Source organism: Rubrimonas sp., assembly GCF_036788415.1.
In the GTDB taxonomy this organism is placed as follows: Bacteria; Pseudomonadota; Alphaproteobacteria; order Rhodobacterales; family Rhodobacteraceae; genus Rubrimonas.
The window spans coordinates 1-55,424 of record NZ_DAIQNN010000010.1; the positions used below are offsets into that span (position 1 = coordinate 1).

Annotated in this window: 54 protein-coding genes and 1 pseudogene (1 of these 55 running past the window's edge); 33 read left to right on the top strand and 22 right to left on the bottom strand. The window is 72.0% G+C overall.

The annotated features are described in order from the left end of the window. The first annotated feature begins 77 nt into the window (after positions 1-77). The 4 genes from V7Q31_RS04435 to V7Q31_RS04450 are packed head-to-tail and all read left to right on the top strand — an operon-like array spanning position 78 to position 4,185. Positions 78-908, top strand: coding sequence for a carbohydrate ABC transporter permease (locus V7Q31_RS04435; RefSeq protein WP_333832469.1), 831 nt, complete (start codon positions 78-80; stop codon positions 906-908). Between the two features lie 12 nt (positions 909-920). After that, positions 921-1,922, top strand: a complete 1,002-nt coding sequence (locus tag V7Q31_RS04440) for an ABC transporter ATP-binding protein (RefSeq protein ID WP_333832470.1) — start codon at positions 921-923, stop codon at positions 1,920-1,922. Continuing rightward, entirely contained in the window at positions 1,919-2,692 is a 774-nt protein-coding gene (locus tag V7Q31_RS04445) for an L-iditol 2-dehydrogenase (protein ID WP_333832471.1), read from the top strand. Before V7Q31_RS04440 ends, V7Q31_RS04445 begins: the two co-directional genes overlap by 4 nt. Then, the gene (locus V7Q31_RS04450) at positions 2,680-4,185 is read left to right on the top strand and encodes a mannitol dehydrogenase family protein (protein WP_333832472.1); all 1,506 of its coding nucleotides are present in this window, start codon (positions 2,680-2,682) and stop codon (positions 4,183-4,185) included. Before V7Q31_RS04445 ends, V7Q31_RS04450 begins: the two co-directional genes overlap by 13 nt. 69 nt (positions 4,186-4,254) lie before the next feature. On the opposite strand, the gene V7Q31_RS04455 is transcribed toward V7Q31_RS04450, so the two are convergent. Together V7Q31_RS04455 and V7Q31_RS04460 are read right to left on the bottom strand one after the other, a co-directional pair. Next, positions 4,255-5,160 carry a sugar kinase gene (locus tag V7Q31_RS04455; protein ID WP_333832473.1) on the bottom strand — a complete coding sequence of 302 codons (906 nt, stop codon included), beginning with the start codon at positions 5,158-5,160 and terminating at the stop codon, positions 4,255-4,257. Next, positions 5,153-5,860 (bottom strand): GntR family transcriptional regulator, encoded by a 708-nt coding sequence (locus tag V7Q31_RS04460; protein ID WP_333832474.1) that lies wholly within the window; start codon positions 5,858-5,860, stop codon positions 5,153-5,155. The genes V7Q31_RS04455 and V7Q31_RS04460 overlap by 8 nt, the downstream gene beginning before the upstream one ends. 123 nt (positions 5,861-5,983) lie before the next feature. Here V7Q31_RS04460 and uxaC point away from each other — a divergent pair, with 123 nt between their 5' ends. Genes uxaC through V7Q31_RS04510 form a run of 10 tightly spaced genes read left to right on the top strand, consistent with a single transcriptional unit; the run spans position 5,984 to position 16,263 of the window. Beyond that, on the top strand, positions 5,984-7,387 hold the full coding sequence (uxaC, locus tag V7Q31_RS04465; protein ID WP_333832475.1) for a glucuronate isomerase: 1,404 nt from the start codon (positions 5,984-5,986) through the stop codon (positions 7,385-7,387). 27 nt (positions 7,388-7,414) lie between these two features. Then, complete coding sequence (locus V7Q31_RS04470; protein WP_333832476.1) at positions 7,415-8,401, top strand: TRAP transporter substrate-binding protein; 987 nt, start codon at positions 7,415-7,417, stop codon at positions 8,399-8,401. Further along, a complete protein-coding gene (locus V7Q31_RS04475; RefSeq protein WP_333832477.1) occupies positions 8,401-8,994 on the top strand; it encodes a TRAP transporter small permease in 594 nt (197 codons plus the stop codon). The genes V7Q31_RS04470 and V7Q31_RS04475 overlap by 1 nt, the downstream gene beginning before the upstream one ends. A gap of 3 nt (positions 8,995-8,997) precedes the next feature. Then, on the top strand, positions 8,998-10,278 hold the full coding sequence (locus V7Q31_RS04480; RefSeq protein ID WP_333832478.1) for a TRAP transporter large permease: 1,281 nt from the start codon (positions 8,998-9,000) through the stop codon (positions 10,276-10,278). Next, entirely contained in the window at positions 10,275-10,598 is a 324-nt protein-coding gene (locus tag V7Q31_RS04485; protein WP_442976351.1) for a cupin domain-containing protein, read from the top strand. The genes V7Q31_RS04480 and V7Q31_RS04485 overlap by 4 nt, the downstream gene beginning before the upstream one ends. A gap of 28 nt (positions 10,599-10,626) precedes the next feature. Next, positions 10,627-11,451, top strand: a complete 825-nt coding sequence (gene kduI / locus V7Q31_RS04490) for a 5-dehydro-4-deoxy-D-glucuronate isomerase (protein ID WP_333832480.1) — start codon at positions 10,627-10,629, stop codon at positions 11,449-11,451. After that, positions 11,448-12,173, top strand: coding sequence for a 2-dehydro-3-deoxy-D-gluconate 5-dehydrogenase KduD (gene kduD / locus V7Q31_RS04495; protein WP_333832481.1), 726 nt, complete (start codon positions 11,448-11,450; stop codon positions 12,171-12,173). Before kduI ends, kduD begins: the two co-directional genes overlap by 4 nt. Next, positions 12,163-13,575, top strand: coding sequence for a mannitol dehydrogenase family protein (locus tag V7Q31_RS04500; RefSeq protein WP_333832482.1), 1,413 nt, complete (start codon positions 12,163-12,165; stop codon positions 13,573-13,575). The genes kduD and V7Q31_RS04500 overlap by 11 nt, the downstream gene beginning before the upstream one ends. After that, complete coding sequence (gene uxuA / locus V7Q31_RS04505) at positions 13,572-14,732, top strand: mannonate dehydratase (protein WP_333832483.1); 1,161 nt, start codon at positions 13,572-13,574, stop codon at positions 14,730-14,732. Before V7Q31_RS04500 ends, uxuA begins: the two co-directional genes overlap by 4 nt. Then, positions 14,725-16,263: a UxaA family hydrolase gene (locus V7Q31_RS04510; RefSeq protein WP_333832484.1), complete on the top strand. Its 1,539-nt coding sequence runs from the start codon at positions 14,725-14,727 to the stop codon at positions 16,261-16,263. Before uxuA ends, V7Q31_RS04510 begins: the two co-directional genes overlap by 8 nt. A 19-nt stretch (positions 16,264-16,282) precedes the next feature. On the opposite strand, the gene eda is transcribed toward V7Q31_RS04510, so the two are convergent. The 10 genes and pseudogenes from eda to rimP all read right to left on the bottom strand — a co-directional run bounded on the left by eda (position 16,283) and on the right by rimP (position 27,266). Then, positions 16,283-16,909 (bottom strand): bifunctional 4-hydroxy-2-oxoglutarate aldolase/2-dehydro-3-deoxy-phosphogluconate aldolase, encoded by a 627-nt coding sequence (gene eda, locus V7Q31_RS04515; RefSeq protein ID WP_333832485.1) that lies wholly within the window; start codon positions 16,907-16,909, stop codon positions 16,283-16,285. A 305-nt stretch (positions 16,910-17,214) separates the two neighbouring features. Then, the gene (gene pnp / locus V7Q31_RS04520) at positions 17,215-19,344 is read right to left on the bottom strand and encodes a polyribonucleotide nucleotidyltransferase (protein ID WP_333832486.1); all 2,130 of its coding nucleotides are present in this window, start codon (positions 19,342-19,344) and stop codon (positions 17,215-17,217) included. Positions 19,345-19,511: 167 nt separating this feature from the next. Continuing rightward, complete coding sequence (gene rpsO / locus V7Q31_RS04525) at positions 19,512-19,781, bottom strand: 30S ribosomal protein S15 (protein WP_333832487.1); 270 nt, start codon at positions 19,779-19,781, stop codon at positions 19,512-19,514. After that, positions 19,765-20,700: a tRNA pseudouridine(55) synthase TruB gene (gene truB / locus V7Q31_RS04530; RefSeq protein WP_333832488.1), complete on the bottom strand. Its 936-nt coding sequence runs from the start codon at positions 20,698-20,700 to the stop codon at positions 19,765-19,767. Before truB ends, rpsO begins: the two co-directional genes overlap by 17 nt. Further along, positions 20,697-21,116, bottom strand: coding sequence for a 30S ribosome-binding factor RbfA (gene rbfA / locus V7Q31_RS04535; RefSeq protein ID WP_333832489.1), 420 nt, complete (start codon positions 21,114-21,116; stop codon positions 20,697-20,699). Before rbfA ends, truB begins: the two co-directional genes overlap by 4 nt. 21 nt (positions 21,117-21,137) lie before the next feature. Then, the gene (gene infB / locus V7Q31_RS04540) at positions 21,138-23,693 is read right to left on the bottom strand and encodes a translation initiation factor IF-2 (RefSeq protein WP_442976354.1); all 2,556 of its coding nucleotides are present in this window, start codon (positions 23,691-23,693) and stop codon (positions 21,138-21,140) included. Between the two features lie 393 nt (positions 23,694-24,086). After that, positions 24,087-24,275: pseudogene (locus V7Q31_RS19180) on the bottom strand (translation initiation factor IF-2 associated domain-containing protein); the annotation flags it as partial. Further along, entirely contained in the window at positions 24,238-24,981 is a 744-nt protein-coding gene (locus V7Q31_RS04545) for an RNA-binding protein (RefSeq protein ID WP_442976352.1), read from the bottom strand. The pseudogene V7Q31_RS19180 and the gene V7Q31_RS04545, both read right to left, overlap by 38 nt. After that, positions 24,950-26,635, bottom strand: coding sequence for a transcription termination factor NusA (gene nusA, locus V7Q31_RS04550; RefSeq protein WP_333832491.1), 1,686 nt, complete (start codon positions 26,633-26,635; stop codon positions 24,950-24,952). The genes V7Q31_RS04545 and nusA overlap by 32 nt, the downstream gene beginning before the upstream one ends. Positions 26,636-26,639: 4 nt before the next feature. Beyond that, positions 26,640-27,266 carry a ribosome maturation factor RimP gene (rimP, locus tag V7Q31_RS04555; protein WP_333832492.1) on the bottom strand — a complete coding sequence of 209 codons (627 nt, stop codon included), beginning with the start codon at positions 27,264-27,266 and terminating at the stop codon, positions 26,640-26,642. A 251-nt stretch (positions 27,267-27,517) separates the two neighbouring features. On the opposite strand from rimP, the gene V7Q31_RS04560 reads away from it, so the two are divergent. The 8 genes from V7Q31_RS04560 (at position 27,518) to V7Q31_RS04595 (ending at position 33,432) form a co-directional block, all read left to right on the top strand. After that, positions 27,518-28,795 carry a lytic murein transglycosylase gene (locus tag V7Q31_RS04560; RefSeq protein ID WP_333832493.1) on the top strand — a complete coding sequence of 426 codons (1,278 nt, stop codon included), beginning with the start codon at positions 27,518-27,520 and terminating at the stop codon, positions 28,793-28,795. Next, positions 28,792-29,229, top strand: a complete 438-nt coding sequence (locus tag V7Q31_RS04565) for a hypothetical protein (RefSeq protein ID WP_333832494.1) — start codon at positions 28,792-28,794, stop codon at positions 29,227-29,229. Before V7Q31_RS04560 ends, V7Q31_RS04565 begins: the two co-directional genes overlap by 4 nt. Before the next feature lie 34 nt (positions 29,230-29,263). Beyond that, a complete protein-coding gene (locus V7Q31_RS04570; RefSeq protein WP_333832495.1) occupies positions 29,264-29,719 on the top strand; it encodes a c-type cytochrome in 456 nt (151 codons plus the stop codon). Positions 29,720-29,805: 86 nt separating this feature from the next. Next, positions 29,806-30,447, top strand: a complete 642-nt coding sequence (cbiM, locus tag V7Q31_RS04575; protein ID WP_333832496.1) for a cobalt transporter CbiM — start codon at positions 29,806-29,808, stop codon at positions 30,445-30,447. Beyond that, complete coding sequence (locus V7Q31_RS04580) at positions 30,444-31,025, top strand: cobalamin biosynthesis protein CbiL (protein WP_333832497.1); 582 nt, start codon at positions 30,444-30,446, stop codon at positions 31,023-31,025. Before cbiM ends, V7Q31_RS04580 begins: the two co-directional genes overlap by 4 nt. Further along, the gene (cbiQ, locus tag V7Q31_RS04585; protein ID WP_333832498.1) at positions 31,022-31,753 is read left to right on the top strand and encodes a cobalt ECF transporter T component CbiQ; all 732 of its coding nucleotides are present in this window, start codon (positions 31,022-31,024) and stop codon (positions 31,751-31,753) included. The genes V7Q31_RS04580 and cbiQ overlap by 4 nt, the downstream gene beginning before the upstream one ends. After that, positions 31,750-32,445: an energy-coupling factor ABC transporter ATP-binding protein gene (locus V7Q31_RS04590; RefSeq protein ID WP_333832499.1), complete on the top strand. Its 696-nt coding sequence runs from the start codon at positions 31,750-31,752 to the stop codon at positions 32,443-32,445. The genes cbiQ and V7Q31_RS04590 overlap by 4 nt, the downstream gene beginning before the upstream one ends. Before the next feature lie 57 nt (positions 32,446-32,502). Continuing rightward, positions 32,503-33,432, top strand: a complete 930-nt coding sequence (locus V7Q31_RS04595; protein WP_333832500.1) for a hypothetical protein — start codon at positions 32,503-32,505, stop codon at positions 33,430-33,432. On the opposite strand, the gene V7Q31_RS04600 is transcribed toward V7Q31_RS04595, so the two are convergent. Continuing rightward, positions 33,399-34,673 carry a multidrug effflux MFS transporter gene (locus V7Q31_RS04600; RefSeq protein ID WP_333832501.1) on the bottom strand — a complete coding sequence of 425 codons (1,275 nt, stop codon included), beginning with the start codon at positions 34,671-34,673 and terminating at the stop codon, positions 33,399-33,401. The genes V7Q31_RS04595 and V7Q31_RS04600 overlap by 34 nt on opposite strands. A 243-nt stretch (positions 34,674-34,916) precedes the next feature. Between V7Q31_RS04600 and V7Q31_RS04605 the strand changes: the two genes are divergently transcribed. Further along, on the top strand, positions 34,917-37,310 hold the full coding sequence (locus tag V7Q31_RS04605; RefSeq protein ID WP_333832502.1) for a heavy metal translocating P-type ATPase: 2,394 nt from the start codon (positions 34,917-34,919) through the stop codon (positions 37,308-37,310). After that, positions 37,307-37,705: a Cu(I)-responsive transcriptional regulator gene (cueR, locus tag V7Q31_RS04610; protein ID WP_333832503.1), complete on the top strand. Its 399-nt coding sequence runs from the start codon at positions 37,307-37,309 to the stop codon at positions 37,703-37,705. The genes V7Q31_RS04605 and cueR overlap by 4 nt, the downstream gene beginning before the upstream one ends. Here the strand turns inward: cueR and V7Q31_RS04615 are convergent. The 3 genes from V7Q31_RS04615 to V7Q31_RS04625 form a co-directional block, all read right to left on the bottom strand. Beyond that, positions 37,699-38,853: a primosomal protein N' (replication factor Y) - superfamily II helicase gene (locus V7Q31_RS04615; RefSeq protein WP_333832504.1), complete on the bottom strand. Its 1,155-nt coding sequence runs from the start codon at positions 38,851-38,853 to the stop codon at positions 37,699-37,701. The two genes, cueR and V7Q31_RS04615, sit on opposite strands and share 7 nt — an antisense overlap. A 7-nt stretch (positions 38,854-38,860) precedes the next feature. After that, positions 38,861-39,976: an SPFH domain-containing protein gene (locus V7Q31_RS04620; RefSeq protein ID WP_333832505.1), complete on the bottom strand. Its 1,116-nt coding sequence runs from the start codon at positions 39,974-39,976 to the stop codon at positions 38,861-38,863. 73 nt (positions 39,977-40,049) lie between these two features. After that, complete coding sequence (locus V7Q31_RS04625; RefSeq protein ID WP_333832506.1) at positions 40,050-40,727, bottom strand: TetR/AcrR family transcriptional regulator; 678 nt, start codon at positions 40,725-40,727, stop codon at positions 40,050-40,052. Positions 40,728-40,991: 264 nt separating this feature from the next. Here V7Q31_RS04625 and V7Q31_RS04630 point away from each other — a divergent pair, with 264 nt between their 5' ends. From V7Q31_RS04630 to V7Q31_RS04665, 8 genes are all read left to right on the top strand, one after another. After that, positions 40,992-41,828, top strand: coding sequence for an ABC transporter ATP-binding protein (locus V7Q31_RS04630; protein WP_333832507.1), 837 nt, complete (start codon positions 40,992-40,994; stop codon positions 41,826-41,828). A gap of 14 nt (positions 41,829-41,842) precedes the next feature. After that, positions 41,843-43,090 carry an ABC transporter substrate-binding protein gene (locus tag V7Q31_RS04635; protein WP_333832508.1) on the top strand — a complete coding sequence of 416 codons (1,248 nt, stop codon included), beginning with the start codon at positions 41,843-41,845 and terminating at the stop codon, positions 43,088-43,090. Next, the gene (locus V7Q31_RS04640; RefSeq protein WP_333832509.1) at positions 43,087-43,920 is read left to right on the top strand and encodes an ABC transporter permease; all 834 of its coding nucleotides are present in this window, start codon (positions 43,087-43,089) and stop codon (positions 43,918-43,920) included. The genes V7Q31_RS04635 and V7Q31_RS04640 overlap by 4 nt, the downstream gene beginning before the upstream one ends. 28 nt (positions 43,921-43,948) lie before the next feature. Next, positions 43,949-44,485 (top strand): OsmC family protein, encoded by a 537-nt coding sequence (locus tag V7Q31_RS04645; RefSeq protein ID WP_333832510.1) that lies wholly within the window; start codon positions 43,949-43,951, stop codon positions 44,483-44,485. Between the two features lie 68 nt (positions 44,486-44,553). Beyond that, entirely contained in the window at positions 44,554-45,681 is a 1,128-nt protein-coding gene (locus tag V7Q31_RS04650) for an acyl-CoA dehydrogenase family protein (RefSeq protein WP_333832511.1), read from the top strand. Positions 45,682-45,743: 62 nt separating this feature from the next. Further along, positions 45,744-46,592: a sulfurtransferase gene (locus V7Q31_RS04655; protein ID WP_333832512.1), complete on the top strand. Its 849-nt coding sequence runs from the start codon at positions 45,744-45,746 to the stop codon at positions 46,590-46,592. 18 nt (positions 46,593-46,610) lie between these two features. Continuing rightward, positions 46,611-47,210, top strand: a complete 600-nt coding sequence (locus tag V7Q31_RS04660; protein ID WP_333832513.1) for a 2-hydroxychromene-2-carboxylate isomerase — start codon at positions 46,611-46,613, stop codon at positions 47,208-47,210. Positions 47,211-47,228: 18 nt separating this feature from the next. Further along, positions 47,229-48,443, top strand: coding sequence for an NAD(P)/FAD-dependent oxidoreductase (locus tag V7Q31_RS04665; protein ID WP_333832514.1), 1,215 nt, complete (start codon positions 47,229-47,231; stop codon positions 48,441-48,443). A 16-nt stretch (positions 48,444-48,459) separates the two neighbouring features. On the opposite strand, the gene V7Q31_RS04670 is transcribed toward V7Q31_RS04665, so the two are convergent. Next, positions 48,460-50,139 (bottom strand): DEAD/DEAH box helicase, encoded by a 1,680-nt coding sequence (locus V7Q31_RS04670; protein ID WP_333832515.1) that lies wholly within the window; start codon positions 50,137-50,139, stop codon positions 48,460-48,462. 133 nt (positions 50,140-50,272) lie between these two features. On the opposite strand from V7Q31_RS04670, the gene V7Q31_RS04675 reads away from it, so the two are divergent. Continuing rightward, a complete protein-coding gene (locus tag V7Q31_RS04675; RefSeq protein ID WP_333832516.1) occupies positions 50,273-51,949 on the top strand; it encodes a hypothetical protein in 1,677 nt (558 codons plus the stop codon). Positions 51,950-51,960: 11 nt separating this feature from the next. Here the strand turns inward: V7Q31_RS04675 and lpxB are convergent, their stop codons facing one another. The 5 genes from lpxB to V7Q31_RS04700 all read right to left on the bottom strand — a co-directional run. Continuing rightward, complete coding sequence (gene lpxB, locus V7Q31_RS04680) at positions 51,961-53,130, bottom strand: lipid-A-disaccharide synthase (RefSeq protein ID WP_333832517.1); 1,170 nt, start codon at positions 53,128-53,130, stop codon at positions 51,961-51,963. Beyond that, a complete protein-coding gene (locus tag V7Q31_RS04685) occupies positions 53,127-53,990 on the bottom strand; it encodes an LpxI family protein (RefSeq protein ID WP_333832518.1) in 864 nt (287 codons plus the stop codon). The genes lpxB and V7Q31_RS04685 overlap by 4 nt, the downstream gene beginning before the upstream one ends. A 1-nt stretch (position 53,991) precedes the next feature. Next, positions 53,992-54,780, bottom strand: a complete 789-nt coding sequence (gene lpxA, locus V7Q31_RS04690) for an acyl-ACP--UDP-N-acetylglucosamine O-acyltransferase (RefSeq protein ID WP_333832519.1) — start codon at positions 54,778-54,780, stop codon at positions 53,992-53,994. After that, a complete protein-coding gene (gene fabZ / locus V7Q31_RS04695; RefSeq protein WP_333832520.1) occupies positions 54,777-55,268 on the bottom strand; it encodes a 3-hydroxyacyl-ACP dehydratase FabZ in 492 nt (163 codons plus the stop codon). Before fabZ ends, lpxA begins: the two co-directional genes overlap by 4 nt. A 100-nt stretch (positions 55,269-55,368) precedes the next feature. Beyond that, positions 55,369-55,424, bottom strand: the final stretch of a protein-coding gene (locus tag V7Q31_RS04700) for an OmpH family outer membrane protein (protein WP_333832521.1). 451 nt of this gene lie beyond the right edge of the window; the window shows 56 of its 507 coding nt (coding positions 452-507); the start codon falls outside the window, past its right edge — the gene reads right to left on this strand; it ends in the stop codon at positions 55,369-55,371.

The following is a 55,424-nucleotide window of genomic DNA, read 5'->3' on the forward strand; positions in this document are numbered from 1 at the left end:
TCATCCTCGCCAACATCGTCGCGCTGTTCCTGATGCGCATCGTCGGCAAGAACCTGGACCGCTGAGGAGAATCGACCATGGCGCGCGCCGTCACTCCCGGCCGCAAGGCCTTCAACACCGCAGTAGCATGGGGCGTCGGGCTGCTGATCTTCTTTCCGATCCTGTGGACGATCCTCACCAGCTTCAAGACCGAGGCCGAGGCGATCGCCGATCCGCCGCTGTTCCTGAACTTCGCCTGGACGCTCGAAAACTACGCGGTGGTGCAGGAGCGCTCCAACTACATGCGATTTCTGGTGAACTCGGTCATCATCGCCGGCGGCTCGACTCTGCTCGGCATCCTCGTCGGGGTGCCCGCGGCCTGGTCGATGGCCTTCGCGCCGTCCAAGCGCACAAAGGACATCCTGCTCTGGATGCTCTCGACCAAGATGCTGCCGGCGGTGGGCGTTCTCTATCCGATCTATCTGATCTGCATCGAGCTCGGCGTACTCGACAATCGCGGAGCCCTCGTCTTCATCCTGATGATGATCAACCTGCCGATCATCGTCTGGATGCTCTACACCTATTTCCGCGAAATCCCCGGCGAGATACTCGAGGCCGCGCGGATGGACGGCGCGGGGCTGAGGGCGGAGATCCTCTACGTCCTCACGCCCATGGCGATCCCCGGCATCGCCTCGACGATCCTGCTGAACTTCATCCTCGCCTGGAACGAGGCCTTCTGGACCCTGAACCTGACCGCGGCCAGCGCTGCGCCGCTCACGGCGTTCATCGCAAGCTACTCCAGCCCCGAGGGTCTGTTCTACGCGAAGCTGTCGGCGGCCTCGACGATGGCTATCGCCCCGATCCTGATCCTCGGCTGGTTCAGCCAGAAGCAACTGGTGCGCGGCCTGACCTTCGGCGCCGTGAAGTAAGGGATACCGACCATGGGACAGATCGCGCTCGAGCAAGTGGCCAAGAGCTTCGGCGACGTCAACGTCATCCAGCCGCTGGATCTGACCATCGAGGACGGCGAGTTCTGCGTCTTCGTCGGCCCATCAGGGTGCGGCAAGTCCACCCTGTTGCGGCTGATCGCGGGGCTCGAGGACATCACCTCGGGCGCGATCAGGATCGACGGCGTCGATGCGTCCGACACCCCCCCGGCGAAGCGCGGCCTCGCCATGGTGTTCCAGTCCTACGCGCTTTATCCGCACATGACGGTGCGCAAGAACATCGCCTTCCCGATGAAGATGTCGGGCGTGCCCGAGGCCGAGCAGAAGCGCCGGATCGAAGCCGCCGCCAAGGCGCTGAACCTCACCGACTATCTCGACCGGCGGCCCGGGCAGCTCTCGGGCGGCCAGCGTCAGCGCGTCGCCATCGGGCGCGCGATCGTGCGCGAGCCGGCGGCGTTCCTCTTCGACGAGCCGCTCTCGAACCTCGACGCCGCGCTGCGGGTGGGCATGCGGCTCGAGATCAGCGAACTCCACAAGCGGCTCAAGACCACGATGGTCTACGTCACGCATGACCAGGTCGAGGCGATGACCATGGCCGACAAGATCGTGGTTCTTCGCGCCGGAAATATCGAACAGATCGGAAGCCCGCTGGAGCTATACCGAAATCCCCGCAATCTGTTCGTGGCCGGCTTCATCGGCTCGCCGAGGATGAACCTGATCGAGGGGAACGCCGCGGCGCAACACGGGGCCGCGACCATCGGCATCCGCCCCGAGCACATCGAGGTGGCCGAAAACGGCCCATGGCGCGGCACGGTCGGCGTCGCCGAGCATCTGGGTTCGGACACCTTCCTTCATGTGCTCGGGACGGGGCTCGCCGAAAGCCTCACCGTGCGCGCGACCGGCGAGGTCGGGTTGAGATTCGGCGACGCCGTCGCGCTCGCGCCGCGCGAGGACCAGATCCATCGCTTCGACGCCTCCGGCATGAGGATCGCATGATGCGGCTTCAGGGAAAGAGCGCGCTCATCACCGGCGCGGCCCGCGGCATCGGGCTGGCCTTCGCGCGCGCCTACGTCGCCGAAGGCGCCCGGGTGGCGCTGGCCGACATCGACATCGCCCGCGCCCGGCGGGCCGCGCAGGACATCGGCGACGCGGCCATCGCGGTGGAAATGGACGTCACGCGGCAGCAGAGCATCGACGACGCCGTGGCCCGGACGGCCGCCGCGTTCGGACGGATCGACATCCTGATCAACAACGCCGCCGTCTTCACGGCCGCCCCCATCGTCGAGATCACCCGCGAGGACTTTGCGCGGACCTTCGACATCAACGTTGCGGGCGCCCTGTTCACCCTGCAGGCCGTGGCGCGCCACATGATCGCGGCCGGCGTGAAGGGCCGGATCATCAACATGGCGTCGCAGGCCGGCCGGCGCGGCGAGCCGCTGGTCGCCGTGTATTGCGCGACCAAGGCCGCCGTGATCAGCCTCACCCAGTCGGCGGGGCTCGACCTGATCCGGCACGGGATCAACGTCAACGCGATCTCGCCCGGCGTGGTGGATGGCGAACACTGGGACGGGGTCGACGCGTTCTTCGCGAAATACGAGGGCAAGGCCCCTGGCCAGAAGAAGGCCGAGGTCGGCGCGGCCGTCCCCTTCGGCCGCATGGGCGTGGCCGAGGATCTCACCGGCATGGCCGTGTTCCTCGCGAGCGACGAGGCTCGTTACGTCGTCGCGCAAACCTACAATGTGGATGGCGGACAATGGATGAGCTGACTGCCGGAGAACCCGTGCGCCTGAGCCGCGCTGCGTTGCGCGACATCCCGGAGACGGTCGGCCGCCCGAACTACGCCGCCGGCGATCTGAGCCCCGGCATCGTCCATATCGGCGTCGGCAATTTCCACCGCGCGCATCAGGCGTGGTATCTGCACCGCCTGATGCAGCAGGGACTCGCGCGCGACTGGGCGATCGTCGGGGCCGGCGTGCGCCCCGCCGACGCCGCCATGCGCGAGCGCCTGCTGGGGCAGGACTGTCTGACCACGCTGATCGAACTGCGCCCGGACGGCCGGAGCGCCGAGATCTGCGGATCGATGATCGATTTCCTGCCGGTCGAGGACGACAACGCCGCGCTCATCGCGCAGATGGCGGACCCGGCCATCCGCATCGTGTCGCTGACGGTGACCGAGGGCGGGTATTTCGTGAACTCCGCCACCGGGGCGTTCGATCCGGCGCATCCCGACATCGCCCGCGACGCCGCCGATCCGGCGCGTCCGCGCACCGCGTTCGGCGCCATCGTCGCCGCGCTGCGCCGGCGCCGGGAGGCGGGCCATGGGCCCTTCACCGTGCAGAGCTGCGACAACCTGCGCGGCAACGGCGCCGTCGCGCGCGACGCGGTCGTGGGCCTCGCGAGGCTGTCCGATCCCGCGCTGGCCGACTGGATCGCGGCCCGCGGGGCCTTTCCCAACTCGATGGTGGACTGCATCGTTCCGGCCACCGGTCCGGCCGAAATCGCCGCGGCCAGGGCGCTCGGCGTCGACGACGCGGCGCCGGTGACGCATGAGGCCTTCCGGCAATGGGTGATCGAGGACGCGTTCTGCGCCGGGCGCCCGGATTGGGACCGCGTCGGCGCGACCTTCACGGACGCCGTCCACGACTACGAGGCGATGAAGATCCGCATCCTGAACGCCGGCCATCAGGTGCTCGCCAACGCCGGCGAGCTGCTGGGCGTGGAAACCATCGCCGACTGCATGGCGCATCCTCTCATCGCCCCCTTCTGGCGGAAAGTCGAGCATGAGGAAATCGTCCCTCACGTCGTCGCCGTTCCCGGCATGACGCCGACCGACTACGTCAGGCTGATCGAGGGCCGCTTCGCCAATCCGGCGATCCGCGACACCACGCGCCGCGTCGCTTTCGACGGCTCGTCGCGCCATGCGGGCTTCGTCCTGCCCATCCTGCGCGACGCGCTGGCCGCAGGCGCGCCGATGGACGGTCTCGCGCTGGTGGAGGCCCTCTGGGCGCGCATGTGCGCCGGATCGCGCGAGGACGGGGCCGAGATCGCGCCCAACGATCCGAACTGGCCGTCCCTGCGCGCGACCGCGCTCGCCGCCCGCGCCCGGCCCGCCGCCTGGCTGGAACAGGCCGACACCTACGGGACATTGGCGCAGGAGCCTCGCTTCGCAGACGCTTTTGGCGAATGGCTTCGCATGGTCTGGAGCTCGGGAACGGCGACGGCGCTCCAAAGATTTGCCCGGACGCCCGGACAGGCGTGAGCTTCGACGCGCAGGTCGGCGAGCCCCCGGCGCGCGCCGCGCCAGATCGTCCGGACGCCGTCCGTCCGGTCAGCTTCTCTCGGGCTCGACCAGCGCGCCGGGCGCGCCGATGACCCGCCGCGCGAGCGCCGCCCCCTTCTCCATCGCGGCGCGCAGGTCGTAGCCCGTCGTCAGCGCAGCGAGAGCGCCCGCGTTGAAGCTGTCGCCGGCGGCGGTGGTGTCCACGACCCGCTTCGCCGGACGGGCCGGCAGGCGCGCCTCGCCGGTCTCGTCGCGACCGAGCGTCTCGCCCGCGCCGTTCTTCACGATCACGACCCGCGCGCCCGCCGCGGCGTAGCGGTCCGCCGTCGCCTCGGGCGAGGCGTCGGCGAAATGCGCGGCCTCGTCCTCGAAGGAGGGCAGGGCGATGTCGGCGACCGCGGCGCCCGCCATGATCGCGGCCCGCATCGTCGCGGCGTTCTCCCATAAGCGGGGTCGGATGTTGGGGTCGAAGGCGACGGCGGCGCCGCGCCCCCGTTCGGCCGAGACCGCCGCGAGCAGGCGCGCGCGCGCGTCGGGGTCGAGAATCGCCAGCGTGATTCCCGAAAAATAGATCAGCCGCGCGCCCGAGAGCGCCGCCTCGAGGGCCGCGGGGTCGTCGGCCAGCGTTCGCGCGGCGGATTGGCCGCGCCAGTAGACGAAGGAGCGCTCGCCCTCCCGAAGCTCGATCAGATAGGCGCCGACGGTGCGGTCTGCGCGCCGCGCGACATGCGTCGCGTCGAGCCCGGACTCGCGCAGAAACGCCTCCATCCGGTCGGAGAGCGCATCGGCGCCGATCGCGGTCAGGTAGCCGACCGACCAGTCCGGGGGCAGCAGCCGGCGCGCGTACCAGGCGGTGTTCAGCGTGTCGCCGGCGAAGCCGAGCGCGTAGAGCCCGCCTGGCCGCGGCGACATCTCCACCATGCATTCGCCGATGGCGAGGAACCGGTCAGCCATCGCCGGGCGGGCCTTCGAAGAACGCCTCCTGTTCGGCGCGGATGCGGCGGATCTGGAGCTTCAGGCGCGACAGATGCCGGCGCATCTCCTCGGCCGCACGGTCGGCGTCGCGCGCAGCGACGGCGTCCATGATGCGCTGATGGTCCTCGACCGCCTCGTGCGACGCGAAGGCGAGCGACAGCAGGCGCACGCGGTCCATGTGCGACTTGTTCTCGCGGATCACCTCCCAGGCGTGGGCCTGTCCCGCCGCGGCGCAGAGCTCGCGGTGAAAGGCGTCGTCGAGCGCGTGAAAGCCCTTTCGGTCGTCCGCGGCGACCGCAGCGCGCTGGCGCGCGATCAGCTCGGCCAGCGCCGCCATGCGCTCCGGCGTCATCTTCTCGCACGCGAGCCGAACCGTCTCGGCCTCGATGGCGAGGCGGATGAAGCGCGCTTGCTCGACCATCGTCTCGGAAATCGGCGCGACGATCGTCGCGCGCTGAGGCCGGATGGTCATGAAGCCGAGCTTTGACAGCCGGTAGAAGGCGTCGCGCACCGGCTGGCGCGAGACGCCGAGCGCGCGCGCGACCTCGACCTCCGAGAGCTTCGCGCCGGGAGGCAGGTCCAGAGCGACGATCTGCCGGTGCAGTTCCTCGAAGACCGTGTCGGCGACCGACGGACGGACGATCGGCTCAAGCGACCGCAGCGTGGCGAGTTCGGCCATTGCGCACCCCGATTGACAGCCCCCTGTAACTAGCATATTAGCCAACTAACCGTCTGGGAAGGGTCTGTCGATCCTCTCCGGCGAAAAGGCTCCGCAAAGGAGCGGTTTCAGGAGGAGCGCGGGGTGGCTCTGCTGTGTCCTGACCGGCTTTTCCCGCCGGACCCCGCCACTCGCGACCTGGCGCGGGCGATCTACGAGGAGGTCAAGGACCTTCCCATCGTCAGCCCGCATGGCCACACCGAGCCGCGCTGGTTCGCCGAGGACGACGCTTTCCCCGATCCCGCCCGCCTGTTCGTGACCCCCGACCACTATGTGTTCCGGATGCTCGTGTCGCAGGGCGTGGCGATGGCCGATCTCGGCGTGCCGCGCATCGATGACGGGCCGACCGAGACCGACAGCCGCGCGATCTGGCGACGTTTCGCCGAGCATTACCGCCTGTTCCGGGGCACGCCCTCGCGGCTCTGGCTCGACCACGCGCTCGAGACGGTCTTCGGGATCGAGGAGCGTCTGTCGGCCGAGACCGCCGACCGCCTCTACGACCGCATCGCCGACTGCCTGGCGCGGCCAGAGTTCCGGCCCCGCGCGCTCTACGACCGTTTCGGCGTCGAAGTCATCGCGACCACGGACAGCGCGCTGGACGATCTGCGCTGGCACGCGACGATCCGCGAATCGGGCTGGCATGGGCGGGTCGTTCCCACCTACCGGCCCGACGCCGTGATCGACCCCGACGCGCCGGACTTCGCCGCCAACGTCGCCCGCCTCGGCGAAATCACGGACTGCGACACGGGGAGCTGGGAGGGGTATCTGGAAGCGCACCGCGCGCGCCGGGCGTTCTTCAAGAGCTTCGGTTGCACCGCCACGGATCACGGCCATCCGTCCGCGGCGACGGCGAACCTCTCGCAGCGCGAGGCGGCGGACCTCTTCGCCCGCGTCCTCGCCGGGCCTACCCCGGCGGAGGCCGAGGCCTTCCGCGCCCAGATGCTCACGGAGATGGCGAAGATGAGCCTCGACGACGGGCTCGTCATGCAGATCCACCCCGGCGCGCGGCGCAACCATTCCCCGGAAGTCTTCGGGGCCTTCGGGCGCGACAAGGGTTTCGACATCCCAACCCGCACCGATTACGTCGCCGCTCTGAAGCCGCTGCTCGACGCGGTGGGGATGCGGGCGGAGCTGACCGTCATCGCCTTCACCCTCGACGAGAGCGCCTATGCGCGCGAACTCGCGCCGCTCGCCGGGGCCTATCCGGCGCTGCGGCTCGGCCCTGCCTGGTGGTTTCACGACAGCCCCGAGGGCATGCGGCGCTACCGCGAGATGACCACCGAGACCGCGGGCTTCGGCAACACCGTCGGCTTCAACGACGACACCCGCGCCTTCCTGTCGATCCCGGCGCGCCACGACATGGCGCGGCGCGTCGACGCCGCCTTCCTCGCCACGCTGGTCGCCACGGGGCGGCTCGACGCGGACGAGGCCCCAGAGGTCGCGCGCGACCTCGCATACGGGCTCGCGAAAGCGGCCTATCGGCTCTGAACGATCGAAAAAATGGGAGAAAACGCCATGAACGGACCGACCCGACTGACCGCCCTGCTGCTGGCCTCCGCCTCGTTCGCCGTCGCCGGCGTCGCCGGCGCCTGCGAGATCACCCTCAAGTCCTCGGACACCCATCCCGACGGCTATCCGACCGTCGAGGCGGTGAAATACATGGGCGAACTCGTCAAGGAGCGCACCGGCGGCCGCATCTGCGTCGAGGTGTTCCATTCCGCCCAGCTTGGCGAGGAGAAGGACACGATCGAGCAGACCAAGTTCGGCGTGATCGACCTCAACCGCGTGTCGATGGGCCCGTTCAACAATCTCGTCGAAGAGACCAAGGTCGTCTCGCTGCCCTTCATCTTCCGCTCGCCCGAGCACATGCATACGGTGATGGACGGCGAGATCGGCGCCGACATCGCCAAGGGCTTCGAGCAGCACGGCTTCGTGGCGCTGACCTTCTACGACGGCGGCGCGCGCAGCTTCTACAACCGCGAGAAGCCGATCGACTCGATCGACGATCTGTCGGGCATGAAGATCCGCGTCATGCAGTCCGACATCTTCGTCGACATGATGACCGCGCTCGGCGCCGCCGCGACGCCGATGCCCTATGGCGAAGTCTATTCCGCTATCCAGACCGGCGTCATCGACGGCGCCGAGAACAACTGGCCGTCCTACGAATCGTCGGGCCATTTCGAAGTCGCGGGCTATTACACGCTCAACGAGCACCTGATCGTGCCGGAAGTGCTGGTGATGTCGAAGCTCTCCTGGGACAAGCTCTCGCCCGAGGACCAGGCGGCGATCCGCCAGGCCGCCAAGGACTCCACGCCGAAGATGCGCGAGCTCTGGGCGGCGCGCGAGAAGGCGTCTGAGGAGAAGGTGCGCGCGGCCGGCGCTCAGGTCGTCACGGAGATCGACAAGGCGCCCTTCATCGCCGCGATGGCCCCAGTCTACGAAAAGCACGTCACCTCGCCCGCGCTCAAGGACCTCGTCGCCCGCATTCAGGCGACCGAGTGATGCGTCTCCCGGCCCGCGCGCCGCGCGGGCCGGGGCTTTCGGGGGAGGACGCCATGCTGTCGGGACTGGCCGCGCTCGCGCGCGCCTTCGGAGTCGTCGCCCGGATCGCGCTCTGGATCGCCGGAACGTGCCTCGTGCTGATGACGGCCTTCGTCGCCTGGCAAGTGTTCGCCCGCTATGTGCTCGGCCAGCCCCAGACCTGGACCGAGCCGCTCGCGGTGCTGCTGATGGGCTGGTTCATCTTCCTCGGCGCGGCGGTGGGCACGCGCGACGGCTATCATCTGAGCTTCGACGTGCTGCTCAGCGTGCTTCCGCTGCGCGTGGGCGCGGTGTTTCAGACGATCTCCGACGTCGTGGTGGGCTGCTTCGGCGCCGGCATGGTCTGGTTCGGGGGCGAGCTGATGGTCGGAACCTGGGGCGCGCCGATGCCGACGCTCGGTCTGCCGACGGGCTTCGCGCTGGTCCCCGTCGTGCTCGGCGGTGTGATGGTGACCCTGTTCTCCATAGAGCGCGTCCTGCGCCGGGCGGCCGGGCTGCATACGGCGCGCTTCGGCGACGAACATCCTTCCGACGAACAGCCGGCGGAGGGCTGAGCCATGGAACTCGCCGTTCTCTTCGGCACGTTCATCTTCCTGCTGCTGATCGGCACGCCGGTCGCCTTCTGCCTCGGCGTGTCGTCCTTCGCGACGGTGCTCTATCTCGGGCTGCCGCCGCTGGTGGTGTTCCAGCGGCTCAATTCGGGCGTGTCGGTCTTCGCGCTGATGGCGATCCCGTTCTTCATTTATGCGGGCGACCTGATGGTGCGCGGCGACATCGCCCGGCGGCTGGTGGGGCTCGCAGGCGCGATGGTGGGCCATCTGCGCGGTGGGCTGGGGCAGGTCAACATCCTCGCCTCGGTGATGTTCGGCGGCGTCTCCGGCTCGGCGGCGGCGGACGCCTCGGCGGTGGGCGGGCTGATGGTCCCGCAGATGAAGGCGCGCGGCTACGGGGCGGATTACGCGGTCAACATCACCGTCACCTCCTCGATCATCGCGCTTCTGCTGCCGCCCTCGCACAACATGATCATCTATTCGATCTCCGCCGGCGGGCGGCTGTCGATCGCCGATCTCTTCACCGCGGGCATCCTGCCGGGGCTGTTGCTCGCCCTGTCGCTCATGTTCACCGCCTTTTGGGTCGCGAAGAAGCGCGGCTACCCGACCGAGGCGTTCCCCGGCTGGCGCATGGTCGGCACGCTGTTCGTCAGCGCCGTCCCCGGCCTGATCCTGATCGCGATCATCTTCGGCGGCGTGCGGTCGGGCGTGTTCACCGCCTCCGAAAGCTCCAACATCGCCGTCGTCTACGCGCTGGCGGTGACCCTGCTCGTCTATCGCTCGCTGCCCTGGGACCAGTTCGTCGCCGCCACGCTCGGCGCGGTCCGCACCACGGCGATGGTGCTGCTGGTGATCGGCTGCGCCGCGGCCTTCGGCTGGCTGCTCGCCTATCTCAAGGTGCCGACGATGATCGTCGGCTTCATGAAGGACTTCTCCGACAATCCCCTCGTCATCATGCTGATGATCAACGTGTCGCTGCTGATCCTCGGCACCTTCATGGACATGTCGCCGCTGATCGTCATCACCACGCCGATCTTCCTGCCGGTGGCGATGGCTTACGGCGTCGATCCGATCCATTTCGGCGTGATCCTGATCCTCAATCTCGGCATCGGGTTGTGCACGCCGCCTGTCGGCGCAGTGCTCTTCGTCGGCTGCGCAGTGGGCAAGATCTCGATCTGGGAGTCGATGAAGACGATCTGGCCGTTCTACGGCGCCGCCGTCTTCACCTTGATGCTCGTCACCTACATCCCCGCAGTCTCGCTCTGGCTGCCGGCCCAGTTCCGATGAAGGAGGCGCCCTTGCCCTATGCAGTCGTCGAGACCGGCCCTGGGGTCGCGCGGCAGGTCCTCGCGGACGACCCCGCGCTGATGACCGTCGCCTTCCGCTTCGCGCATGCGGGCGCAGAGGGCGCGCCGCACAGCCATCCGCATGTGCAGACGACCTTCGTCCGTTCGGGGCGCTTCCGCTTCACCCTCGGCGACGAGGTCCGCGAAGTCGGTCCCGGCGACAGCTTCGCGATCCCGTCCGGGCTCGCCCATGGCTGCGTCTGCCTCGAACCCGGCGAGCTGATCGACAGCTTCGCGCCGCGCCGCGACGATTTCCTGTGACCGCGCCCCTGCACCCGAGGACCGCCCGATGCTGACCGTCGAAACCCGCCCCGCAATCTCCCCGCGGGAAGCCCGCGCGATGGACACCGCCGCGCTGCGCGCGAATTTCCTCGCCGAAGGGCTGTTCGCCGACGACGAGATCCGGCTGGTCTACACCCATTACGACCGGATGATCGTCGGCGGCGCCGTTCCCGCCGGGGGCGCGCTGACGCTCGACCATGTCCGGGAATGCGGCACGGCCTCGATCCTCGACCGTCGCGAGATGGGCGTCGTCAATGTCGGCGCGACCGGGGCGGTGCGCGCCTCGGGCGAAGTCTGGACGCTGGAGAAGGGCGACGTGCTCTATCTGCCGATGGGCGCGGGGCCGGTGGTCTTCTCGGGCGACGGGCGGTTCTACATCGCGTCCTGTCCCGCCCATGCGCCGCTTCCGCCGCGGCTGGTGCGGCTGGGCGAGGCGAAGAAGCTCACCCTCGGCGCGCCGGAAACCGCGAACCACCGCACCATCAACCAGTTCATCCATCCCGAAGTCATGCCGTCCTGCCAGCTCGTGCTGGGCTACACGCAGTTCCATGGCGGCTCGGTCTGGAACACCATGCCCGCGCATCTGCACGACCGGCGCATGGAGGCGTATCTCTATTTCGACTTGCCCGAGGGCCAGCGCGTCGTCCACCTGATGGGCGAGCCGGACGAGACGCGCCATCTGATCGTGGCCAACGAGCAGGCGGCTCTGTCGCCGCCCTGGTCGATCCATTGCGGCGCAGGCACCGCCAGCTATGCGTTCATCTGGGCGATGGCGGGCGACAATGTCGATTACCGCGACGTCGAACCCGTCGCGATGGACGCGCTGCGATGAACCCGTTCTCGCTGGAAGGCCGCACGGCGCTCGTCACCGGCGCCAATGCCGGCATCGGTCAGGCCGTCGCGGTGTCGCTGGCGCGGGCGGGCGCGCATGTCGTCGCCGCCGGCCGCACCCCTTGCGACGAGACGGCGGCCCTGACCGGCGGCGAGACGATGATCCTCGATTTCGCCGACCCGATGGCCGCGCGCGACGCGTTCTCGGCGCGCCCGGTGGACATCCTCGTCAACAACGCCGGAACCATTCGGCGCGCCGATGCGGAGGAGTTCTCCGAGGCGGACTGGGACGAGGTGATGGGCGTGAACCTCAAGGCCCTGTTCTTCACCTCGCAGGCGTTCGCGAAAGCCGCCTTCGCGCGCAAGGCGGGCGGGCGGATCGTCAACATCGCCTCGCTCCTGTCCTTCCAGGGCGGGGTCCGCGTCGTCTCCTACACGGCGTCAAAGCATGGCGTGGCGGGGGTGACGCGGCTGCTCGCCAACGAATGGGCGGCGCGCGGGATCAACGTCAACGCCGTGGCGCCCGGCTATGTCGAGACCGCCAACACCGCGCCCCTGCGCGCCGACCCCGAGCGGTCGAAGGCCATTCTCGACCGCATCCCCGCCGGTCGCTGGGGCGCGCCCTCGGACATCGCGGAGGCTGTCGTGTTCCTCGCCTCGCCCGCCGCGGCCTATGTCCACGGCGCGATCCTGAACGTCGACGGAGGCTGGCTTGCCCGCTGAGCGCCTCGCCCGCACCGCCCCGCCGACGCCGGTGGGGATCGTGCATCTCGGCCTCGGCGCCTTCTTCCGCGCCCATGGCGCGATCTATGTCGAGGAGGCGATGGCGGCCTCGGGAGGTGCCTGGGGAGTGCTCGGCGTCTCGCTCCAGTCGCCCGTGACGCGCGACCGGCTCGCGCCGCAGGGCGGGACCTACACCGCGCTCGAACTCGGACCGGAGGGCGACGCCGCGCGACATGTGCAGTCGGTGCAGGGCGCGCTCGTCGCGCGCGAGGACCCCGTCGCCGTGCTCGAAGCGATGGCGGCGCCCGGGGTGCGGATCGTCTCGCTGACCGTCACGGAGAAGGGCTACCGCCACGCGCCCTCGACGGGGCGGCTCAACGTCGACGACCCCGACATCGCGCGCGACATGGCGAACCCCGCGCCGGTCACCGCGCCCGGCTTCCTCGTCCGCGCGCTCGCGCTGCGGCGCGCGCGCAGCCTGCGCCCCTTCACCGTGCTGTGCTGCGACAATCTTCCAGGCAACGGGAGGGTGGTGCGCGAGGCGACGCTCGATCTCGCGCGCCGGATCGAGCCGGGGCTCGCCGACTGGATCTCCGCCGAGGGCCGCTTCCCCGCGACCATGGTGGACCGGATCGTCCCGGCGACCAAACCCGAGGACCTGCTGCGCGTCGCCGCTCTGACGGGCCGCGCCGACGCCGCCCCGGTGGTCCATGAGCCGTTCCGCCAATGGGTGGTCGAGGACGATTTCGTCGACGGCGCCCGCCCCGACTTCGCCGCCGCCGGCGTCGAGCTGGTCGCCGATGTCACGGCGCATGAGCACATGAAACTGCGGATGCTGAACGGCGCGCATTCCGCGCTGGCCTATCTCGGCTTTCTCGCCGGGCGCGAGACCGTCGCCGACGCTGTCGCCGACCCCGCGCTCGCCCGCTTCGCGCGCCGGCTTTGGGCCGAGGAGATCATCCCCTGCGTCGCTCCCCCGCCCGGCGTGCGGCTCGACGCCTACGCCGCCGCGCTGTTCGCGCGCTTCGCCAATCCCGCGATCCGCCACCTGACCTGGCAGATCGCCATGGATGGCAGCCAGAAGCTGCCGCAGCGCATCCTCGACACGGTCGCGGCGAACCTCGCCGCAGGTCGGCCCTTTCCCCGGCTGGCGCTCGCGCTCGCCGCGTGGTCGCTCTATGTCCGCGGCGTCGATCTCGCGGGCGCCCCGATCGACGTGCGCGACCCTATGGCCGACCGGCTGCGCGACGCGGCGACCGGTCCCCGCCCCGTGGAGGCGCTGCTGGGCGTGCGCGAGATCTTCCCCCCCGACCTCGCTTGCGCGCTCGCGCCGAAGCTTGAGGCCGCCCGCGCGGTGCTGCTCGCGCGCGGGGTCGCCGGCGCGCTGGAGACCCTGACATGATCGAAAGCTGGCGCTGGTACGGACCCTTCGACCGCATCGCCCTGTCCGAGATCGCCCAGACCGGCGCCGCCGGGATCGTGACTGCGCTGCACGAGATCCCCTATGGCGAGGTCTGGCCGCGCGAGGCGGTCGCCGCGCGCCGGGCCGAGATCGAGGCGGCGGGCTTTCGCTGGGTCGCGGTCGAGAGCCTGCCGGTCCATGAACGCATCAAGCGCGGCGAGGGCGATCTCTCCGGGCTCTTCGCCAATTACCGCCAGAGCCTCGCCAACCTCGCGGCGGAGGGCGTGACGACGGTCTGCTACAATTTCATGCCGCTGCTCGACTGGACGCGGACGGACCTCGCAGCCCCCGTGGCGCGCGGCGGAACCTGCCTGCGCTTCGACGCGGCGAAGATGGCGGCGTTCGAGATCCACATGCTGGGGCGGGCGGCGGCGGCGGACGACTATGCGCCCGAGGCGCTCCGCCGGGCCGAGGCGTGGAACGCCGGCGCTTCCGACGCCGATCGCGCGGAGTTGCTGCACGCGATCATGTCGGGCCTGCCCGGAGCCTATGACCGATACGACGTCGAGGGGCTGCGCGCGGCGCTGAACGGCTATCAGGGCCTCGACCGCGCGGCGCTGCGGGCGAATTTCCGCCGGTTCCTTCAGGAGGCGGTCCCCGCCGCCGAAGAACTCGGCCTGCGCCTCTGCGTCCACCCCGACGATCCGCCGCGCGACATTCTCGGCCTGCCGCGGATCGTCGCGACCGCCGATGATGTGCGCTTCGCGCTCGCGGCGGTCGACAGCCCCGCCAACGGGCTGACCTTCTGCACCGGCTCGCTCGGCGCCAACCCCGCCAACGACCTGCCCGCCATGGCCGCCGAGTTCGGCCCGCGCGTCCACTTCGTCCATCTGCGCAACGTGCGCAAGGAGCCCGACGGCAGCTTCGAGGAGGCCGCGCATCTCGACGGCGACACCGACATGGTGGCGGTCGTCGCGGCGCTGCTCCCCGCGACGGCGGGGCGCGACGTCGCGTTCCGGCCCGATCACGGCCACGCGCTGCTCGACGACGCCGCGCGCGGGACGCATCCGGGTTATCCGCTGATCGGGCGGCTGCGGGGCCTCGCCGAACTGCGCGGGGTCGTGCGCGCGCTGTCGCATGGCGCTCGCGATGGCTGACGCGGAGGGCGCCGGCCCCATCGTCCTCGATCCGTCCGACACGGTCGCGATCCTGCCGGCGCGCGCGCCTGCCGGGGCCGACCCGCTGGGGCTGGGGCGACCCCTCGCAGGGCCGGTCCCGGCCGGCCACAAGCTCGCGCGCGTCGCGCATCCGGCGGGGGCGCCGGTGGTCAAGTTCGGCCAGATCATCGGCCACGCCACCGCGCCGATCGCGCCGGGCGCGCATGTCCACAGCCACAACTGCGCGATCGCCGAGCACGACCGCGACTACCGGATCGGGGCCGATCTCGCGACGGCGCAGGCTGCGGCGCGCGCGGTCGCGCCGCGCAGCTTCCTGGGCCATCGGCGCGCCGACGGGCGGGTCGGAACGCGCAACGTGATCGCGCTGGTCGCTACGGTGAACTGCTCGGCGACGGTGATCCGCCGGGCCGCAGCCGAGATCGAGGCCTCGGGCCTGCTCGACGCCTATCCCGCGATCGACGGCGTCGCCGCCTTCGCCCACGGCTCGGGCTGCGGCATGAACGGCGCGGGCGAGGGCGCGGCGATGCTGGAGCGCACGCTGTGGGGCCATGCGACCCACCCCAATGTCGGCGCGGCGATCTTCGTGGGCCTCGGCTGCGAGGTGATGCAGATCGCGCGCATGCGCGCGCGCCACGGCGCGGCGGACCCGGACCGCTTCCATGGCCTGACCATTCAGGAGACCGGCGGCGCCCGCGCGACCATCGAGGCGATCAAGGCGCGCGTGGCCGACCTCGCGCCCGAGGTCGGCGCCTCCCGCCGCGTCCCTTGCCCCGCATCCGCGCTGAAGGTCGCGCTGCAATGCGGCGGCTCCGACGGCTTCTCCGGCATCACCGCCAACCCGGCGCTGGGCGCGGCGTCGGACCTGATCGTCGGGATGGGCGGGACGGTGATCCTGTCCGAGACGCCCGAGATCTACGGGGCGGAGCAGCTTCTGCTCCGCCGCGCCGCCTCGGCGGAGGTCGCCGAGCGCCTGCTGGAACGCATCCGCTGGTGGGAGCGCTACACGGCGACGCTCGGCGCGAGCCTCGACAACAACCCCTCGCCCGGCAACAAGGCCGGCGGGCTGACGACCATCCTCGAGAAATCCCTCGGCGCCGTCGCCAAGGCCGGCGCCACCCCGTTGACCGCCGTCTACGGCTACGCCGAGCGGGTGGACGCAGCCGGCCTCGTCTTCATGGACACGCCGGGCTACGACCCGGTGTCGGTGACGGGCCAGATCGCCGGCGGCGCGCAGGTGGTCGTATTCACGACCGGGCGCGGCTCGGCCTTCGGCTCGCGGCCCGCGCCGACGATCAAGCTCGCGACGCAGTCGAGCCTCGCGCGCGCGATGCCGGACGACATGGACGTCGATTGCGGCGACATCCTCGACGGCGCCTCCAGCATCGCCGCCAAGGGGATCCAGATCGTAGAGGCGATCCTCGCCGTCGCAAGCGGCGCGCGCACCGCCTCGGAGCGCGCGGGCTTCGGCGACGCGGAGTTCGCGCCCTGGCAGATCGGCGCGGTGCTCTGACGACCGCCGCTCCGGCGGCTCAGTCGCGCCGGAGCGCGGCGGCCTCGCGCGATAGCGCCTCGATGCGCGCCCAGTCTCCGGCGGCCACCGCGTCGGCGGGCGCCACCCAGGAGCCGCCCACGCACAGGACGTTCGGCAGCGCGAGGTAGTCGGGCGCGTTGCGCGGCGTCACCCCGCCGGTGGGACAGAAGCGCAGCCGCTGCAGCGGCGCGGCCCATGCCGACAGCGCCGCCGCCCCGCCATTCGCCTCGGCGGGAAAGAATTTCAGCGTCTCCAGCCCCCGCTCGGCGGCCTTCATCGCCTCGGTCGGCGTCGCGACGCCCGGCAGCATCGGCAGGCCCACATCCTCGGCGGCGTCGAGGATCGCATCGGTCGCGCCGGGCGAGACGCCGAACGTCGCGCCCGCCGCCTTGGCCGCGCGCACGTCCGCCGGCCCCAGCAGCGTCCCCGCGCCGACGACCGCGTCGGGCGCCGCGTCGATCATGGCGCGGATCGCGTCGAGCGCGTCCGGAGTGCGCAGCGTCACCTCCAGCGCCCGCAGCCCGCCCGCGACCAGCGCGCGCGCCAGCTGTCCGGCGCTGCGGACGTCGCGCACGACGAGCACCGGTAACACCGGGGCGATCCGGCAGATCTCTTGGATGGTCATGGATCGGTCCCTCGAAGCTGGGGAGGTGGGCGGCGCGCCCGACCATACCGCCTGCGCGGCGACGTCGAGAATACCCGCGATCGAAAAGTTCGACAGGGAGGCCGGGACGGCGGCTGTCCGGGTCGCGTCCCGCCGCGGTCTCCGACGGTCTCGTTCGCAACCGCCTCTCGCACCGCCTCGCCGCAGCGAGGCGCCGCCGGTGGGCGGACAGAGGGGCTGTGCGGCGAGGGCCCCCCGAAACAAGAGGGCCGCGCGAGGCTTCCCCCGCGCGGCCCAGGTCGCCGCGCCCGAAGGGCGCGGGCGCTTCACGCCTCGGCGTCGGCCTGTTCGCCCTGCTTTATCTCCTGACCGGTCGCCTGATCGACGACCTTCATCGACAGGCGCGTCTTGCCGCGCTCGTCGAAGCCCATCAGCTTGACCTTCACCTCCTGGCCCTCCTTCACGAGGTCCTTGGGGTTCACGCCGCGCTCGCTCGACATCTGGGAGACGTGCACCAGCCCGTCGCGCTTGCCGAAGAAGTTCACGAAGGCGCCGAACTCCATGATCTTCACCACCTTGCCGGTGTAGATCTTGCCGATCTCGGGCTCCGCCGCGATGGAGAGGATCAGATCCTTGGCCTTCTCGATGGCGGCCGGATCGCTTGAGGCGATCTTGATGAGGCCGTCGTCGTTGATGTCGACCTTCGCGCCCGACTCCTCGACGATCGAGCGGATCACCTTGCCGCCCGAGCCGATCACTTCGCGGATCTTGTCGGTCTTGATCTGGATCGTCTCGATGCGCGGGGCGTGGGCGCCGACGTCGCGGCGGCCCTCGGTCAGCGCCTGCGACATCTCGCCGAGGATGTGCATCCGCCCGTCCTTCGCCTGGGCGAGCGCCTGCTTCATGATCTCGGGCGTGATGCCCGCCACCTTGATGTCCATCTGCAGCGAGGTGACGCCGGACGCCGTGCCGGCCACCTTGAAGTCCATGTCGCCGAGATGGTCCTCGTCGCCGAGAATGTCGGTAAGCACGGCGAAGCGGCCGCCCTCCTCGAGGATCAGGCCCATCGCGACGCCCGCCACCGGCGCCTTGAGCGGCACGCCGGCGTCCATCATCGACAGCGACGCGCCGCAGACGGTCGCCATCGAGGAGGAGCCGTTCGACTCGGTGATCTCGGAGACGATGCGGATGGTGTAGGGGAAGTCGGTCGCCGCCGGCAGCACCGCCTGGAGCGCACGCCAGGCGAGCTTGCCATGGCCGATCTCGCGGCGGCCCGGTCCGGCCATGCGGCCCGCCTCGCCGACGGAGTAGGGCGGGAAGTTGTAGTGCAGCATGAAGCGCTCGCGGGTGGTCCCCTCCAGAGCGTCCACGAATTGCTCGTCGTCGCCGGTGCCGAGCGTGGTGACGACGAGCGCCTGCGTCTCGCCGCGGGTGAACAGCGCCGAGCCGTGGGTGCGGGGCAGGAGCCCGGCTTCGGCCACGATGGGCCGCACGGTGACGAGGTCGCGCCCGTCGATGCGGGGCTTGCCGTCGAGGATGGCGCCGCGGACGATCTCGGATTCGAGCTCCTTGAAGGCGCTCTTCACGGCGTTCGAATCGGCCTTCTCGTCGTCGGAGAGGCCCGCCTCCACCGCGTCGCGCGCCGCGCCGAGCAGGGCCACGCGCGCGACCTTGTCGGTGGTCGCATAGGCTTCGGCGAGCTTGTCGGCGGCCAATTCGCGCACCCGGGCGGCGACGGCCCCGCTTTCGGGGGGCGTGAAGTCGAAGGGCTCCTTCGCCGCTTCCTCGGCCAGCGCCACGATCAGGTCGATCACCGGCTGCATCTGCGCGTGGCCGAAGGTGACCGCGCCGAGCATGTCGTCCTCGGAGAGCTCGTAGGCCTCCGACTCGACCATCATCACCGCCTCGCGGGTGCCGGCCACCACTAGATTGAGCTTGCTCTCGGGCAGCTCGTCGATCTTGGGGTTGAGCACATAGGCGCCGGCGATCAGGCCGACGCGCGCGCCGCCGATCGGGCCCATGAAGGGCACGCCGGAGATGCACAGCGCGGCTGAGGTCGCCACCATCGCGACGATGTCGGGGTCGTTCTCGAGGTCGTGGCTCAGCACGGTGCAGATCACCTGCGTCTCATGCTTGAAGCCGGGCACGAAGAGCGGGCGGATCGGGCGGTCGATCAGCCGCGAGGTCAGCGTCTCCTTTTCGGTGGGACGGTTCTCGCGCTTGAAGAAGCCGCCGGGGATCTTGCCGGCCGCGTAATACTTTTCCTGATAGTGGACCCCGAGCGGGAAGAAATCGAGCCCCGGCTTGGGTTTCTTTTCGAAGACGACCGTGGCGAGCACGCTGGTCTCGCCGAGGGTGGCGACGACGGCGCCGTCGGCCTGGCGGGCGATCTTGCCCGTCTCGAGGGTCAGCGTTTCGCCGCCCCACTGCATTTCCTTGCGAACGATGTCGAACATTCCGTTTCCTTGCATATGCGGCCATCCCCCTGGACGGTCCGCGGCGTCGCCCCTTCACGGGCGGGCTCCCTCCGCGATGCGCGCAGCCCGGAGCCGGGAGCGGCGCGCCTCCTTGGAACGTCGAAGGCGCGCCGAGCGTCCGGCGCGCCTTCGGGTCGTCTCGCGCTTCAGCGGCGGATGCCGAGGCGCTCGATCAGCGCGCGATAGCGCGCCTCGTCCTTGCCGCGCACATAGTCGAGCAGCTTGCGCCGCTGGCTGACCATCTTCAGCAGGCCGCGCCGCGAGTGCACGTCCTTCTTGTGGGTCTTGAAGTGCTCGGTGAGATTCGAGATGCGGGTGGTCAGGATGGCGACCTGCACTTCGGGAGAGCCGGTGTCGCCCTCCTTGGTCGCATAGTCCTTCACCAGCGCGGTCTTCACGTCAGGCGTGATCGACATCGGGTCCTCCTTCGGTCAGGGTGAACACCCGGTCCGGATGCAGAAGCCCGCCCCGATAGACGCCGATGGCGACCGGCTGGCCCTTGCGGGCCGCCCATGCCGCGTCGCCCCAGGAGAGGTCTCCGCCCGCAACCGGCGCCGGCCGCCCCTGTCGGAGCATGGCCGCCGCCGCCGCCGAGACGGCCAGAGCCGGGATGTCGTCCAGCCCGGTCGCCACCGGCAGCAGATGCGCTTCAATCGCGTCGCTATGACGGATTTCGTCGAGTTTATCAAACGCAATCGCATCCTCGGCGCGGAACGGCCCGCTCCAGATGCGGCGCAGCGCCGAGACATGGCCGAAACAGCCCAAAGCCTCGCCCAGATCGCGGGCGATGGCGCGGACGTAGCCGCCCTTGCCGCAGACCATCTCGAATTCCGCATGGTCCGCATCGGGGCGGGCGACCAGCTCCAGCCTCGACACATGCAGCGGGCGCGGCGCCAGCGTCACCTCGCCGCCTGCGCGCGCGACGGCGTATGCGCGCTCGCCGTCCACTTTCACGGCGGAATAGCGCGGGGGCGTCTGGAGAATGTCGCCGGTGAAGGCCGGGAGCGCGGCGCGGATGTCCTCGTCGGAGGGCCGCAATTCGGAACCCGCGGTCGCGGCGCCTTCCGCGTCGTCGGTCTCGGTCGCCTCGCCCCAGCGCACCGTGAAGCGATAGGCCTTCAGCGCGTCGGCGATGTAGGGAACGGTCTTGGTCGCCTCGCCGAAGGCGATGGCGAGCACGCCGGTTGCGAGCGGGTCGAGCGTCCCGGCGTGGCCCGCCTTGTTCGCCCGCGCCGCCCAGCGCGCCTTGGCGACGGCCTGCGCCGAACTGACCCCCAGCGGTTTGTCGAGGATCAGCCAGCCATGCACGTCGCGCCCGCTCTTGCGGCGGCTCAAACGTCGTCCTCGTCGGTCTCGCGCTCGGGGGAGAGGTCGCGCTTCACCGCCGGCTGGCTCATCATCCGCCGCACTTCGTCCATCCGGTCGAAGCTCTCGTCGAGGCGGAAGGCGAGGTCGGGGGCGTATTTGAGGTTGACCGCGCGGGTCACCGCATGGCGCAGCTCGCCCTTGGCGCGGGTCAGCGCCGCCAGCGTCTCCTCGATCCGCCGCCCGCCGAGCGGCATGACGAAAGCCGTGGCGGTGCGCAGGTCCGGCGTCATGCGGACTTCGGACACGGTGATCGACGCGCCCATGAGCCCCGGCTCATGCACGTCGCCGCGCATCAGCGCGTCCGACAGCGCGCGCCGCACCAGCTCGCCGACCTTGAGCTGCCGCTGCGACGGCCCCTTGCCGCTCTCGAACCGTCTGGTCATGGACCCGCAATCGAGCGCCCGTCAGAGCGAGCGCTCGATCTCCTCGGTGGTGAAGATCTCGATCACGTCGCCTTCGCGGATGTCCTCGTAATTCTCGAAGGCCATGCCGCATTCCTGACCGCCCTGCACTTCCTTCACTTCGTCCTTGAAGCGCTTGAGGGTCTTCAACTTGCCTTCGTGGATCACCTTGTTGTCGCGCAGCAGGCGCACGCCCGCGTGCCGGCGGGCGACGCCCTCGGTCACCACGCAGCCCGCGACGTTGCCGACGCCCGACACCTTGAACACCTGCTTGATCGTCGCGTAGCCGATGAAGGTCTCGCGGATCTCCGCCGAGAGCAGGCCCGAAGCCGCGGCCGTCACGTCGTCGACCAGATTGTAGATGATCGAGTAGTAGCGGATCTCGACGCCCTTCTGGTTCGCCGCCTCGCGCGCCGGCGCGTTGGCGCGGACGTTGAAGCCGATGATCGGGGCCTTGGAGGCTTCCGCCAGCCCGACGTCGGATTCGGTGATCGCGCCGACGCCCGAATGAAGCACCCGCACCCGCACTTCGTCGTTGCCGATCTTCTCGAGCGCCTGCACGATCGCCTCGGCCGAGCCCTGCACGTCGGCCTTCACCACCAGCGGCAGTTCGGCGACGTCGGCGTTGGCCTTGGCCTGCGCGAGAAGCTGGTCGAGCGAGGCGCGGGCGCCGGCGGCGGCCTGCTTCTCGCGCGCCTTGCGCTGGCGGTAATCGGCGATCTCGCGCGCCTTGGCTTCGGATTCGACGACGTTGAGCACGTCGCCCGCCTCGGGCGCGCCGCTCAGGCCGAGCACTTCGACCGGCGCGGAGAGCCCGGCCTCGGTCACCCGCTCGCCGCGGTCGTCGATCAGGGCGCGCACCTTGCCCCACTGTTCGCCCACGACGAAGATGTCGCCCGTGCGCAGCGTGCCGCGCTGCACAAGCACGGTCGCCACCGGGCCGCGGCCCACATCGAGCTTGGCCTCGATCACCGCGCCCTCGGCGGGGCGGTCGGGATTGGCCTTGAGGTCGAGGAGCTCGGCCTGCAGCGCGATGTTCTCGAGCAGCGTGTCGAGACCCTGACGGGTGATGGCGGAGACTTCCACGTCGAGCACGTCGCCGCCGAGCTTCTCGACGAACACTTCGTGCTGAAGCAGCTCCTGACGCACCTTGTCGGGGTTGGCGCTGGGCTTGTCGCATTTGTTGATCGCCACGATCATCGGAACGCCCGCCGCCTTGGCGTGGCGGATCGCCTCGATCGTCTGCGGCATCACCGAGTCGTCCGCCGCGACCACGAGGATCACGATGTCGGTCACCTGCGCGCCGCGGGCGCGCATCGAGGTGAAGGCGGCGTGGCCCGGCGTGTCGAGGAAGCTGATCTTCGCGCCGCTCTCGGTCGTGACCTGATAGGCGCCGATGTGCTGGGTGATGCCCCCCGCCTCGCCGGCGACGACGTTGGTCTTGCGCAGCGCGTCGAGCAGCGAGGTCTTGCCGTGGTCGACATGGCCCATGATCGTGACCACGGGCGCCCGCGGCGTCATCGTCTCGGGCGCATCCGAGTCGGCCTGCAGCACGTTCTCGACGTCAGCTTCGGAGACGCGCTGGACGTTGTGGCCGAATTCCTCGACCACGAGCTGCGCGGTGTCGGCGTCGAGCGTCTGGGTGATGGTGGCCATCACGCCCATCTTCATCAGCGTCTTGACCACGTCGGCGCCGCGCTCGGCCATGCGGTTGGCGAGTTCCTGCACGGTGATCGCGTCGGGGATCTTCACGTCGCGCACCACGCGCTCGCGCTCGCCCGTGCCCGTGGTGCGGCGCTTGTCGCGCTCCTGACGGCGGCGCATCGCGGCGAGCGAACGCTGGCGGTCGCCTTCGGCGCCGGTGGTGAGCTGCTCGATGGTCAGCTTGCCGGAGCGGCGGCGGTCGCCGCCGTCGCGGGTCCGCGAGGGGGCGGGGCGCTTTGCGTCGGCGGCGGCGGCGCCGGGGCCGCCCTTGCCGCGCCGGGGGCCGCGGTCGTCATCGGGCATCGCAGCGCCGCGGGTCGGAGCTTCGCGCAGCGCGGTCTCGCGCGGCGAGGTCTCGCGGATGGCGGCGGTCGGCGCGGGACGCGCGGCCTCGCGGGCGCGGGCCTCTGTCTCGGCGCGCTCCTCATCGAGGCGGGCCTGCTCCTCGCGTTCGCGGCGGATGCGCTCCTCCGCTTCGCGCCGCTCGATGTCGGCCATCTCCTTGCGGCGGCGCTCGGCGTCTTCCTCGCGGCGCTTGGTGTCTTCCACCTCCTGCTTGCGACGGGCTTCCTCGTTGCGTTTGGCGATCTCCAGCGCCTTGAGGCGGCGGGCGTACTCCTCCTCGGAGAGCTTCTTGTGCACGGCGCCGCGCCCGGCGGGGCGGCCCTGCGCCTGGCGCGCGCCGCCGCCGCCGTCGCGGCGCTGCGGCTCGCCGCCGCCGCGGGCGGCCGGCTGGGCCTGGGCCGGACGCGCGGCCGCCGGGGCCGGCGCAGCCGGAGCGGGCCGCGCGGGCGGGGCCGGGCGGGGTTCGGAACGCGGTTCGGCCTGCGCGCCGCGTAGCGCGGGCTGCGTCAGCGGACGCGCCGGGGCGGACGCGGCCACGGTTTCGGTCTCGCGCGGCGAACTCGGAGCGTCCAGACGGGGCTCGGGCGCCGGCTTAGTCGCGGGTTCGGGCGCCGCGGCCTCGGCCTTCGCAGCTTCCGGGCGCGCCAATCCGGACGGCGCGGCGGGGACCGGCTCCGGCTCGGCGGCTGAGGGCTTCGCGGCCTCCGGCTGCGGCGTCGCCGGCGCTTCGGCGGCGGGCGCGGGGGGCGGGGAGGGGGCTCGGACGACAGGGGCCCGCGTCTCCGGCTCGGCTGCCTTCGGCTGGGGCGCCGTCGGCGCGGCGGGGCGGGGCGCTGCGGCCTGAGGCGGCGCAGCGGGGGTCGGCAGGGGCGCGGCGCCGGGCTGCGTCGGGGCGATCACGCGCTTGCGGACCTTTTCCACGACCACCGATTTGGTGCGCCCGTGGCTGAAACTCTGGCGCACCCGGGTGGTCTCGCCGCCGCCGCCGCCGCGCAGGCCCAGCGGGCGTCCGCCCTTCTTGTCGCCGCTATCGTCGATCATGAATCGTCCTTCATCAGGCCGCGCCGTCGCGACCCATAGCATCTTCGCCATCGTCGTCCGGATCGTCCGCCGCGCGCGCGGCCACGCTCCGTTCAGATCGGAATCCCGCGAGGCGCCGCGATTCCCGAACCACCCGGTCCGCAGCGCCGCCCGCATCGAGCACGGCGTGTATCACGAAATCGCGCCCGAACGCCAACCCCAGTTCCGTCGCATCCAGCGCGGCGCAGACCGGGGCGTCGCCGGCCAGCGGACGCAGCTTGGCGCGCCCCTGCTCCGACCCGTCCGCCGCCTCGATCAGCGCCGCGACCGGCCCGGCCTTCAACCGCGCCTTCGCCTTCTCGAAGCCGGCGACGGCGAGGCCTGCCTTGCGCGCCAGCCCCAGCGCCTCGACGGCGCGGCGGGCGAGCTGCGCCTCGATTTGCTCCGAAAGATCGGCGGGCGCGGCCGCCGCGGTCTTGAAGCCGCGCGCGAACAGCTTTCGTTTGACGGCTTTTTCAACGAGATCGCGGCGCGCCGTGACCCAGACGCCGCGGCCCGGAAGCCGCTCGGCGAGGTCGGGGACGACGACGCCCTCGGGCGACAGGGCGAAGCGGATCAGCCCTTCGGTCGGCGCGCTCTCGCCGGTCGCGACGCAGCGCCGCTCGGGCCCCTCGCGCAGCTTCGCGCGCCCGCCGCGCGCCATGACCGCAAAGCTCTCCGCCGAATCCACCGCGCCGCGCCCGCCCTCACCGCCGCGCCCAAGGGTCGAGCGGGGCATTGCGGGCGGCGTCCGCGGCGGCTTCTGCGGCCGCCTCCTGCGCCGCGGCTTCGGCGGCGGCGGCCTGCGCCGCCATCTCGGCGACCGCTTCGGGGGTCACCATGCCGAGGGCGATTCGCGCGCCCATCACCAGCCGCTGCGCCTCGTCGAGCGTCACGTCGAAGGGCTCCAGAATCCCGTCGTCCTTAACCCGCTTGCCGTCGGGGCCTTCGGTGAAGCCGCCCGCCAGCTCCCAGTCGGCGCAGGTGGCGAAATCCTCCAGCGTCGTCACGCCGGCCTCGGCGAGCGCCTGGACCATCTGCGGGCTCAGACCCTGGAAGGCGATCAGCGCCTCCTCGGCGCCCAGCGCGCGGGCCTTTTCGAGCGCGGCCTGATTCGCCTCCTCGAGGCTCTCGCGGGCGCGGGCCTGCAGCTCCTCGGCGGTCTCCTCGTCGAAACCCTCGATGGCGGCGAGTTCCTCAAGGTCGATATAGGCGACCTCCTCCAGCGAGGCGAAGCCTTCGGAGACCAGCAGCTGCGCCACCGTCTCGTCGAGGTTCATCGTCTCCATGAAGAGCTTGGAGCGCTCGGCGAATTCCGCCTGACGCCGCGAGCTCTCCTCCTCCTCGGTGAGGATGTCGATGTCCCAGCCGGTCAGCTGGCTGGCCAGCCGCACGTTCTGGCCGCGCCGACCGATGGCGAGGCTGAGCTGCTCCTCGGGCACCACCACCTCGACGCGCTCGCTGTCCTCGTCCATCACCACCTTGGAGACTTCCGCCGGCTGCAGCGCGTTGACGAGGAAGGTCGCCGCGTCCTCGGTCCAGGGGATGATGTCGATCTTCTCGCCCTGAAGCTCGCTCACCACCGCCTGCACCCGGCTGCCCCGCATGCCGACGCAGGCGCCGACCGGGTCGATCGAGTTGTCGTAGGAGATCACGCCGATCTTGGCGCGCGAGCCGGGGTCGCGGGCGACCGCCTTGATCTCGATGACGCCGTCGTAGATCTCCGGCACTTCCATCTTGAACAGCTCGGCCATGAATTCCGGCGCGGTGCGGCTTAGGAAGATCTGGGGCCCGCGCACTTCGGCGCGCACGTCGCGGACATAGGCGCGGATGCGGTCGCCGACGCGATAGGTCTCGCGCGGGATCAGCTGGTCGCGCCGGATCACGCCTTCGCCGCGGCCCAGGTCGACGATGACATTGCCGTATTCGACGCGCTTGACCACGCCGTTGATGATCGTGCCGACGCGGTCCTTGTATTCGTCGTACTGCCGCTCGCGCTCGGCCTCGCGGACTTTCTGCACGATCACCTGCTTGGCGGTCTGGGCGGCGACGCGCCCGAACTCCATGGTCGGGAGCGTGTCGATCTCGATGAAATCGCCGATCTCGGCCTCAGGGTTGAGCGCGCGGGCCTCCTCGATGCTCATCTGGCCCTGATAGTTCTCGACGTCCTCCACGACCTCCTTGACGCGGGTCATCGTGATCTCGCCCGACTTGCGGTCGATCGAGGCGCGCACGTCCACATCGGCGCCGTAGCGGGCGCGGGCGGCCTTGCCGAGGCTGTCCTCCATCGCCTCGAGCACGAGTTCGCGGTCGATCAGCTTCTCGCGCGCGACCGCGTCGGCGATCTGCAGAAGCTCCAGCCGGTTGGCGGAGATGGCGGCGGCGTTGGCCATGCGGTCAGATCCTCTCGCTCGGGGCGGCGCCGGACTCGTCCTCGTCGTCGGCGCGCGCGTCGGTGTCGTCGTCGTCTTCGTCCTCAGTCTCGATCTCGTCGAAGGCGGCGGGGTCGAAGCCCTTGTCCTTCTGCGCCTTGAGGCTGGCTGCGATCAGCTCGTCGGTCAGCACCAGCTTCGCGTCCGACAGCGCGTCGAAGGGCAGGGCGACCGATCCGGTCTCGGTGTCGAGCTTCACCTGCGCGCCCGCCGTCCCGGTCAGCACGCCCTTGAAGCGCTTGCGCCCCTCTATCAGCCCGTCGGTCTCCAGCTTCGCGGTCCAGCCGCTCCAGCGGTCGAAATCGCCCAGGCGGGTCAGCGGGCGGTCGATGCCGGGCGAGGAGACCTCGAGCGTGTATTCGCCGTCGATCGGGTCCTCGACGTCGAGCAGCGCCGAGAGCGCGCGGCTCAGATCGGCGCAATCGTCGACCTCCATCCGCCCGTCGGGCCGCTCCGCCATGACCTGGAGCGTCGGGCGCTTGCCGGCCATCAGGCGCACGCGCACCATCTCGAAGCCCATCCCCGACACGGTCGGACCGATGAGATCGGCGATGCGCCGGTCGAGCGGCGTCTTGGCGAGCATGTCGGTCATCGCGGCCAGCCTGCGGACAACGGGAGGCCCGAAACGACTTCGGGCCGATCAACGGCCCGCCTCGTCTCCCGTGGGACCCGCCATCGGGTGGCGAGGCCGCCGCTGTCGCTCAGGGCTATACCCCGCAGGGCGAAACCGCGCAAGACGCGCCGGATATGGGGCCGAGGCCGGCGATCGGGGCGCGCGCCCCCTACGAAAACGCCGCGCGACGCGCTAAGTGAGGCGCGACGAGCGAGGGAGAGACGTCCGACATGACCCTTCGAACCGCCGCGAGGCTCGCAACCGCCGCCGTCCTGCTGGCCGGATGCGCGCAGTCCGAGCCCGCCGCGCGCGCGCCGGCGCCGCAGGCCCGGCCCGCGACGCCGGTCGCCGCCGACCCGGCCGAACCCGCGCCCCGTCCGGCGAGCTTCGTCGCCTGGCGCGACGGCTTCCGGGCGAAAGCGCGCGCGGCGGGCGTCTCGGACGCGACGTTCGACGCGGCCTTCGCCGGTGTCGGGCTGAATGCGCGCGTGCTGGAACTCGACGGGCGGCAACCCGAATTCGTCCGCCCGATCTGGGACTACATCGACAGCGCGGTCTCCGAGACGCGCGTCGCGACGGGCCGGCGGCTGCGCGTCGAGAAGGCCGACGATCTGGCGCGGATCGAGGCGGCCTATGGCGTTCCGGCCGAGATCGTCCTGGCGATCTGGGGCGCCGAGAGCGCGTTCGGGAGCTTCTACGGCGACATCAACGTGATCGAGGCGCTGGCGACGCTGGCCTATGAGGGGCGCCGCCGCAGCTTCGGCGAGGAGCAGCTGATCGCGGCGCTGACCATCCTGCAGGCCGGCGACATCGCGCCGGAGCGGATGGTCGGCAGCTGGGCCGGGGCGATGGGCCACACCCAGTTCATCCCCACGAGCTATCTCGCCTATGCGGTGGACTTCACCGGCGACGGGCGGCGCGACCTCTGGGCCGAGGACGCGCTCGACGCGCTCGCCTCCACCGCCAACTACCTGGCCCGCGCCGGGTGGCGGACGGGCGCGCCCTGGGGCGCGGAAGCGCGCCTGCCGCAGGGCTTCGACCATGGGCTCGCCGACGGGCGCGCCCGCGACGCCGCCTTCTGGGCCGAGCGCGGCGTGCGGACGGTCGGCGGCGCCGCGCCCGTCGATCACGGCCCGGCGAAGCTGCTTCTGCCCGCCGGCGCGCGCGGCCCGGCCTTTCTGACCTACGCGAATTTCGACGCGATCAAGCGCTACAACAACGCCACCGCCTACGCGCTCGCGGTGGCGCATCTGGCCGACCGGATCGGCGGCGGCGGCCCCTTCGCCGCCGAGTGGCCGCGCGGCGACCGCCCGCTCTCGCGCAGCGAGAAGGAGGAGATGCAGCGCCGGCTGACCGGGCTCGGCTTCGACACGCGGGGCGCCGACGGGATCGTCGGACCCGACACGCGGGCCGCGATCCGGGGGTTCCAGTCGAGCCGCGGCCTGCCGCCCGACGGCTACGACAGCGCCGAGTTGCTGGCGGAGCTGCGACGGGCGGGCGGGCTGTGAGGCGGCGCGCGGTCGTCCTGGGGCTGCTCGCCCTGACGTCCGGGGCGCCTGCGCCGGCGTTCGCCCAGCTGCGCATGCAGGAGCCCGCCGAGTCCCGCCCCGCCATCTCTCCGGGCCGGCGCGAGGGCGTGAACGAGGCGCTGCGGCGGACCGTGACGCTGGTGCTGCGCGCCGAGGCGCGGTCTCAGGGCCTGCCGCCGGAGTTGTCGGACCCCTCGCCGGTCGCCGAGGAGGTGATCGCCAGCCTGCGCACCGGCGCGCGTCTGCCCGAGGGCGTCGAGGCCTTCGCCGTGCCCGACCGGATCAACCGCCGCCTGCCGCATGCGCGCGGCGGCTCGGTCTGGGCCTCGGTCGGCGCGACGCTGATCGAGATCGACCCGGTGCGGCTGACGGTGCTGTCCATCGCCCATGACGTGCTGCCGCCGCAGGTGTGAAGCGGTCGGACCCGCGGCCGAAAGGAGGCTCCCGATGCGCGTCGCGCTCGCCCTTGCGCTGATTGCGGCGCCCGTCTTCGCCGGTTTCGTCGTCGCCGGGCCGGTCGGCGACCGCGCGCCGGTCGCCTACACGGTGCGCGACGGCGTCGAAATCCCCGAGCCGCTGGCCCCGGCGGGCGACCCCGAGCGCGGCGCCGCTGTCGCCGCCGATCCCGAGCGGGGCGGATGCCTGACCTGTCACGCCGGGCCCGACGGGGAGGGGGGCTCGGACGCGCCCGACCTCGCCGGGATCGGCGCACGGGCGTCGGAAGGGCGGCTGCGGCTCGCGGTCGTCCATTACGGGGCGCTCGACCCCGACGTGACGGAGCACGCCTTCTACGAGGTGCGCGACCTCGGCGAGGCGGTCTCGGAGGACGCGGTCGGGACGACGGCGCTGACGGCGCAGGAGGTCGAAGACCTGGTCGCCTGGCTCGCCAGCCTGCGCGACTGAGCGTCCCGCCAGCGCGCCGCGCCTTGACAGGGGCGGGGCCGGGTATGACGATTGAGTCGTCTATTCACACGCAGCGGGGTCGCCGGATGGCGCATATCGTCGATGGCGTGCTGTCCGCGCCTGTGCTGATCGCCGGCGGCGCCGCGGCTGCGGCGGGGGTCGCGGCGGGGCTGCGCGGGCTCGACGACGCGCGCATCCTGCGCGCGGCGATCCTGTCGGCGGCGTTCTTCACCGCCTCGCTGATGATGATCCCGGTCGGCGCGACCAGCGTGCATCTGCTGCTCTCGACGCTGATGGGGCTGGCCGTCGGATGGGCGGTCTTTCCAGCGGTTCTGGTCGGGCTGACGCTGCAATTCATGCTGTTCGGGGTCGGCGGGCTGACGACGCTCGGGGTCAACACGCTCAATATCGCCCTGCCGGGGGCGCTGGCGGGGCTCGCTCTGCGCGGGCTGATGGGCGGGCTGACGGGCGGGGAGGGCGCGTCGGCGCCGGCGCGGGCGATGGCCGTTGCGGGGCTCGCGGCGGCCTGCGCGGTCGCGGCGACCACGGCGATGGTCGCCGGGGCGCTGGCGCTGTCGGCGCCCGGTTTCGCGGCGGCGGCCCCTTTCGTGGCGCTGGTCAACGTGCCGCTGATGGCGGTCGAGGCCGCCGTGACGGCCTTCGCCGTCGGCTTCCTGATGAAGGTGAAGCCGGAGCTGATCGCGCCCGAGACGGCGCTTCCCGCGTGACGCGCGGTCTGCGGCGTCTGGCGCTGGCCGGGGCGCTCGCGCTGCTCTGGGCGGCGCCGGCCGCCGCCCACAAGATCAAGGTCTTCGCTGTGGTCCAGGCCGGAGAGGTCGCGGGCTACGCCTTCTTCATCGGCGGAAGGCGCCCGGCGGCGGCCTTCGTGCGCGCGACGGGCCCGGACGGCGCGGCGCTGTTCGACGGACCCGCCGGGCCGGAGGGAGATTTCGCCTTTTCCGCGCCCGAGGGCGGGCCGGTCGAGATCGTGGTCGATGCGGGCGAGGGCCATGTCGCGCGGATGACGCTGGATGCGGATCGGTTCGCCGCGCTCGGCGCGCCCGAGGCGCGCGCGGCGGCGGAGCGCGCGCCCGTCGCCGATCCCGCGCCGGCGGGGCCGGACGCGGCCCGCATCGAGGCTGCGGTCGAGGCTGCGGTCGAGGCGGCTGTCGCGCGTCAGCTGCGCCCGCTGCTCAAGGCGCAGGCGGCGGCGGAGGCGCGCATCCGCTTCAACGACGTCGCCGGCGGCGTCGGGATGATCGTCGGCATGGCGGGCGTGGCGCTCTGGGCGCGGTCGCGGCGGTGACCGGGCGCGACCTTCTCGCCGGGCTCGATCCGCGGAGCCGGGTGCTGGGCGCGGCCGCCCTGATCGTCGGGCTCGCGGCGCTCGACGATCCGGTTGCGCTGGCGGCGGCGGTCGCCCTGGCGGCGGGGTTGGCGGTCGCGGCGGGCTGGGCGTGGCGCGATCTGGCGCGCCGGCTCGGCCATGTCGAGGCGATCGTCGCGGCGCTGCTCGTTGCGGTCCCTTTCGCGACGCCGGGGACGCCGGTTCTGGCGCTGGGGCCGCTGAGCGCGAGCGCGGAGGGCCTCGCGCTCGCGGGGATCCTGGCGCTGCGCATCGCCGCCTGCGCGCTGGCGGCGCTGGCGCTGCTCGGCGCGCTGGAGCCCGCAAGGCTTGGCCAGACGCTCGCGCGGCTCGGCGCGCCAGAGCGGCTCGCGCGGCTGTTCATGCTGACGGCGCGCTACGCGGGCCTTATCGGCGAGGAACTGGCGCGGATGCGCGCGGCGATGCGGCTGCGCGGCTTCGAGGGCGGGCTGTCGCGCCACGCTTTGCGCAGTTGGGGACATCTCGTCGGCATGGCGCTGGTGCGCGCCGCCGACCGCGCCGAGCGCGCCGAGGAGGCGATGCGGCTGCGGCTCTGGCGCGGCGCGCTGCCGATGGCGGGGCCGGCGGGGTTCGGCGCGGCGGATGCGGGCTTCGCGCTCGCGGTCGGCGCGGCGCTCGCGCTCATGCTGTGGAGCGCCGCAGGATGAGCGGCGCGGTCTTCGAGGTCGAGGGCCTGCGGCTTCGCCGGGGCGGGCTGCTGCTGCTCGACGGCGGCGCGCTGCGGCTGGGCCGGGGCGAGCGGGTCGCGCTGCTGGGTCCGAACGGGGCGGGCAAGTCGTCGCTGCTGCGCGCGCTCGTCGGGCTCGACCGGGCCGAGGCCGGGACGATCCGCGCCTTCGGCGCGCCGATGCGCGGCGAGGCCGATTTCCGCGAGGCGCGTCGCCGCGTCGGCGTGCTGTTGCAGGACCCCGACGACCAGCTCTTCTGCCCGACCGTGATCGAGGACGTGGCGTTCGGGCCGCTCAATCTCGGCATGACCGAGGCCGAGGCCTTCGCCCGGGCGCAGGACACCCTCGCCCGGCTCGCGCTCGACCATCTCGCCGAGCGCGTCACCCATCGCCTTTCGGGCGGCGAGAAGCGGCTCGCCGCACTGGCGGGCGTCCTCGCCATGCGCCCCGACGCGCTGCTGCTCGACGAGCCGACCAACGCGCTCGACGAGGAGAACCATGCGCGCATGCTCGACCTGCTCGATGGGCTCGACGCGGCGATGCTGATCGTCTCGCACGACCCGCGGGCGCTGGCCCGTCTGCCGCGCCGGGCGGTGCGGCTGCGCGACGGCGCGCTCGAGGAGGTCGCATCGCCGCTCGGGGAAATATCGGGCCGCGTCGCCGCCGCTTGACCCGGCCTCGCCCGCCGGGTCTGCTCGCGGCGGTTGCGGGACGGCGGGAGGGCGTGCGTGGTCGGCGGGCTGGAATGGCTGGGCGCGCGGGCGCGCTGGGCGCTGCTGCTGGGGTGTTGCGCGGCGCTCGCACTGCCGCAGATCGGCGCGATCCTGCGCCCGGCGCTCCCGGTTTTCGTCGCGCTGATCTACGCGCTCGCGATGCTGCGCATCGACTTGCCCGGCGTCGCCCGCCGCCTTATCGACCCGCGCCGCGCGCTCCTGACCTGGCCGCTCGCGCTGGCGATGACGGCGGGCTCGGCGGCGGCGTCGCTCTGGGTCGCGCGCGCGCTCGGGGCGGGGCCGGCGGTCGAGGCGGCGCTGGTTTTCGCCTTTCTCGCCCCGCCCATCGGCTCCTCGGCGGCGATGTGCCTGCTGCTGGGGCTGAACGCGGCGCTGGCGCTCGAGATGACGGTGCTGTGCAGCTTCGCCCTGCCATTCGTCGCGCCGCCCGTGGCGCAGGCGCTGCTCGGCGCGCAGCTCACCCTCTCGCCCTTCGATCTCGGCGCGCGGATGGCGGCGATGGTGTTCGGCGGCGTCGCGCTCGCGCTGGTCCTGCGGCGGCTGATCCCTCCCGGCTTCATCGCCCGGCGCGCGCGCGCCTTCGACGGGGCGGCGACGCTGTCGATGCTGGTCTTCGCCTTCCCGCTCTTCGACGGCGTGGCCGCGACGCTTGTCGCCGAGCCTGCGCTGGGGCTGGGCCTGCTGGCGCTGTCCTGCCTGATCCTGCTCGGGCCGCAGATCGCCGGGCTGGCGCTCGCGCGCGGGCCCGACGCCGGCGCGGCGGGGCTGGTCTGGGGGATGCGCTCGGTCGCGATCTTTCTCGCCGCGCTGCCGCCCGAGCCGCGCTTCTCGCTCTTCGTCGCGCTCTATCAGTTCCCGATGTACGGCACGCCGCTGCTGCTCGGCGCGCTCTACCGGCGCAGATCGGCCCGCAATTCGGGCTGAACAGGGGCGCGGAACAGGCGCCCCCGCTCGGTCGCGGCCAGCGTCGCGATGGTCGCCAGCCCGCACAGCGCGTAGCCCGTCGCCAGCGGCAGGATCGTCCCGTCATAGGCCCGCCCGATGACGAAACCCGCGCTCGCCCCGATCAGCGTCGTCGCGCCGCCGATGAAGGACGAGGCGATCCCGGCGACTTTCGCCTGCGGCTCCATCGCCAGCGCGTTGAAGTTCGAGAACACCATCCCAACCAGCGTCATCGCGCCGCCGAGCAGCGCCAGAAAAAGCCACAGCGGCGGGTGCCCGAGAAGGGCGAGCCCCGCCAGCGTCGCGCTGATCGCGGTGAAGGCGAGCACGGCTATGTGGCTGAGCGCGCGCATCCCGAAGCGGCCCACCAGCATCGCGTTCAGAAACGCCGAGAACGCCATGCAGAAGGCGATCGCTCCGAACACGACCGGAAACCAGGGGCCCAGCGCGTAAAGCTCGGCCAGGATTTGCTGGGCGGAGTTGATGAAGCCGAACAGCGCCCCGAAGAAGATCCCCGAGGCGAGCGCATAGCCGACCGTCTGGCGCTCCCGCAGCACCATCGCCGCACTTTCCGTCAGCGCGCGCGGGTCCAGAGGGCGGCGCCATTCCGGCGGCAGCGTCTCGGGCAGCCGGAGCGCCGCGACGGCGAGCACCGCGACGCCATAGACCGTCAGCGTCGCGAAGATCATGCGCCAGTCGCCGACCAGCAGCAGCGCCTGCCCCAGCGACGGCGCGACGATCGGGGCCGCCATGAAGGTCATCATCGCGAGCGATGTGACCTTGGCCATCCGCCGCCCCTCGTAGCAGTCGCGCACCAGCGCCGTCACGATCACCCGCGGCGCCGCCGCCCCCACGCCCTGCGCGGCGCGCGCGGCGAGCAGCGCCGCGAAATCGGCGGATGCGGCGGCGAACAGCGCCGCGCCGCAATAGACCAGGAGCCCGCCGATCAGCACGGGCCGCCGCCCGTAGCGGTCGCTCAGCGCGCCCATCGCGAACTGCCCCAGTCCGAACCCCAGCAGATATGCGGTGACCACCGCCTGCCGGTCGTTCTCCGCCGCCACCGCCATCGCCCTCCCGATGTCGGGCAGGGCGGGCAACATGATGTCCGTCGCCACGGCGTTGAGCGCCATCAGCGCCGCGACCAGCAGCACGAAGCCGGCGAAGCCGAGGGGCGCATGGCTGGCCAGTGGCCGCGCCGCGCCCGGATGCGGATCGAGATGCATGAAGCGCTCCGGAGGTTCCGGCCTTGGTATCCCGTCGCGCAGCGCCTTGAAAGATGGGCGCCGCCCCCGCCGCGGCGACATCTTCGCCCAAGGCCGCCTCGGGTCGAAGCCGATGCGGCCTGCTCCGACGTCAAGCTGCTAGGTCTGGCGGTTTCGCGCCCCTGCGCGAAGAGGCTTGACCTTCCAGTCGCTGGATACCCCATAGCGGTCGTCGGCGAGGCAAACGGACGAAGGGGGCGGCTCATGGCGCTCGATGCGGCGGCGACGCAGATGCGGAGCATCGCTCTGCCGATCGCCGGGATGACCTGCGCAGGCTGCGCCGGGCGCGTAGAACGCGCGCTCGCCGCAGCGCCCGGCGTGGTGGGCGCGGAGGTCAATCTGGCGCTCGAGACGGCGCAGCTGCGCGTCGCCCCGGACGGTCCGACGCCGGCGCGGCTGGCCGAGATCGTGCGCGAGGCGGGCTTCGGCGTCCGGCTCGCCGAGACGCGGCTGAAGATCGGCGGGATGACCTGCGCGGGCTGCGCGGGCCGGGTCGAGCGCGCGCTTGCGTCGCAGCCGGGCGTGATCTCGGCGGAGGTCAATCTCGCGCTCGAGACGGCGACGGTGCGGGCGGCGCCCGGCGCGTTCGACGCCGGCGCCCTCGAACGGGCGGTCGCCGCGACCGGCTTCTCCGCCGAGGCGATCCGCGACGAGGCCCCGCCAGCCGACGAGTTCGGCGCGCAGGCCCGGCGCGACATGCGGATGCTCGCGGTCGCCGCGGCGCTGACGGCGCCCTTCATGGTCCAGATGGCGGCCATGGCGACGGGCGCGCATTGGCACATGCCCGTGTGGCTCGAAGTCGCGCTGGCGGCGCCGGTGCAGTTCTGGGTCGGCGCGCGGTTCTACAGGGCCGCATGGTCGGCTCTGAAGGCGGGCGCGGGCAACATGGATCAGCTTGTCGCGCTCGGCTCTTCGGCGGCGTTCTTCTACTCGCTCTGGCTCGCGGCGACGCAAGGCGCGGCGGCGGGGGGCGCGCTCTATTTCGAGGCCTCGGCCTTCATCGTGACGCTGGTGCTCGCGGGCAAGACGCTGGAGGCCCGCGCCAAGCGCTCCGCCACGGAGGCGTTGCGGTCGCTGATGGCGCTGCGGCCCGAGAGCGCCACTGTCCTGCGCGCCGGAAAGGAGCTCGAAGTCGCGATCGCCGAGGTCGCGATCGGCGATGTCGTGATCGTGCGCCCCGGCGCGCGGCTGCCGGTGGACGGGCGCATCCTGCGCGGCGAGACCGAGCTCGACGAGAGCCTGATCACTGGCGAATCGATGCCGGTGCGGCGCGGCCCCGGCGAGGACGCGCCGGCGGGCGCGCTGAACGGCGGCGGGCTGATCCGGCTGCGCGCCGAACGGGTCGGGCGCGACAGCACGCTCGCGCGCATCGCGCGGATGGTCGCCGAGGCGCAGTCCGGAAAGGCGCCGATCCAGCGGCTGGTGGACCGGGTGGCGAGCGTGTTCGTGCCGGTCGTGCTCGGCGTGGCGGCGGCGACCTTCGCGGGCTGGACGCTGGCCGGCGCCGGCGCCGGCGCGGCGCTCGAAGCGGCGGTCGCGGTGCTGGTGGTCGCCTGCCCCTGCGCGCTGGGGCTCGCGACGCCGACGGCGCTCGTCGCGGGAACCGGGGCGGCGGCGCGGGCGGGCATCCTGATCCGCGACATCGAGGCGCTCGAACGCGCCGCGATGATCGACGCGGTTCTGTTCGACAAGACCGGGACGCTGACCATTGGCGCGCCGGAGCTGGTCGATCTGGCGGGCGACCCGGCGGCGCTGCGGCTCGCGGCGTCCGCGCAGCGGGGTTCGGAGCATCCGCTGGGACGCGCGACGGTCGCGGCGGCGCAGGCGCGGGGGCTCGATCTCGCCGAGCCCGAGGGCTTCCGGGCGACCCCGGGCGAGGGGGTCGAGGCGGTGGTGGAGGGCCGGCAGGTCCGCGTGGGCCGGCGGCGCTTCGTCGGCGGCGCGGCGGATGCGGCGCTGGAGGCGGCGGCGGCGCTGCTCGCCGAACAGGGTCTGACCGCGGTGTGGATCGGGGTCGACGGGCGCCCTGCGGCGGTCGCCGGCTTCGCCGACGCGCCGCGCCCGGATGCGGCGGCGGCCGTTGCGGCGCTCAAGGCGCGCGGGATCGACGTCCGCATGCTGACCGGCGACGCGCCGGAGACGGCTGCGCGCATCGCCGGGAAACTGGGTCTCGCGCAGGTCGAGGCCGGGCTCAGGCCCGAGGACAAGCTGCGGCTGCTGCGCGCCTTGCGCGCCGAAGGCAAGCGCGTCGCGATGATCGGCGACGGCGTCAACGACGCGCCGGCGCTGGCGGCGGCCGATGTCGGCGTCGCGATGAGCGGCGGCGCCGACGTCGCGCGCGAGGCGGCGGGGATCACCCTCATGCGCCCCCGCCCGAGCCTGGTTCCGGCGGCCTTCGACATCGCCGCCGCCACGGCGCGCAAGATCCGCCAGAACCTCGTCTGGGCCTTCGCCTACAACGTCGCGCTGATCCCGGCGGCGGCGCTGGGCCATCTGAGCCCGGCGCTGGCCGCGGCGGCGATGGCCTGCTCAAGCCTCAGCGTCGTCGGCAACGCGCTGCTGCTCAAGCGCTGGACGCCGGAGGGGGACTCGCGATGAACATCGGCGACGCGGCGGCGGCGAGCGGGCTGCCGGCCAAGACGATCCGCTATTACGAGGAGATCGGGCTGATCCGCCCGGCGCGCGCGGCCAATGGCTATCGCGATTTCGGTGAGGCGGAGCTGCGCAAGCTCTGCTTCGTGGGCCGCGCGCGGGACCTCGGCTTCAGCATCGAGGAATGCCGGGCGCTGCTGGGGCTCTACGAGGACCGCAGCCGCGCCTCGGCGGATGTGAAGCGGCTCGCGCGCGGGCATCTCGACGACATCGACCGCAAGATCGCGGAGCTTCAGGCGATGCGCGCGACGCTGTCGGACCTCGTCGCGCGCTGCCATGGCGACGACCGGCCCGACTGCCCGATCCTCGACGGCATCGCCTGCGGCGGGGCGGCTCAGTAGAGCTGCGGCCCGCCGCCTTGCGAGAACAGCCAGAACAGCGCGGCCGCGACCGCCGCAGCCGAAACGACCGCCAGCGCGATCTTCCAGACCGACCAGGGCCGGGCGCCGGAGACGCGCCCGGTGCGCCCGTTGACGAGGACGCGGTAGGGTTTCCCCCGCCAGCGATAGGCGCCGACCCAGACCGGCAGCAGCACATGCTTGAAGGTCACGTCCGAGATGCGGGTGTCGATCCGGTCGATGCGCTGCTGATCGCCGCCGATGTCGCGGCGCACGTCCTGCGCGATCTGCGCGTCCATCGTCCGGCGCGCCTCGACGAAGGCCGCGCGCAGATCGACCGTATAGGCCTCGGCGCGGAAGCCGGCGAGCCAGTCGGGCGCGTAGGGGGCGAGATGCGTGAGGTCCCAGGGCGCGAGGCGGTCGGCCTCGGCTTGCGAGAGGCTCGTGGAGCCGCGCGCGAGCACGTCGTCGAAGGCGCGCGCGACGCGCCCGCGCGCGGGGCGCCAACGGATTTCGGTCATGCTCTGCGTCTGGCCCTTGGGGCCGCGGCGGGTGCGGCGGACGGCGTCGCCGCGCTGGCCGGAATAGGCGGTCTCGGTGTGGGCGTCGAAGGTCCAGTGCGGCGCGTAAACCCCGCTCAGCGCGCCGCGGCGGGCGTAGCGCGACAGGCCCGAGGGGGCGAACCACAACCCCTGCAGCCATCGCGCGAGCGCCGCGCGTGCCTCCGCCTCGTCGATGGCGAAGGGCAGAAGGGCCTGCGGGCGGATGTGGCGGTCGGCGCGCGGCGGGGCGACCAGCGGGCTCGCGCAGAACGGGCAGGTCTTCGCCTGCTCGGCTGGGTCGAACTCGACATCGGCGCCGCAGCTGTCGCAATGGACGATCTGCGTCGCCTCCATGATCGCCGCGTCCGCGCCGGCGCGCAGCGCCGCCTCGAAATCCTGCTCGCGCAGCGCCGCTGAACGGTCGCCCGCCTCGGGGGTGGGGTTCTCGGCGCCGCAGAACGGACAGGTCAGGGTGAAGGTTCCGGGCCGGTAGCCCAGCGACGCGCCGCAGGAGCGGCAGGGAAAGCGCGCCACCTCGTCGGGCGGCTGCGCGGGCGCAGCCGAGGGCGCGGCGCGCGCGGCGCCCCAGGGGCCGATCTTCAGCGCCATGGCGGGATCAGGCGGCGGGCGGCGCGGGCGGCGGCGGCGGCGGGGCGACGGTGAAGAGGCGCGCGAGCTCGTCGATCTCGCCGGCCTGCGTCCAGCCGGGCGCGCCCGGCGTCCAGACCAGCGTCTCGCGGGTCAGCCCGCCTTCCACGGCCATGCGCCCGAGTTCGGCCTTGCCGAAAGGGCCGCGCGTCGCGCCGTTCTCGGCGATGTGCCAGACCCTTTCGGGCGGCGGGGGCGGCGGCGGAACATGGGCGGCGGGCGCGGGGGCGCGGCCCCACGGCCCCGCCATGCCGGCGCCCATCCCTGCGCCCATGCCCATCCCGATGGCTGCGCCCATCGCCGAGCCCGGCGCTTCGGCGGCGGCGCGCATCGCCTCGGCCTGCTGGAATCGCGCATACCGGTCGAGATCGCCCACCGCGCCCATCGCCGCGCGCTTGTCGATGGCCGCCTCCACCTCCTGCGGCATCGACATGTTCTCGATGAAGAGCGCCGGCGTCTGGATCCCGTAGGCGGCGAGCTCCGGCGCGATCCTCTGGCGCAGCAGATCGGCGAGCTGGTCGGCGTGGCCCGCGAGGTCGATGGCGGCGATCCCGGAATTGGCCAGCGCGTTGGAGAAGCGGCTGACGATCAGGCTGCGGATCTGGAACTCGATCTCGTCGGTGGTGAAGGCGCCGTCGGTGCCGACGATCTCGGTCAGGAACAGGCCGGGATCGACGATGCGCAATTCGTAGGTTCCGAAGGCGCGCACCCGCACGATGCCGAATTCCGGGTCGCGCAGGATGATGGGGTTCTTGGTGCCCCATTTGAGATTCTGGAACCGGCGCAGCGAGACGAAATAGACGTCCGACAGGAAGGGCGACTTGAAGCCGTGGTCCCAGTGCTGCAGCGTCGTCAGCACCGGCAGGTTGTTGGTCTCGAGCAGATAGAGCCCCGGCGGGAACACGTCGGCGAGCTGGCCTTCATGCACGAACACGGCGGCCTGCCCTTCGCGCACGGTGAGCTTCGCGCCGTACTTGATGGCGGCCCCGTGGCGTTCGAAGCGCGAGACGAGCGTGCGCCGGTCGTCCTCGGTCCAGTCGATGACGTCGATGAATTCGCCGGTGAGGCGGTCCCAGAGGCTCATCGGGCGCTCCGCTGCGCAGTTTCGATCGCGCCTCTCTTAGCACGGTCGGCGCCGCGCGCAGCAGCGAAAGCGCCTATTGCAGCGCAGAGGCGGGATCGCGGCGCGCGGCCTGATCGGCCCGGCGCGGAGCGGCGATGTCGAGCGCCAGCATCGCCTCTGCGGCGCGGCGGGCGTCCCCGGCGTAGCTGGGGTCGCGCGAGGCCTGGGCGGCGACGATGGCGCCGTCGATCAGCACGGTGAAGAGGCGGGCGACCCGCTCGGGGTCGGGGAGGCGGGCGAGCGTCGCCTGCGCGCGAATCCAGCCGAGGATGTGGGTTTTGTGGGCGGCGGCGATCTGGCGGATGCGCTCGTCCTCGCTGTTGAACTCGCCGATCGCGTTGATGAAGGGGCAGCCGTAGAAGGCGGGGTCGGCGAACCAGTCGCGCAGCACGTCGAACACGCCGAGGAGCCGCGCCTTCGCGTCGCCGGGAATGCGCGCGACCTCCGCGAAGAACCACGCCCGCCACGCCGCGCCCTCGGCCTCCAGCACCGCCTCGATCAGCTGATCCTTGGACGCGAAATGCTTGTAGAGGGTGGTCTTGGCCGCCCCGGCGCGCCGCGCGACGGCGTCCACGCCCGTCGCCGCGAAGCCCTCATGGCAGAACAGATAGGCGGCGGCGGCGAGGATGCGGTCGCGCGGCCTGTCGCTGTAGACCGCCGAGCAGATCACCACTGCGCCTTGCCGCGCTGCGTCATCCGGCGATTCGCCCATCAGCGCCCCCTGTCACTCCATACCCAAGTTCATACAGGTCGGTTTGATCGTTGCAAGGGAAATGAGCAGATGCGGAACGTCGCAAGCGGCTCCTTCACGCACATAACGATTATATAATAATCATCATTAAGACTATTTGCCGGTTATATAGCCATAAATTTTGCTTGAGACGAAAAACGAGTCGGAAAAATCGCATTAAGGTTTGACAGCGCGCCCGCCCTGCCGCCCCATGGCGCTACCGATCTGTATGATCGCACCCGCAGCATGAGCGAGGCGCTCCGCATGGCCCAGAAGCTTCCGACGATCCGGACGCCGGCGCAGCAGCCGCACCCGCACCGTCCCGGCGCGATGGCGGCGGGGGCGCATGTCCGCGTCGAGGGGCTCTCGCATCGCTACCGCCGCGGCGACCCCGACGCGCTGACCGGCATCGACCTCGAGATCCAGCCCGGAGAAGTCGCGGCCCTCGTCGGGCGGTCCGGCTGCGGGAAATCCACGCTCCTGCACCTGATCGCCGGACTCTCGAAGCCGACCAAAGGCGACATCTGGATCAACGGCGCGCATGTGCGGGGGCCTTCCCCGCGCTGGGTGATGATGTTCCAGGCGCCCTCGCTCTTTCCGTGGATGACCGTGGCGCAGAACGCGGCGCTCGGCCTGCGCTTCACCCGCCGCAGCCATCTGATCGCCGAGCGCGTGCCCAAGCTGCTGCGCATGGTCGAGCTCGACGCGCTGGCCGACCGCAACGCGCAGGATCTGTCGGGGGGCCAGCAGCAGCGCGTGGCGCTGGCGCGCAGTCTCGCCGCCGAGCCCGACCTGCTGCTGCTCGACGAGCCCTTCTCCGCGCTCGACGCCTTCACCCGCCGCGCGCTCCAGCGCGACGTGCGGCGGATCGCGGGCGAGCTGGGGCTCACCGTCATCCTCGTCACCCATGACATCGGCGAGGCGGTCGCGATGGCCGACCGCGCCTTCATCATGGAGCCGCATCCGGGCCGTATCGTCTGCGAGACGCCGCTGAGCCCGGGCGCCGCCCGCGAGGCCGACGACGCCGCCTTCCAGGCCGAGCGCGCCCGCCTCAACGCCCTCTACGAAGCCCACGCAGCCTGATGGAGCGCCCGCGCATGTCCACCGACCCCGATTTCGAGGCCCGCTGGGCCGCCGACGCCTACGCCGCCGACTATTCGCGCCGCCAGACGCTGAGCATGTTCGCCAAGGGCGGGCTGTTCGCGGGCCTGTCCGGCCTGCTCTCGGCGCTGCCGAAAATCTCCTACGCGCAGGAGGACGAGGTGGTGCGGCTCGGCTACCTGCCGATCACCGACGCCACCGCCCTGCTCGTCGCCCACGCCAAGGGCTTCTTCGGCGACGAGGGGCTCGAGGCCGAGAAGCCGACGCTGATCCGCGGCTGGTCGCCGCTGATCGAGGGGTTCGTGGCCAACAAGTTCAATGTGGTCCACTTCCTCAACCCGATCCCGATCTGGATGCGCTACAACACCAACTTCCCCGTGAAGGTGCTGGCCTGGGCGCACACCAACGGCTCGGGCCTCGTGGTCGGCGGGCACACCGGCATCACCGATTTCAGCCAGCTCGGCGGCAAGCAGGTGGCCGTGCCGTTCTGGTATTCGATGCACAACATCGTGCTGCAATACGCGCTGCGGCAGTCGGGCGTGAAGCCCGTCATCAAGGCGCAGGGCGAGCCGCTGGCGCCCGACGAGTGCAACCTCCAGGTCATGGCGCCGCCCGAGATGCCGCCCGCGCTCGCTGCGAAGAAGCTCGACGCCTACATCGTCGCCGAGCCGTTCAACGCGCTGGGCGAGCTGAAGGCCGGCGCGCGCATGCTCCGCTTCACCGGCGACATCTGGAAGAACCACCCCTGCTGCGTCGTCTCGATGCATGAGGCCGCCGTCGCCGAGCGGCCCGAGTGGACGCAGAAAGTCGTCAACGCCGTGGTGCGCGGCGCCATCTACGCCTCGATGAACAAGGCGGAAGTGGCCGAGCTGATCTCGGCGGACGGCGCCGGCTACCTCCCCGCCCCCGCTCCGGTCGTGCTGCGGGCTATGACGCATTACGATGACGCGGCCTACACGGACAGCGGCGCGATCCGCCATCAAGCGGAATGGGGCAATGGGCGCATCGACTTCCAGCCCTGGCCCTATCCGACTGCCGACGCGCTGACCGTGACGCAGATGCGCGAGACGGTGGTGGGCGGCGACGCGGCCTTCCTCGCCGATCTCGACCCCGCCTTCGTCGCCGAGGACCTGGTGGACCGCCGCTTCGTGAAGGCGGCCCTCGAAGCCAATCCCGACTGGCTGAAGGACCCCTCGGTGAACCCGGGCGATCCGTTCAACCGCGAGGAGGTCCTGTCGCTGTGACCGATGCGGCGCTCCCCCAGACCGCAGCCCGCGGCGGCGCGGCGCTTCCCCGCCTGCCGCAGGGCGCGCGCGGCGTGCTGAGCGCCGCGCTCGGGCTGGGCTTGCTCGGCGCGCTCTGGGCGCTCGGCGGCTGGGTGATCGCGTCCACGCCGTCGCTCGCCATCTTCTCCGACTTCGCGCCGGGGCCGACGCTGGAGCGGTTCTGGAAGATGGTCGTGAGCGGCGAAGCCTGGGCGATGGCGTGGCCGAGCCTCGAGCGGGTCGGCGGCGGGCTCGGGCTCGCCATCCTGATCGGAACGCCGATGGGCATCGTGATGGGCCGGTCCCGCTGGGTCCGCGAGATCGCGAACGCGCCGTTCCAGTTCCTGCGGATGATCTCGCCGCTCAGCTGGATGCCGATCGCGGTGATGGCCTTCGCGACCTGGGACGGCGCGATCGTCTTTCTCATTTTCGTCGCCACGGTCTGGCCGGTGATGTTCGCCACCGCCGCCGGCGTGCGCCGGATCGACCCCGCCTGGCTGAAAGTGGCGCGCAATCTCGGCGCGCGCCCACTCCACATGCTGACGACCGTGATCCTGCCCGCCGTGGCGCAGGACATCTTCACGGGCATCCGCCTCGCGCTCGGCGTCGCCTGGGTGGTGCTGGTGCCGGCGGAGTATCTCGGCGTCACCTCCGGCCTCGGCTACGCCATCAACGACGCGCGCGACACGCTCGACTACGCCCGCCTCGGCGCCACGGTGCTGGTGATCGGCGTCATCGGCTACGCGCTCGACCTCATCTGCCTTTTCGCGATCCGTCGCCTGTCATGGCTGCGCTCCGACGAAGGCTGACCCCCACCCAACCAGAGGAGGAAATCTCATGGGTGAACCTGCGACTGCTCTCACCGGGTGCCTCGCGCCCATCGACCGCACCGGGCTGGAGGCGCTCATCGTCAAGGGCAAGGAGAACCCGCAGGCGATCAAGACGCTGAAGTGCAAGACGGTCGCCGAAGGCCGCTTCCGCCACGCCAACTACATCCGCGACCTCGCCCCCTACATCGTGGACGAGCCGCCGGGGCTGCTGGGCGACGACACCGCGCCGAACCCGTCGGAGGCGTCGCTGGCCGCGCTCGGCTCCTGCATCTGCGTGGGTCTGCACGCCAATGCGGTGCATCAGGGCATCCTCGTGCGCTCGCTGGAGCTGGAGCTCGAGGGCGATCTGAACATCACCGCCGTCTGGGGCACGGGCGACCAGTCCGAGAAGCCGGTCGGCTTCACCGATGTGCGCATCAAGGTCCACATGGACGCCGACGCGCCCAAGGAGAAGATCGACGCGCTGATCGAGCACGTCGCCAAATGGTCGCCGGTGTTCAACACCTTCTCGCGCCCGGTGAACATGGAGATCGTGCCCGCCTGACGCGCGCTTCCGGGGCGCGCGCGCGGTGCGGGCGCCCCCATTCCACCTCAGCGACCGGACCTCTCGCCATGACTGTGCTCACCCCGATTGAATCCGCGCGCAGCGCCGCCTCTCCCGCCCGCGCGGCGGTGATGCAGGCGGTGAGCGGCGTCGCCCAGACCGAGCTTGCGCCGCTGGTGCGCGCCATCGACGCCGAAGGCCTCTATCCCGAGGGCGTGATGCGCGCGATGGGCGCCGCCGGCGCCTACCGCCACCACCTGCCGCGCCTGAACGAGACTTTCGACCTGCGCACCACCATCGACGCGATGAGCCGCGCGAGCGAGCTGTGCCTGTCCACCGGCTTCTGCATGTGGTGCCAGTCCGCGCTCGGCTGGTACATCTTCAACTCCGACAACGCCGAGCTGCACGAGACGCTGGGCGCCAAGATCGCCACAGGCGAAGTGCTGGGCGGCACAGGTCTCTCCAACCCGATGAAGACCCTGTTCGGCATCGAGAAGCTGAAGCTGTCGGCGACCCGCGTCGAAGGCGGCTACCGCGTGCGCGGCGCGCTGCCCTGGGTCTCCAACATCGGCCCCGAAGCGTGGTTCGCCGTGGTGTTCGAGCGCGAGGACGGCAAGCGCGTCATGGCCGTGCTGCACGGCTCGGGCGAGGGCGTGAAGCTGACCGCCAACGACCATTTCGTGGCGCTCGAAGGCACCCGCACCTATGGCGTGCAGTGCCGCGACGCCTGGGTGCCGGACGCCCATGTGCTCGCCGACCCGATCGACGACTACATCCCGAAAATCCGCGGCGGCTTCATCCTGCTGCAGGCCGGCATGGCCTTCGGCATGATCCAGGGCTGCATCGACCTGATGGAGCAGGTGAAGCCGCAGCTCGGCCATGTGAACAGGCACCTGCCCGACCAGCCCGAGGATTTCGCCGAACGCCTCGCCGCGATGAAGGCCGAAGTCTACGCGCTGTGCGAGACGCCGCACGACCTGTCGCGGGAGTATTTCCGCCGGGTCGTCTCGGCGCGGCTGATGGCGGGCGACGAGTCGGTCGCCGCCGCTCACAACGCGATGCTGCATTGCGGCGCGCGCGGCTACGTCACCGGCGGCGACGCCCAGCGCCGCCTGCGCGAGGCGTATTTCGTGGCGATCGTGACGCCCGCCACCAAGCAGCTGCGCAAGATGCTCGCCGATATGGACGCCGCCTGATCCTTCCCGCGCGAGGCGGCCGCCAGACGCCGCCCGCGCCCCTTCCAGCAGAGAGGACGAGAATGACCAAGGCCCTGATCTCGCCGCAGGAACTCGCGGCGATGGAGAATGTGGTGATCATCGACACGCGGTCGCCCGACGCCTACGCCGCCGGCCACATCCCCGGCGCCGTGAACCTGCACGACATCTTCACCTATCTCGCCACCTCCGACGCCGCCGGCGTCGCCGAGATGACGTCGCGCTTCGCCGAGGAGTTCGGCGCCGCGGGGCTCTCGGGCGCCGAGACCGCCGTGCTCTACGAGCAGTCGATGAACACCGGCTTCGGCCAGTCCTGCCGGGGCTATTTCCTGCTGAGCTTCCTCGGCTACGACAAGGCCTGCGTGCTGCATGGCGGGCTGGAGGCGTGGACCGCCGCCGGCATGGCGCTCAGCACCGAGACGCCCGCGCCGGCGCCAGCCGCCTTCCCGATGAGCGAGGCCGGCGCGCATCTGCTGCTGACCAAGGAGGACGTGCTGGCGGCGCTCGGCGATCCGTCCGTCGCGCTGCTCGACGTGCGCGACGTGGACGAGTGGATCGCCGACAGCTCCTCGCCCTACGGCAAGGATTTCTGCCCGCGCAAGGGGCGCATCCCCGGCGCGAAATGGGTCGAATGGTACCGGCTGATGAAGCCCTCCGCCGCCGGCCCGGTGATCAAGAGCGGCCCGGAAGTGCTGGCGGAGCTGGCCACAGTCGGGATCACGGCGGAGACGCCGGTCTATCTATACTGCTTCAAGGGGGCGCGCGCGTCCAACAGCTTCCTCGCGCTCAGGCAGGCTGGCGTTCGGGACGTGCGGATCTATTTCGGATCGTGGAACGAGTGGTCGCGCGATCCGTCCCTGCCCATCGAGGAAGGGCTGCCCTACGCGGCCTGACGCCAACGGAGAGGCCCGATGGGCGCGTCAATCGAGTATTTCTACGCGCCCATCTCGGGTTACGCCTATCTCGGCGAGCCCGGACTGCGCGAGATCGCCGCCAGACGAGGGGCCGCGATCCGCTACCGCCCCATGGACATCGCGCGCGTCTTCGCCGCGACCGACACGACCCCGCCGGCGCGGCAGTCGCCGGCGCGACTCAGCTACCGGCTCGAGGACATGGCGCGCCGGGCGAAGGCGCTCGGCATGCCGCTCACCCCGAAGCCCCGATTCTGGCCGGCCGACGGCGGGCGCGCCGCGCGGACGATCTGCGCCGCCGAATTGCGCGGCGAGGATCCCGGCCCGGTCTCCTTCGCGATCCTGCGCGCGATCTGGGCTGAGGAGCGCGACATCGCCGACCCCGACCACCTCGCCGAGGCGCTGCGCGCCGCCGGGCTCGACGCGGCGCTTGTCTCCGAGGCGGAAACTGCCGAAGCTCATGCTGCAGCCGCGTCCCACACCGAGGCCGCCATCGCCGCGCACGTGTTCGGTTCGCCGACATACGTGCTGGGCGGGGCGCGCTTCTGGGGGCAGGACAGGCAGGCCGATCTCGACGCCGCGCTCGCCGCGCGGCCCTAGCCGGAGGGACTACGCCCCATGGTCGACAGAATCGTTCTCGTCGGAGCCGGACAGGCCGCCGCGAGCCTCGCCGAGACGCTGCGCGCCAAGGGGCACAAGGGCGGGATCACGCTTGTCGGCGACGAGCCGGCGCCGCCTTATCAGCGCCCGCCCCTGTCCAAGAAATATCTGCTCGGCGAGATGGAGGCCGAGCGGCTCTGGCTGAAGCCCGGGAGCTTCTATGAGGAGCAGGGCGTCGAGTTGCGTCTCGGCGTCCGCGCCGCCGCCATCGACCGCGCCAGCCGCGAAGTGGTGCTCGAAGACGGAACGCGTCTGCGCTATGACCGCCTCGCGCTGACGATCGGCGCGCGCCCGCGCCGCCTTCCGCCCGAGATGGGCGGCGACCTCGGCGGCGTGCATGTCGTGCGCACGCTGGCCGATGTCGATGCGATGGCGACGGCCTTCCGGCCCGGCGCGCGTCTGGCCGTGATCGGCGGCGGCTATATCGGGCTGGAGGCGGCGTCGGTGGCGCGGTCGCGCGGGCTCGACGTGACGCTGATCGAGGCCGCGCTGCGCATTCTGGGCCGCGTCGCCTGCGCCGAGACCGCCGACTGGTTCCGCGCGCTGCACCAGTCGCACGGCGTGCGCTTCCGCGAGGGGGCCGTCGTCGAGGCGCTGGAGGGCGTCGGCGGGCGGCTGACCGGCGTGCGTCTGGCGGGCGGCGAAACTGTGAAGGCCGATTTCGCCGTGGTCGGCATCGGCGTCCAGCCCAATGTGGAGTTGGCCGAAGCCGCGCATCTGGGTCTTGTCAACGGGATCGCCGTGGACCTCGCCTGCCGGACCTCCGACCCGTTGATCTTCGCGGCGGGCGACGTGGCGAGCTTTCCGTGGCGGGGCCGGCGCATTCGGCTCGAATCGGTGCAGAACGCCATCGATCAGGCGAAGGTGGCGGCGGCGTCCATGCTCGGCGAGCCGATCCGTTACGAGCCGACGCCGTGGTTCTGGTCCGACCAGTACGACGTCAAGCTCCAGATCGCAGGTCTCAACCTCGGCTATGAGACGGTGATCACGCGTCCCGGCGCGCGCGAGGGGACATGCTCGCACTGGTATTTCGCCCAAGGCCGGCTGGTGGCCGTCGACGCGATGAACGACGCCCGCGCCTACATGAGCGCCAAGCGCTGGATCGAGGCGGGGCGCTCGCCCGAGCCCGCCGCCCTCACCGATCCCGCCGCTGATCTGAAGGCGCTCGCCTGACGGCGCGGCGCCGGCGTCAGCGCTGCGGGCGTCGCAGGGGCTTTCCGGGGCCGCCCTTTCCCTGACCGCGATGCGGTTTCGCAGGGGGGCGCGGCGCCGCGTCGGGCGGGCCGTCGGCGAGCGACACTGACACGCCCCCCTCGAGCAGCCGCTCAGGCCCGATGGCTTCGAGGAAGCGCTCGGCGGCCTCCTCGGCGATCTCGACATGGGTGAGGGTCTGGTCGAGCCGAATCGCGCCGATGTCGCGCCGGGTCAGCCCCCCGGCGGCGCAGAGCATCGGCAACAGCCAGCGCGGCTCGGCGCGCTGCCGGCGCCCGACCGACAGGGTGAACCACACGCTCGGGCCGAACGCCTCGCGCGGCGGGCGCACGGCCTCGGGGCCGGAGACGTCGATCAGCTCCTCCGGCGCCGAGAGCCCGCCGCGCACCCGGCGCAGGAACGCCGCCGCCACCGCCTCGGGGCCATGGCGGGTCAGCAGCGCGCGCGCCATCTCGGCCTCCGCCTCGTCGTCGGGCGCGCGCAAGGCGGGGTCCTCGAAGGCGCGGACGTCGTCGCGCGCCATGATCTCGGCTGCGGACGGGGCCGGCCCCCACTCCGCGGCGATGCTCGCAGAGGCGAGCAATCCTTCGGCGCGGCGGCGCGCGCGATGCGGGACCATCAGCGCGCACAGCCCCTTGCGCCCGGCGCGCCCGGTCCGCCCGCTGCGATGGAGCAGCGTGTCGCGATTGGTCGGCAGATCGGCCTGCACCACGAGGTCGAGCCCCGGCAGGTCGATGCCGCGCGCCGCGACGTCGGTCGCGACGCAGACGCGCATCCGCCCGTCGCGCATCGCCTGCAGCGCATGGGTGCGCTCGGACTGGCTGAGCGCGCCCGACAAGGCGACCACGGCGAGGCCGCGATTGGTCAGCCGCGCCGCCATATGCGCCACCCCCTCGCGCGTGTTGCAGAACACGATGGCCGAGGCGGGGTCGTGGAAGCGCAGCAGGTTGAACACCGCGTTCTCGCGGTCGGTCTGGGCGATCAGGCAGGCGCGATAGGCGATGTCGGCGTGCTGCTCGCGCTCCACCTCCACCGCGATGCGCAGCGCGTCGCGCTGAAAGCGGGCGGCGAGGGCGGCGATGGCCCGCGGCACCGTCGCGGAGAACATCAGCGTGCGCCGCTCGGGCGGGGCCGCGTCGAGGATGAATTCGAGGTCCTCGCGGAAGCCGAGGTCGAGCATCTCGTCGGCCTCGTCGAGCACGACGCCGCGCAAGCCCGTCATGTCGAGCGCGCCGCGCTCGATGTGGTCGCGCAGCCTCCCCGGCGTGCCGACGACGAGATGCGCGCCGCGCTCCAGCGCCCGGCGCTCGGCGCGCGGGTCCATGCCGCCGACGCAGGCGGCCACGATCCCCTCCGCCCGCGCGTAGAGCCAGGCGCATTCGCGTTGGACCTGAAGCGCCAGCTCCCGCGTCGGGGCCACGATCAGGCCGAGCGGCGCTTCCGCGCGCCCGAAGCGGTCGGCGCCGCCGAGCAGTGTCGGCGCGAGCGCGAGCCCGAAGGCGACCGTCTTGCCCGAGCCTGTGCGTGCGGAGACCAGCGCGTCGCGCCCGTCCGCCTCCGGGGCCAGCACCGCGAGCTGCACGGGCGTCAGCGCGTCGTAGCCCCGCGCGGCGAGCGCCTGCGCCAGCGGCTGCGGGATCGCGGTTTCGATGTCCATGGTCTCGCGCGGCCTCCCGGCGTCCCGACGCCAGCATCGCGCCGCCGCGACGCCTAGACGATTTCGCCCGCCCTGTCATCGGCGCGCGGGCCGGGTCATACTGCGCCGCCTGCGCCCAGCGAGACGGTACGCGATGATCGAGCATTTCGAGCCCCTGAGCCCCGCCGAGCGCGCGGTGATCGCCGACGTCGCCTCCGGCGCGATGACGCGGCTCGGCGCCGCCCCGCCCGAGCCGGACGCGCGCGAGCGCGTCGTGCGCGCGGAACTGCTGCGTCTCCTGCTGCTCGGCGGACCCGGCGTTCCGCGCATGCACGAGAAGGGGATGCGGATCAGCGGCGCGCTGATCGAAGGGCCCCTGGATCTGGAGGGCTGCCGGCTCGGCTGGGACCTCCACCTCGCAGACTGCCGCTTCGACAGCGCGCTGGTGCTGCGCTCGGCGGCGCTCGGCTCGCTGCTCCTCGACGGCTCGCAGGCCCCCGGGCTCTGGGCGAGCGGGCTGGAGACGCGGGGCCACGCCCATCTGCGCGCCGTCGCCGTCGACGGCCCGGTGGACGTCTCCGGCGCGAGGATCGGCGGCGCGCTGACGGCGGACGGCGCGCGGATCGAGCGTCCCGGCGGCGTCGCGCTCTTCGCCGAAGGGATCGAGGCGCGCGGCGGCATGCTGCTGCGCGGCGCCGAGATCCGCGGAACGGTGGCGCTGCCGGGAGCCCGGATCGGCGCCGATCTCGACCTGACCGGCGCGCGGATCGAGGCGGCCAGGGACGACGCGCTGCGCGCCCAGAGCGTCAAGGTCGATCTCGATCTGATCCTGCGCCGCGCTTCGCTGACCGGGCGATGCGCGCTGACCGGCGCGCATGTCGGCGGCGACGCCGATTTCGAGGGCTGCGCGATCTCCGCGCCCGGCGACGACGCGCTCTCGCTCAACCGCGCGCGGGTGGACGGCATGCTGATCCTGCGCGGCGAGGCGCGGATCGAGGGCCTGCTGAACCTCAACGCAACCAGCGTCGAGGCGCTGGTCGACGCGCCCGACAGCTGGCCCGGACCCGGCGACCTCGCGATCAACCGCTTCCTATACAACGCCTTTCTCAACGGGCCGACCGACGCCCCGCGCCGTCTCGACTGGCTGGAGCGCCAGAGCCCGGAGCGCTGGGGCGAGGATTTCCAGCCGCAGCCCTACGAGCAGGCGGCGGCCGTCCTCGCCGCCACCGGCCATGGCGAGGACGCGCAGTCGGTGATGGTCGCGAAGGAGCGGCTGCAACGCAGAGCCCGGCGAAGGCGGGCGTCGCCATGGGCGTGGCGGGCGTTCCTGTGGTTTTCCGACGGGCTCCTGCGGATCACGCTGAGCTATGGGCGGCGGCCGCTCAGGGCCTTCCTGTGGCTGGCCATGTTCTGGGGGATCGGCGTCGCGATGTTCAGCGCGGCGGAATTTGCGGGCGCGCTGCGCCCGGCGCCGGTCGTGGCGCAGCGCTCGCCCGAATGGGTGCTGTGCGGCGCGACGGCGGCGGAGCGCGTGGAGTTGCCGTCGCTCGGGCTCGCGCGGGCGGGGATCGCGGCGCCGGGACAGACGCAGCTCGACTGCTATCTCGGCCAGCCGGAGGCGGCGAGCTTCCAGCAGTTCAACGCGTGGATGTATTCGCTCGACGTGATCCTGCCGGCGGCGGAGACCGGCCAGCTCGACGCCTGGGCGCCCGACCAGCGCCACCCGCTGGGCGCGCTGGCGCAGGCCTCGGCCTATGCGCTGACGGTGATCGGCTGGGCGCTGAGCCTGCTCGCGGTCGCGGGTTTCTCGGGAATCGTGCGGGCGCGCTGAGGCGAGGCCCGTCAGCCGCGCAGCGCGCCGAGCGCCGAGCGCGCCGCGCGCAGCGCCGGATCGGGGCCGCCGGCGCCCACCGCCGCCATCGCCTCGACGCAGGCCGCGAGCTGGCGCGCGCGCGCCGGGCCGGGGTCCATCAGGGCGTCGAGAGCGTCGGCGACCGCCTCGGGGCGGAAGCGCTCCTGCAGGAATTCGGGGATCGCGTCGCGCCCGGCGAGCAGATTCACCAGATTGGCCGTCTTCACCTTGATCAGATGGCGCACGATCAGCGCGGTGAGCGGGTTGATGCGATAGGCCGAGACCATCGGCGCGCCCATCGCCGCAAGCTCGAGCGTCACCGTGCCGGAGGCCGCCAGCGCCGCATCCGCCGCGGCGAAGGCGGCCCATTTCCGCGCGCCCGCCTCCTGCGCGTCGAACAGGATCGGCGCGGGGCGCCAGTCGGCGGTCAGCGCCCGCGCCGCCTGCGCCGCCGCGCCGAATGTGGGCAGGAGCACGCGCAGCCCGGGCCGGCGCGCCGCCAGCGCCGCGACGGCGGCGCCGAAGGGGGCCGCGTGGCGGCGGACTTCGCCGACGCGGCTGCCTGGCAGGGCCAGCAGCAGCGGCGCCTCGGGCGCGACGCCGAGTTCGGCCCGCAGCGCCGAGATCTCCTCGGGCGCAGGTCTGGACAGCGCCGCCACCGGATGGCCCACGAAGTCGCAGCTCATGCCGTGCGGCGTGAACCAGGGCGGCTCGAAGGGCAGGAGGGCCATCAGGTGATCGACATGCGCCGCCATCTTCCGCGCGCGCCCGGGCCGCCAAGCCCAGACTGAGGGCGCGACATAGTGGATGGTGCGAACGCCCGGATCGGCCGCGCGGACCTTGCGCGCCACGCGCAACCCGAAGGAGGGGCTGTCGATGGTGATCAGCGCGTCCGGGCGCGCCGCGACGCAGGCCGCGGCGGTCTGCGCGATCCGCCGCAAGAGGCGCGGCAGGCGCGGCAGAACCTCGACGAGCCCCATCACCGCGAGGTCGTCCTGCGCGAACAGGCTGCGCAGGCCCTCCGCCTCCATCAGCGGTCCGCCGACGCCCGCGAACCGGACCTCGCCGCCGGTCTCGGCGACCAGCGCGCGCATCAGCGCCGCGCCGAGCGCGTCGCCTGAAGGTTCGCCCGCGACGAGGAACAGCAGCGGCGCCGTCACGCGCCCGCATCCGCCGCCGGCGGCGTCCAGCCATGCAGGAACAGCCCGAGCCGGTCCGCCTCGGCGCGCGTCTCCTCGAGGCCCAGCACCAGCACGCCGCCCGCTTGCGCCGCCACGCCCGCGAGCCCCGCGGCGGCGGCGGCGCGCAGCGTGTCCGGGCCGATGGCCGGCAGGTCCACGCGCCAGTCCTGCCCGGGTTTCGGCGCCTTGTAGAGGACGCCGGACGGCGCCCCCCCTCCGGCGCGCAGACGTTCAGGTCGGCGGGCGACGAAGTCGAGCAGCGCGTCGGTCCCCTGCAGGGTCTCCAGTCCGACGCACAGGCCCCGGTCCACCACCGCCGCCTGTCCGACATCCGCGGCCCCGATCAGCGCGACGAGTTCTGCGGCGCGCGCGATGTCGGCGCGGTCGGCCGCGGAAGGCGCGCGCGCGGCCATGTCCCCGGCGGGCGCGAGCAGCCCGCCCAGCAGCGCATGCGCGCCCACCATCTCGAACCCCTCCGCTTCGACGACGCGGGTCAGCCCCGCCAGCAGCGCGTCGTCGCCCTTGCCCAGCAGCGGCAGCACAGTCGCCGCCAGCCGCGCCGCCGTGCGGTCGAAGCGCAGCGGGTTGAGGCGGGGCCGGGTCATACCGCCCGCGAACACGACGCGCGAGGCGCCCATCTCCCGCAGCGCGCGGAACATCGCGCCGATCTTCTCGAACCGGGTCACGAGATGGGGATGTGCGTCGAGCCAGTCAGGCGCGGCGCCCTCGAACCCGACCACCAGATAGGGCGCGCCGTCCTTGGCGAGCGCCTCCGCGATCAGGCGCGGCAAGACGCCGGCCCCGGCGATCAGCCCGACGCCGCCCGCCCCCGACGCCATCTCAGTCGCGGGCGGGCGTGCAGAAGGCGCGCGCGGAATGTTCGGCGATGAAGGCGGCGATCTCGCGCGCGCGCGGCGCGTCGGCATATGCCTCCAGAGCGACTGCCGCGCGTTCGGCCAGCGCCCCTTCGCCCTCGAAGATGTCGCGATACGCTGCGCGGATCGCATGGATTTCGGAATGGGCCACGCCGCGCCGCTTCAGCCCGACGATGTTGAGCCCGGCGAGCCGCGCCCGGTCGCCGATCACCGAGCCGTAGGGGATCACGTCCTTCTCGACGCCTGTCATGCCGCCGACCATCGCGAAGCGGCCGATCCGCACTTTCTGATGCACGGCGCAGATGCCGCCCAGAACCGCCCCGTCGCCGACCTCGACATGGCCGCCGAGCGTCGCGTTGTTCGCCATGATCACGTCCGAGCCGACGCGGCAGTCATGCCCGACATGCACGCCGACCATCAGCAGGCAGCGGTCGCCGACCGAGGTGAGCCCGCCGCCGCCCTCGGTGCCCGGGTTCAGCGTCGCGCCCTCGCGGATCATGCAGTCGGCGCCGACGGTGAGCCGGGTCTTCTCGCCGCGGAACTTCAGGTCCTGCGGCTGGTGGCCGATCGAGGCGAACGGCCAGATCCGGGTGCGCGCGCCGATCTCCGTGTCGCCGGCGACGGCGACATGGGAGTGCAGCACGACCCCCGCGCCGAGAACGACCTCCGGGCCGATCACGCAATAGGGGCCGATCTCGGCGGTGGGGTCGATGCGGGCCCCTTCGGCGACGATGGCGGTGGGGTGGACGCTCATTCCTGCGGCCTCACCCGGCGGCGGTCGCCGGGCGGAATGATCATCGCCGAATACTCGGCTTCCGCGGCGACGTCGTCTCCGACTTTCGCCTGCCCCTCGAACTTCCAGATCTTGCCGCGCCCGCGCACGATGCGGACATGGAATTCCAGCCGGTCGCCGGGCGTCACGAGACGGCGGAAGCGCGCCCGGTCGATCGTCATGAAATAGACGGTGAGGTCCTGGTCCTCCATGCCGAGCGTGTCGACCACGAGGATGCCGGCCGTCTGCGCCAGCGCCTCGACGATCAGCACGCCGGGCATGATCGGCTCGCCGGGGAAATGGCCTGCGAAATGCGGGGCCTCGGCGCGGACGTCGAGCACGCCGACGGCGCTCTCGCCCTTGCGGATGTCGCGCACCTCGTCGATCAGCAGCATCGGGTCGCGATGCGGGATCATCCGCTTGATGCGCGCCAGATCCGCATGCCCCGCCTGTGTCGTCGCCGCCTCCACCGCCTCTCTCCCGCAAATCCCGCCGCGCGGCCCCCGCGCCGCGTCAGGCCATCAAGCAAAGACCGCCCGCCCGGTCAAGGCGCTCAGACATTTGCAGCGGTCATGGAGCGCCGCCCCCGGGCGCTGCCGCCGCCTCCGGCGGCGGCAGCAGCTCGA

Coding starts and splice junctions, on each gene's coding strand:
- V7Q31_RS04435 (WP_333832469.1), top strand. CDS start 78: ATGGCGCGCGCCGTCACTCCCGGCCGCAAGGCCTTCAACACCGCAGTA.
- V7Q31_RS04440 (WP_333832470.1), top strand. CDS start 921: ATGGGACAGATCGCGCTCGAGCAAGTGGCCAAGAGCTTCGGCGACGTC.
- V7Q31_RS04445 (WP_333832471.1), top strand. CDS start 1,919: ATGATGCGGCTTCAGGGAAAGAGCGCGCTCATCACCGGCGCGGCCCGC.
- V7Q31_RS04450 (WP_333832472.1), top strand. CDS start 2,680: ATGGATGAGCTGACTGCCGGAGAACCCGTGCGCCTGAGCCGCGCTGCG.
- V7Q31_RS04455 (WP_333832473.1), bottom strand. CDS start 5,160: ATGGCTGACCGGTTCCTCGCCATCGGCGAATGCATGGTGGAGATGTCG.
- V7Q31_RS04460 (WP_333832474.1), bottom strand. CDS start 5,860: ATGGCCGAACTCGCCACGCTGCGGTCGCTTGAGCCGATCGTCCGTCCG.
- V7Q31_RS04470 (WP_333832476.1), top strand. CDS start 7,415: ATGAACGGACCGACCCGACTGACCGCCCTGCTGCTGGCCTCCGCCTCG.
- V7Q31_RS04475 (WP_333832477.1), top strand. CDS start 8,401: ATGCGTCTCCCGGCCCGCGCGCCGCGCGGGCCGGGGCTTTCGGGGGAG.
- V7Q31_RS04480 (WP_333832478.1), top strand. CDS start 8,998: ATGGAACTCGCCGTTCTCTTCGGCACGTTCATCTTCCTGCTGCTGATC.
- V7Q31_RS04485 (WP_442976351.1), top strand. CDS start 10,275: ATGAAGGAGGCGCCCTTGCCCTATGCAGTCGTCGAGACCGGCCCTGGG.
- kduI (WP_333832480.1), top strand. CDS start 10,627: ATGCTGACCGTCGAAACCCGCCCCGCAATCTCCCCGCGGGAAGCCCGC.
- kduD (WP_333832481.1), top strand. CDS start 11,448: ATGAACCCGTTCTCGCTGGAAGGCCGCACGGCGCTCGTCACCGGCGCC.
- uxuA (WP_333832483.1), top strand. CDS start 13,572: ATGATCGAAAGCTGGCGCTGGTACGGACCCTTCGACCGCATCGCCCTG.
- V7Q31_RS04510 (WP_333832484.1), top strand. CDS start 14,725: ATGGCTGACGCGGAGGGCGCCGGCCCCATCGTCCTCGATCCGTCCGAC.
- eda (WP_333832485.1), bottom strand. CDS start 16,909: ATGACCATCCAAGAGATCTGCCGGATCGCCCCGGTGTTACCGGTGCTC.
- pnp (WP_333832486.1), bottom strand. CDS start 19,344: ATGTTCGACATCGTTCGCAAGGAAATGCAGTGGGGCGGCGAAACGCTG.
- rpsO (WP_333832487.1), bottom strand. CDS start 19,781: ATGTCGATCACGCCTGACGTGAAGACCGCGCTGGTGAAGGACTATGCG.
- rbfA (WP_333832489.1), bottom strand. CDS start 21,116: ATGACCAGACGGTTCGAGAGCGGCAAGGGGCCGTCGCAGCGGCAGCTC.
- V7Q31_RS04545 (WP_442976352.1), bottom strand. CDS start 24,981: ATGCCCCGCTCGACCCTTGGGCGCGGCGGTGAGGGCGGGCGCGGCGCG.
- nusA (WP_333832491.1), bottom strand. CDS start 26,635: ATGGCCAACGCCGCCGCCATCTCCGCCAACCGGCTGGAGCTTCTGCAG.
- rimP (WP_333832492.1), bottom strand. CDS start 27,266: ATGACCGACATGCTCGCCAAGACGCCGCTCGACCGGCGCATCGCCGAT.
- V7Q31_RS04560 (WP_333832493.1), top strand. CDS start 27,518: ATGACCCTTCGAACCGCCGCGAGGCTCGCAACCGCCGCCGTCCTGCTG.
- V7Q31_RS04570 (WP_333832495.1), top strand. CDS start 29,264: ATGCGCGTCGCGCTCGCCCTTGCGCTGATTGCGGCGCCCGTCTTCGCC.
- cbiM (WP_333832496.1), top strand. CDS start 29,806: ATGGCGCATATCGTCGATGGCGTGCTGTCCGCGCCTGTGCTGATCGCC.
- V7Q31_RS04590 (WP_333832499.1), top strand. CDS start 31,750: ATGAGCGGCGCGGTCTTCGAGGTCGAGGGCCTGCGGCTTCGCCGGGGC.
- V7Q31_RS04600 (WP_333832501.1), bottom strand. CDS start 34,673: ATGCATCTCGATCCGCATCCGGGCGCGGCGCGGCCACTGGCCAGCCAT.
- V7Q31_RS04605 (WP_333832502.1), top strand. CDS start 34,917: ATGGCGCTCGATGCGGCGGCGACGCAGATGCGGAGCATCGCTCTGCCG.
- cueR (WP_333832503.1), top strand. CDS start 37,307: ATGAACATCGGCGACGCGGCGGCGGCGAGCGGGCTGCCGGCCAAGACG.
- V7Q31_RS04615 (WP_333832504.1), bottom strand. CDS start 38,853: ATGGCGCTGAAGATCGGCCCCTGGGGCGCCGCGCGCGCCGCGCCCTCG.
- V7Q31_RS04620 (WP_333832505.1), bottom strand. CDS start 39,976: ATGAGCCTCTGGGACCGCCTCACCGGCGAATTCATCGACGTCATCGAC.
- V7Q31_RS04625 (WP_333832506.1), bottom strand. CDS start 40,727: ATGGGCGAATCGCCGGATGACGCAGCGCGGCAAGGCGCAGTGGTGATC.
- V7Q31_RS04630 (WP_333832507.1), top strand. CDS start 40,992: ATGAGCGAGGCGCTCCGCATGGCCCAGAAGCTTCCGACGATCCGGACG.
- V7Q31_RS04635 (WP_333832508.1), top strand. CDS start 41,843: ATGTCCACCGACCCCGATTTCGAGGCCCGCTGGGCCGCCGACGCCTAC.
- V7Q31_RS04645 (WP_333832510.1), top strand. CDS start 43,949: ATGGGTGAACCTGCGACTGCTCTCACCGGGTGCCTCGCGCCCATCGAC.
- V7Q31_RS04650 (WP_333832511.1), top strand. CDS start 44,554: ATGACTGTGCTCACCCCGATTGAATCCGCGCGCAGCGCCGCCTCTCCC.
- V7Q31_RS04655 (WP_333832512.1), top strand. CDS start 45,744: ATGACCAAGGCCCTGATCTCGCCGCAGGAACTCGCGGCGATGGAGAAT.
- V7Q31_RS04660 (WP_333832513.1), top strand. CDS start 46,611: ATGGGCGCGTCAATCGAGTATTTCTACGCGCCCATCTCGGGTTACGCC.
- V7Q31_RS04665 (WP_333832514.1), top strand. CDS start 47,229: ATGGTCGACAGAATCGTTCTCGTCGGAGCCGGACAGGCCGCCGCGAGC.
- V7Q31_RS04670 (WP_333832515.1), bottom strand. CDS start 50,139: ATGGACATCGAAACCGCGATCCCGCAGCCGCTGGCGCAGGCGCTCGCC.
- V7Q31_RS04675 (WP_333832516.1), top strand. CDS start 50,273: ATGATCGAGCATTTCGAGCCCCTGAGCCCCGCCGAGCGCGCGGTGATC.
- V7Q31_RS04685 (WP_333832518.1), bottom strand. CDS start 53,990: ATGGCGTCGGGGGCGGGCGGCGTCGGGCTGATCGCCGGGGCCGGCGTC.
- lpxA (WP_333832519.1), bottom strand. CDS start 54,780: ATGAGCGTCCACCCCACCGCCATCGTCGCCGAAGGGGCCCGCATCGAC.